Raw genomic sequence first — 53,539 nt, forward strand, 5'->3', positions numbered from 1 at the left:
CTCAGCGTGAGGGGGAGCAATGGTGTGGGGATGAGATCTGATTGCCAGATAAGGGGCTTTTCCTGCGTTAGCGTTTTCATTGTGCCTCTCTACTATTGCGTTAATGATCCGTAGCTAACAGCCGATACTCATTTCGCTGTGCGTGTTAAAGCCTGATGTGTGCTCATGCAAGATGATGCCATAGAAATTTTTTACCGATATGGATTTCAAACTTATGAAACGTGCAATTTTATTAACCCTGCTAGCTTTGCCCATTACAGACGTAGCTGCAGCCACTCAACTGATAGTCTGTGAACCTGCCTCAAAAAATGACAGGGCAGCCACTGGTATCTGGCCTGTTCCCTATCTGACGCAAAATAAGCTCTGCTTCAATATGAAAGCTCAGACAGGGAATACGTGCGTAAAAAATGGACTGACAACCACATGGTTTACTGAGGCGGTCATCGTCACCGTCGATGGAGAATCGATGGGTAGGGATGATACCTGGTTCAGAGTTGCCAGGCCGACTGTGAATGAAAGAGAAATTGAATACACCATTGAGGCGTCCAGAGATAAAAAACAATGGATCAGCATGTCCAGGGTCTCAATTAACCGCATCTCCGGTCAGGCGGTAGACTGGTTGATCCGTGAACACGGCGGTACGTCATATAATTGCCATCTTGAAGGGAAGAAGCTCTGACGGGATTGATGATTTAACGCTGATCACTCTATTCAGATTGCAGAGGTTGTGAGTAGCGCCGTCAGGTTGCACGGTTTTTAGATAACGCTATTACAGCGTTTTGGAAGTGATTTCTGAAGACTGTTCTTGCTGGTTAGCGGCGAAGCGCCGCTAACTTAATTACTTGACGATTACTGTGTTAATTGTCAGAGTCAGGTTCAAAGCTGTTTATAAACTGACCGATGCTGTTCTTATACAGTTTAAAGGTCATATTCAGCTTATCTCCGTCAGAAAACTCATAGGTTCCGTGGCAGGCCAGCTTGTTTATATCCCCTATGATTTTTTTTTGGTCATATACATCAATAACCGTTGGAGCATCTGAGTTACTCTTAATATCATTGTAAGTCTCGAGCAGCAGGCCTCTCATTTTCGCATCGTTGCAGTCAACATTTGAAAAGTCGCGGTCGGGATCGGCCGAGGCCGTGTTTGCAAATAGAGAAGTAAGTAATGATGCAGCAATGGCAATTTTAGCTATGCGAAATTTAATCATTTTATTTCCATATGATGATGTTTTCTGAAACGGTAAGCAGCTAGGACAGTATCTCAGTTGGATAAGGTTAAGGTTTTGCGTCAGGATACCGTGACGACCTTAAGAATAACCCTGCAACTGGATGGTGCCAGCGCGGCACAGGCCACCAGCTTGCAGGGCAATGCCTGTCTGAGTAAACCTGATTACTGGTTTCTGATGAAGTCGGTTCTCGATGCGGTCATCTGTGCCTGGCAGTCGACCATTTTTTTCACCTCGTAATCACTACCCTGCATTGAGACCTTGCCACACATCGCGTCTTTAGTTTTGATCCACTGTCGCTGAGAAGGCAGTAATTCCTTTTTCTTAACAGGCGTTAACGCTCCCCAGGCAGTATTGAGGTCAGAGTCAGCATTCGCAAATGCAATCCGGGACTGCGCAAGGCTGTCAGAGTTCTGCTGCTGAGGCTGCTGATTGGTAGATTGTAGAGACTGCTGCTGGACCTGTTGCTGCGCTTTCTCTTGTGCCTGAAGCTGCGCCTGTCTCTGAATTTGCTGTTCAGCCTCATACTGCGCCTGTTTCTGGGCTTGCAGCTGAGCCTGCTGCTGGATCTCAATCTGACGCTGCTGGGCGTCTTTAGCCTGCTGAACTTTCTGCTGTTCAACGATAGGGTTGATGATGGAGAGTGCTGTTATCAGACTTGCGCCCGCGGAGACAGGGTTATCCATCTGGGCCTTAACGAACACGTTTTTCTGATCGTCAGTTGCCTGCGCTGTATAGCCGATACGCTTAGAGAAAATGTTCGCGTTATTTTCTAGCGACAGGCCTTCAAGCTGCTTGTCCAGATTGCGGTTGAAGTTCGTGCGATACGCTTCAGTGAGCTGCGCATATTCATCTGCGGGAAGCGTCATGGAAACCGTGGCTTCACAGGTTTTCATAGTGCTGCCTGTGTCACTGGAAGTCGTAGATATCTCAGAAAGCGCTAGTTTAATTTTGTCGAGGGCACTTCTTTTCGTCTGACTAGTAACGTCCTGATATTTGTCGACCTGTTCGGACAGACCTTCATAAGCCGCCTTTTTGATCAAATCCAGAAAAGCAGATTTGGTAATGTCAGAAGAGCAGCCAATCACTTCTTTATTGTTGTCACAACCTGAAAGAGCAACGGCAAGTAACAGAGCGGCGTATTTGAGTCGCATGAGTTCCCTTTAGAGTATTTATTCTGATTTTGACGGCGGCGGGGGAGCCGGTGATTAAGGTTTCTTCTGCTGAGGATCTATACCCTGTGAAACTCACCTGCCTAAGCAATGCATATATCGGCACTTACATTGAAAACTTTAAAATTACCTCCGCAGGTGCCTAATCGAGCACAGGCCAATTCAGGCTTTTCAGAAACCCGGGAAGATTGTTGGATGGAATTGGCAGATAGTAGGTGTTTTTGCTGAACGGTACGTGTGAAAACACGTCACAGTGGGAGGCAGACAGCGAGTGAACACTGTATCACGGCATGCACCACTTCAGCAGAGATGTTGCTGCGATGACGGCCAGGTTGAATCTCAAAGGACAGCGCCGGGGCCGATGAAAGATATACCCCATTCGCTAAGGCTTTCATATTTTGAGTCTTAACTGCATGCCAGCCATTCGTTCGTTATGAACAAAATTTTCTGCACAACATTCCATCCAGCCTGCACTGTCTGAGCAGTGCATTACTTAACATCCCTTTTTTCTCCTCCCGTTGTTTAACCCAATTCAGTCGTAAAAGCGCTGGTGGTCTTAATCTCTTACCTCGGGCTCGATACACACGTGGCGGTTGACAACTCATGGCCCCCATCGGCTCCCCGGCGTTGCCGGGTCGTCGAGTCCCACTGAGCTAACCGGCAGAGCCGGTTAGCTCCGCCAAACCGCCAGAAGCGGCGTTGTGGTCGGGTGTGTGGATGCTCATCTCCGGCGCGGTGGTCATGTTGCGGTACGTCCCACGCGGCGGGCGAATCCAGGCACCACCATTCATCAGATACAAGGGTGAAATGCACGCCTGCGGCGCCCTTGTATCTGCTGCCTGCCGTTGCTTCTCAGCCCTTTGCCGCGAGGAACTAACCGAAACATGAATTAATCACCTGACAGGAGAACCAGCATGCACACACAAAACGTCAACGTCGCCGCTTCAGAATCTCCCAAAACATGGGGTAACGGCCCGAAAATCTGCGTCAGCGCAAACGATCTGCGCACGCGCTGGCACGTCACAGGCAAAAACGGCGAAAAGGTCACGCCGTCAGAGGGGAAGCACTTCCCGGCGCGAAACGGCAGCTATGGCACGGACGTGCTGCTGCTTGATGAAACTGATGTCAGCGCGCTGATGGCTGCCGGACATACCGCGCTGCCGTGTGTGGCGAGTTCAGGCGGAGGCATGACGGCGCTGTACGACCTGGGCGAAAACGCAGCTGGGCGATTCATCATTGTCAGCCGTGGCCAGATTTTTTACCGCTCAGCTTCCTGGCAGGAGGCTCGCCGGGAATATATGCGTCGTGCCTCTGCGGTGAGGGCTGAAGAGGCAAAAGCATTTTTTGACCGCTTGCACGAAGCGCGTGACGCAGGGCTGGATTATTACCTGGCCAGTGACGTCGCACGCGGCGTTATCTCGCTGGAAAACGCGCTCAATCCGGTGCCAAAAAATCAGGTAACTGCCGGTGCCGGTGATACCACCCTGAACGAGATCCCGTTCTGAAAACGTTGCGCGGCCTGGAAGGGCGGGCCGCTTTTTCGTCTCAACTGATTTAAGGAAAACTGAAATGAAAATGCACAATGCGCAGGCAGTGGTTATCGGTCAGGTTGTCAGCACAGTTCTTTACAATCGCGGGCGGGGTGTCGTGTTCGCCGTTCACGGCGAGCAAAAACCGGCATCAGTCGGGTCGCTTTCAGGCTGCGTATCTTATGGCGGTAATGCCACGTTTGATATTGCGTTTGAGAGCGGCGGAATATCTCGCGGGCTGCCGGAAAGTATCCTGCACGGAAAACAGTGGAGCATATTTCCGGAAATAAAAAGCGGTGAAGAAACGGCGCGCATTGTAAAACATGCCGAGTCGGAAGAACGCCGCAGGCAGCAGGAGAAAGAGGAGGAAGAGCGTCTTTATGCAGCTGAATGCGAGCGTTTAAAAACGGCACCGGAATATGCCGCGCTTTCGCAGGATAAAAACGGAGCCGTGCAGGTGACGTCTAATATTCGTAAGGAGCTGAAGGCCAGATTTTCGGGGGTTAAATTTTCCGTTCGCATGCGCAGTTATGACAGCGTAAGTGTTAACTGGATTGACGGGCCGACAGAGGAAGAAGTAAAAGCCGTAACCGACAAGTACAAAGACAGTTATTTTGACGGTATGCAGGATATGTCCGTTTCCTGTGCTTCTCCCTTTAATCGCATTTATGGGGGCGTGGGCTACGTTTTTACCGATCGGGATTATTCGGATGAGATGAAGGGAAAGGCGGTGGACATGATCGCTAAAAAATATGGCAGCAGTCTGGAAGGTGAAGAAATAACGCTGGCGCGATTTAACACCGGCGAGCTATACAGGGTCGGGTGCGATTACTTCTGGCACAATCAGGGCGTGCAGGGTGAGATAAACCGAAAGCTTGCGGAAATAAAATAAAAGACAGGGGGCCGCAGGGCTCCTTTTTTTGGCCGGATTTTATCCGTGACCGGTATTGAACCGGTGACGGATAAATGTAATCCACCGCAGTGTTTGTACATGCGGTGCTTACGAAAAAAAAGAGAAGTTACTTCTGTTACCCGTTCCCGGCATGGAGCCGGGGCGGGTAATTCTGCGCGTAAGCTTCGTTGCCGTCTTTAAACAAATACAGCGCAGAGAGATAAAGCTGGGCTGCGCGCTTCGTCAGTATGAAAAGCCGTTCAGCCGCTGAATGCCTTGCGCGGAATTTTACCTGACTTGATGGCCTTGTAATGTTTATCAATCAGCATCGCATAGTTATAGCGGTTCGTTACGGTAACCGGCAGGTTTTTCATTCCCGCGTTGTACATTCCCACCGCCAGCCACGTTGTGCCGTACTGATTGAAATTGCGGCGCAGCAGCATGGCACCAATATAAATGTTCAGGCACGGCTCGCTGAGCAGCTTTTCTTTGCTGAGGCCTGGGTACTCTTTCTGTAAGCGGCGCATTGTGACCGAATTAATCTGCATGAGCCCGTAGTCACTGCTGCCGGGTTTTCCATCTTTGGTCCGGTTGGTATTTACAGCTGCCGGATTGTAGCGTGACTCCTGCCAGGCGATAGCGCGCAGATAGTCGGGGTCGATGGAATACCATTCACCAGCTTTAATAAAAAAGTCCGCATTCACGCTGGCGGAGAAAATGCCTGTCGCCAGCAGGGCTGCAGCGTGAGTAAATAAACACATTGCGGCTCCTGATTTGAAAAGTTCGGGGGAGGTGTCAGGTTCAATAATATCATAAGAGTTAGGTTTTTACACACCACTCGCAAATTTCTTTTTGCTGGTTAATATATTATAAATCAGCAACTTAGCTTTAAACCGTAGAAAATTTAATCTTATGCTGACTTACCAGAAGGTAACCCAGTGGAATCCTGAAAGTTTTTTCTTGGTTACCATATGGTTTGTTATAGGTTTATCAGTAGTTTATAATGGATTTCTAACTATTGGTTTCCATATGGTTACTCAGTTTTAAGCCTGATGTTACCTGATGGTTACCATAAAAGATGAGTCTGCACCCTTCCAGATTGTCTGGTCCGATGTGATGCTTACATATATTAGTTAAAACGAGTGTGAGAAAAAAATATGAATGATGAAAATGCAGCTAAGCGTAACCGGGTTAACCTTACCATCCCTTTTTCACTGCTGGAAAAGATTGATGCACACGTCGAAAAAAAACTGGAAGACGGCGAATCCCGTGATACAGCTAACAGATCAGCGTTCGTAATGGAAATGTTCAAACTCGGTTTACGGGTGCATGAAAACAAACTTAACAAGGATGCATCTGAAAAAACGCTCGATCAAAAGCTGGAACTCATTGCTAAAAATGCGCTGATGAATGGGTTCATTATCGACGCAATTTTCGGCATCATGAAAGAAACGGTTGATACTTCTAAAGTCGTCAGGAACGAAATGCTTCTTGATCCAGACTGGCCTAAAGAGATGAAGGAAAGAGTTGCCGGTAAATTACTGGAGTACTTTAAATAATTAATGCCAGCCTGATCTATCTGCGAATACATCAGGCTTCTTATTCAGGAGTCACCCTTCTCGTCTTTTCCATTGTCATCCTGCCTCAGTGCATCGGTCTCTCTTTTCAGCGCGTCACGAATATAACGGCGTAGCGTCAGTGCATTAATTCCGTATTGTGTATAAACCTGCTTTCTTGTATGGCCGTCTCGTAAGACAGCATTAACTGCCTGATCGCGGTCGCGTTTAGACAGTACGTTACGGTTATCATACTTGACGCGCTTTTCCTTAATTTCAGGAGAGTCTTTCTTTTTGCTCCATGCGCGTTTAACCGTTGCAACCGTCACACCCAGTATATCGGCGGTTTGCTGTAGCGTTTTACCCTGCACGCGCAATCGTACCGCATAGTCTTTTAATTCTTCAGATATAACCCTGTAATCTTCATGCGTGCCAACGTACTTAATAAGCGTGTCGTTCGTGATGCTGTATTCAGTCAGAATATGCTTTCTGAGTATGCCCTGGCTTAACTTTACTTTTATCGCCTCAACATCTTCTGGTGTCAGTTTTCTCTCATGCTCCCGAGGGATGATTTTCTGTCCGTCACGATCGGCTATTTTTTTAACGGCGTGATAGATGACTGCGCGAGATACTCCGCAGGCCTGCTCAATTTCTTCTATCGTCATTTTTGGCTCGGCATGATACATGCGTGAAATCAGCTCCCACTGCTTCCAGCGGTAATCCATTGCAGAGCTTCCCTTGCGCTTTTTTATCAGCTTGTAGACGTAAGATTCAGAGCAGCCCTGTTCTTCACATATATCCCTGACGCGCCAGCCCAGCATTACACGCTCTATCACTTTATCTGCATCGGGCCCGTTTTTTTCTTCCAACACCTTTTTTGGTGGATTTGCTTTTTTAGCGGATGTTGTGGATTTTGTACCGACCGGGGCGGTTTTGATTTTTGAGTGAGTTATTTCCCCGGGCTCAGTAAATATTGCCTTTTCGAGACTGTTCTTTATTTTTCTGGCGTGCCACAGGTTCACGCCGGGACGGGGGAGGGGGACCAGGAAATCCGCATTAACCATTATCCATGCAGCCGGGTCGGCTACGTCTGAATATTGTCTCAACTGTGTGAGTGACCGTTCGGCCGCCGCCTGCAGCTGCCTGGCCGGGACGCGATTTTTAATAAAAGCGAGCAGTGGAATGGTTACGAGCTGGCAGGCATAAAAGCGGGTTTCTCTGAAGCTAACCTCAAACCAGCCCGGATTACGCATGTAATGAAGGAGGGCCTCGTTAAGCAACTCAGATAAGACAACCTCATGCTTTATCCTAAAAACCTCGGATGAAAAGCCCGCCGGATCGGCAATCAGAACAACCAAATCGGCAGCATTAGCCATCATTTTTCTTTTCCAGTCAGTCTGTTAGTGAGATGAGCGAAAATACTAACCATAACGGGTAATGGTCCCAACTTATTGATAGTGTTTTATGTTCAGATAATGCCCGATGACTTTATCATGCAGCTCCACCGATTTTGAGAACGACAGCGACTTCCGTCCCAGCCGTGCCAGGTGCTGCCTCAGATTCAGGTTATGCCGCTCAATTCGCTGCGTATATCGCTTGCTGATTACGTGCAGCTTTCCCTTCAGGCGGGATTCATACAGCGGCCAGCCATCCGTCATCCATATCACCACGTCAAAGGGTGACAGCAGGCTCATAAGACGACCCAGCGTCGCCATAGTGCGTTCACCGAATACGTGCGCAACAACCGTCTTCCGGAGCCTGTCATACGCGTAAAACAGCCAGCGCTGGCGCGATTTAGCCCCGACGTAGCCCCACTGTTCGTCCATTTCCGCGCAGACGATGACGTCACTGCCCGGCTGTATGCGCGAGGTTACCGACTGCGGCCTGAGTTTTTTAAGTGACGTAAAATCGTGTTGAGGCCAACGCCCATAATGCGGGCAGTTGCCCGGCATCCAGCGCCATTCATGGCCATATCAATGATTTTCTTGTGCGTACCGGGTTGAGAGGCTGTGTATGTGAACTGTAACTGCCATGTTTTACGGCAGTGAGAGCAGAGATAGCGCTGATGTCCGGCAGTACTTTTACCGTTACGCACCACCCCGTCTGTAGCTGAACAGGAGGGACAGCTGATAGAAACAGAAGCCACTGGAGCACCTCAAAAACACCATCATACACTAAATCAGTAAGTTGGCAGCATCACCACATCTGCGGATTTTATTGCCGATGACGGTCAGCAGTCACTGACTGAAGCAAAGACAAGATGAACCAAATTAATCAGGTGATGTTGTCGCAACAAAGAAACGCATAAAATTTTGTCGCAGCCTTCGGGGATAATAACAGAGCGCCAGACAGGCCAGCCACGGAGATACAATCAGCAGTGCGCGCTCTCCAGCGCTGAGTTTCCTGAACTACTCACAGTCACTGCAACTGTCATCAAATCAGAAGGCTTACTCTTTGCTGAGGTGAGCGCGGTAGTACCTGCGTAACCTCTTCACTGATATCACCCTGCTGTTTGTCATCGAAACCTCTTTCAAGGTAATCCTGTGACGGTTTTAACCCGACGGTCTGCCTGCGGTCAGTGTTAGTGCGCTGTTCATAAGGAAGGGTCATATAAAGCCGTAATGAACTGACGCTCTGCCACTGATTTTGCGGTTCCGGTAACTTTTTTTGTCTTTATCCTGAATACCTGCCAGGCTCTTCCATCAAACTATTTCACAACGGAGTCTCCTGATGGGACGAGTTAAGATTCGGTGCCCATCCTGTGGAAAGCGCCGATTTCAGCTCACTCTTAAAAATGATGAAAAAAAAACTCCTCACGGAGCTGTCTGCTGTGGCTGTGGTGAGCAGCTGAAAGTTGAGAATGTGTATAAGCTGTTTCTCGTCATCAGTAATAATGGCGACCAGCATAAACGACCTGCTCCCCGTTAGGAATATACCATGATGTTAGTAATGTCTTCATTAGCGACTGTAAGAACAATCGCGGACTTCCACTCCTCGCTCATAGCGGACCTTTTCCAGTCTTAGCCTGTAACCTTGCAACCTGCTAATTTGCCTTTCACTTTCATTTGAGGCTACAGGACTGAATTACGCGGCCAGATTCAGGGTTGACCTTGCCGTTGCCATCAGACCCCAGCCGCCAGGCCCGGAACCCTGTGCGGTCCGGCGGAGCTTACCGGCTCTGCCGGTTTGCGCGCCAGGGCTGACGACCCGGCCACGCCTGGGAGCCAGAGGGGGCCATCAGCTGTTTATGCCTTTGACCTTCAGGGGATGAAACCCGGCAAGGTAGCTGCAACTCAGCGAACAGAAAAAGTGGATAGAAGGCAAGGATGCATGCAGGGCAACGAGATTTTTACTGCTTAATCAGAAAATTATGTCTTGAGTCAATGCGATGGTTTTTTATCATTTCTCTGAAAAAAACGGCCCTCTCAGGGCCGGAATTTGGTGGCAGCGTCTCTTTTGTTTTTGTACTGTCTTCACATCCCGGTGCTCCTCTTCATTGCCACAAGCACAAGCGGCTAAAAATAAATTTATTTACGCTTAGCCCACATATTCGTTAAACAGCCACCAGTTCTTTAGTTCATGCATATACAGTTGAAGCCCCGGCAGAAAACCTGAGGTCACTATATCTGAACGTCCCGATCCAGATTATATAGAACCGGTGCCTGATGATGCTGAAAGCCCGGCTTACCGTAATGAAGACGATGAGGAAGAAGAACACGACAAAACAGATGACAAAAATCTTTTCCATGAAGATGACCATTTCTCGAATCCAGCGAAAGATATCTAAAACCGCCTCCGGGCGGTTTTTTACTGACGTCTGTAATGCCAGTGAGGCCCGGGTCATACTTCGCGTTGAAAAAAACGCGGCATCAGACGGGAAACATAAAAACAAAATCACCAGGCGGTATGAAAACTGCCGACAGCCGTTTTACATATTTTCTTTAAAGACTAAATAAAACGGCTGTTGCTTCAGTTAAACGGCACGGCGTATTGCCGGGCCAGCCCTCAGCGACCAGGTCTTTTGTGAGCAGTGAACGTGCGAGTGATAAACCCCTTGCAGGGGTTGACCTTGCCGCTACTATCAGACCCCAGCCGGGAGGACCGAAACGCCACGTGGTCCGGCGGAGCTTACCGGCTCTGCCAGTTAGCGCACCAGGACTGACGACACGGAAACGCCGGGGAGCCAGAGAGGCCAGTAGAGTGTTGATTTTTGTGTTCGCTATGTGCCAGAAGCGGATATCGGCAAGAAATGCACTACAATGATATGTGTACAGCTGTGCCGAAAGAATCCGTATCCCAGGCGCATCAGACTGCAACGAACGGATCAGAGAAAGGCGTTATCTGATTATGTCTTCGGTTATATTATGTGACCGGGTTGTTTCTCTTTCAGTCTTATGTTTTTATAGCCAGGCTAATAATATTGTTTGCATCATTCTTTCCCGGTCCCGGATACGTTTGCGCCCGCGGCGGATAAAACCAACCTGCTGACAGCACTCAGAATAAGTTTTAGTTAAAATAAACGCAGCACCGCTTTTGTTGTGCTCAGGTCCGCCCGGGCTTACCGGTAAAATAAAAACGCAGCTCCAGCTGTGTGATTCAGTAAAGCAGATAGATGTTTTCGCCTCCCCCGGTCCGCCGGGGATTTTTTATATGTCTCTGTTGTCCGGGGGGCAGGACCGCTGATTACTGCTACCTTTTCCAGATAACCCCCTGTTTTCCGGAGTAAGACCTTGCCCTTAACCCGTATCAGGAAAACGGAACGTTCCGTGCTCCTGTTCCTGCTTTTCATCAGCGTTTTTATCGTAACGGCGTGCAGCTGGGCGCTATGGCAGTCCTGGCAGGACCGGCTGGCAGACGCTGCCGTTCAGGCCCGCAATCAGGCCCTGTCCCTGTCCCGCCAGGCGCAGGATACATTTCTGCAGGTCAGCATTGCTCTGGATGAAATCGCCCGCAAGGCCGATGATGTCTATGCCCGGCCTGAAGCTTACAGTGGCAAACGCGGGCTGCTGGCCGCACAGTCGGTTTCCCTGCCTCAGCTGGAAGGCCTGTTTGTGTATGACGCCGAGGGTAACTGGCTGGCCACCTCTCTGGACCAGCGTTCTCCACACATGAACAACGCAGACCGGGACTATTTTATCCGGCACCGGGAATATGCCGATGAAGGTGTTCATATCGGACAGGTCATCCGCAGCCGCAGCTCGGGAGAGCTGATTATTCCGGTCTCCCGGCGCCTGAATGATGCTGAGGGTCATTTTCGGGGCGTGGTGCTCGGCACCGTTAAGGTAGGCTATTTCCGGCAGTTCTACGGCTGGTATGAACAGAGCCCGGGGGACATGCTGGCCCTGATGAACATGGAAGGTATTTTGCTGTATTCCCGGCCCTTTCCGGACAGCGACATAAACCGCAGCCTTTCATCCAGCCCCCTCTTCACTACCCTGCTCAGGGAATCCCGTATCGGCAGTGATACCTGGGACAGCCGCATGGACGGGCAGAGGCGCCTGTTCGGCTATGCCCGCCTGGAGCGCTATCCGCTGGTTGTGGCGGTGGGTTATGAAACCCGGATGCTTCGCGATGCCTGGTGGCGGAATAATATCACCGGTATCAGTGTGAATATTTTTACGTGGCTGCTGGTTCTGCTGTTCGGCTTTCTGGTGCTTCGCCAGTTGCACGCCACCCTGCGCAGCCAGCAGGACCTGCTGCGTGCCCGGGATGAGCTGACGCGGCTCAACAGTACGCTCAGCGACCTGGCCATGCTCGACGGCCTGACGAACCTCGGTAACCGGCGGCAGTTTGATTTTTACCTGGAGAAAAGCCTGAGCGCTGCCCGGGGTCCGGTATCCCTGGTTATGTTTGATGTGGATTACTTCAAACGCTACAACGATACGTATGGTCATATCGCCGGCGACAGCTGTCTCAAGAAAGTGGCTGCTGTGCTGAAACATCTTCCGCTGCGCAGCACTGATCGGGTGGCGCGGTATGGTGGGGAAGAGTTTGCCATTATCCTGCCGGGCACCAGTGCCCGGGACGCCGAGAAAGTGGCCCACCGGGCACTGGAAGCCATTCGCCGGGCAGCCCTGCCGCATGAAGCCACCGAACTGCCGGAGCGGATTGTCACCCTGAGCGCCGGCATCAGCGCCTCTGTAGCGGTTGACACCCCGGAGTCCCTGAAACTTGCCGCTGACGGCGCACTTTACGCCGCCAAACAGGCGGGGCGTAACTGCATTTCGGGTACGCAGGGCATTTGTCTGCTCTGACTGAAAACATAACGTCAGGTGTTTTTTGAGGCCTTCACCGATTAAGTATATGAATATTTTGATAAATGTTCTCATCGCAGAAAATGCGCGCCATTCCACGGGGGCAGGTAAGTTTTTATTCCGGGTCGGCCTGTGCCGACCTGATTTTTTCGCTTTACGGCCGGGCACAAAGAGCCTGTGTGGTAACAGCGCTTTTGGTCGTAAACGGTACGGGCAGGCAAACGTCACCGGAAAGAGCTATCCCCTGCGCTAAAAAATCAGCTCCTGTGCTTATCTGGGCTGACGGGCACCCGAAAATGTACTGTAACAGCGGATGCGCTATTACCGGCTCTGCCGGTTAGCTGAGCGGAGCTTGACAACCCGGTAATGCCGGGGAATCGAAGGAGGCCATCAGCTGTTGATAACAGCGTCCGCTATGTGCCAGAGGCGGACCGTGGTGTTATCGATAGCCACAAAGATGCTCTGCAAGCCAGTCATATGAAATGCTGAAAAAGTATTAACGCATACCAGAATTGCATAACAAGTAATTTCTTCCATGCTTAATACGTAAACTAAGCAAAGGAGAAATCATGTTAGACGAATACAAAAAATGTATCGAAGCCTGCTATTTGTGCGCAGCTGCATGTGACAACTGTGCAGCTTCATGTCTTGAAGAAAAGAACCTTGAGATGATGCGCGAGTGCATAAAACTGGATATGCAGTGTGCGAATCTTTGCCGGCTTGCAGCTCAATTCATGACACTTAATAGCGAATCTGCTCAGGATCTTTGTCGGCTTTGCGCTGATGTTTGTCAGAAGTGCGGCGATGAGTGTGGAAAGCATGAACATGACCATTGCCAGGATTGCTCCAGAGCTTGTCATCACTGCGCCGAACAGTGCAGAAAGATGTCCGCCTGAAAAGTAATTTAAGTGACCACACCCGCTTTGGCGGGTTTTCTATTCCCTCCAATAAGCCGCAGAAGAGGAGATGGATAAGTTTAGGGGGACAGGGGGAAAAGGATTTATCTGAGAGTACCAGCCTTAATGACAAGATGTGGGAAAAATTACTTTAATGACTTAACGTCCGCTTCTCGCTCAAAGCGGACTATGTGTCCGTGTTATGTCGCCAAGTGCCAGAAACTGAATTAGCAAATCACACATTAGCTAACTGCTTAAATGACTTATTGGCTATGGATATGTTTTTTAACTGATTGTCATTCACTCGCGTGCATGTCCATGCAACCGCACAGGGATAAAATGGAGCTTTTTTACGCGAAGGGGAGGGGTAAAGGTGCCGGAAACTGCCCGGACGCGCCGGGATCACGCTGAGGGCCTCTCAAGGATGCGGGCATGAACCCTTATGTGGCTGGCAGGGTTTGCCCGGCACCATAAAGAAGAGACTGATTACTAAATTCTCTCTACACACCCCGATAATGTAATGTAAAGCTCAACACCAGGGCTTTATCACAATGAAAAACTGATTTCTGGCGGCGCTACGGCACCTTTTTTGCCTGCGTCACAAGTTACTGCCAAAAACCCACCGGTAAAACAATCTCTCCTATGGTTTAAGGTCGGTGCTTAACATGAAGCGGGGGTGCTATGGCAGTATATCGTGGTGGAGCCGGAAACTTTGCGGAAAATCCGGAGTGGGCTGCAGAACTCGGACGGAAAGGCGGCCGTATGAGCGGAGGAAACTTCAGAAACAGCCCTGAGCGAGCAGTTGAAGCAGGAAGAAAAGGGAGCCAAATCAGCCGGAGAGGCCCTTCTAACCGCCAGGTTCGGTGAAACATGGTGACGAAGCCCGCCTCTGGCGGGCTTTCTAATGTCATGCATACATCGTTATGTTAAAAGAGAGTTTCCAGGCACCCGGGGAAAAGCTACATCTGACGGCAGACTTGCACGATGGCGCTTTTCTTTCCAGGCTTTCAGGGTGCTGATCCATGCTGGTTTCGGCACATTGGCCGTAAATTATGAACATGATTTGTTGTTCAGCCCGCTAAAGAAAGATGGCGGGTCTTTTGCTTGTGGTTGCGGGCAGCCAGCCTGACGTTTTCCCGGCTGGCTGAAAAAAAACCGAAGCCTGACCGGAAGCGCCGGGACGGTAAATCGGACAGTGAAATGCGCGTCAGGAAAGGCCGCTGCTCACTGTAATATGCACCTGTATTAGTGCTGTTTTTCTCTAGAGTTAAGAGAGTCAACTCCTGCTGGTTTCAGCCCGGACAAACCATATTGAATCTTCTCTCAGGGTCAAAATGGCGGTTTTTTGTGTGTTTCGCATATTCGCCAGCGCTAAATTCTTCATAATCCTGCCCGATAATCACACTGCCCATGCCCGGGAAATTAAACAATTAATAGCTTTTTACGGCTTCCTTTTTACGGGTGCTTTTTCATCTGGCAGCTGCGCTTTTCCGTACGGGAAGGTGAAAAAAGCTCACGGAGCCGGCCATATCCGGTGGCGGGCACCCTTCCTGCTTCCGCCCCGGCGTCTTGAAGTTGGTGGAAAATAAAATCTGTGAAGCAGAAAAACAGGAGATCAGGGCGTTACTCAGGAAGGTCATTCTGAAACTGATTGAGAACGGGGGCAACAAGCAGATCCAGGACATCATCTGTTCGCTGTATAGCTTGAGCATGCGTACTGACGATCCTGTTATCCGCCGACACTGCCAGAAGGCCATACGGATGCTGGCCAGAAAAATGCCTTGATCTGCACAATGCTGCGTCTGCGACTATGGTTTTCTCTTTGATGCCTTCTGTTAGGCAGATACAAGCCATTTTATTTAAAAAGCTTAATCCATTATAGAACTTAAATATTTTTCATCTGTCGAATCAGTTACAGAGATATTCCTCTGTAATTAATTTTCCCCGCCCTGAGCGGGTTTTTTTGTCCTGAAAACGGATGCGTAGCCTGAAGGTATGAAGCGAATCCACCACAACTATTCGGCACTAAGGCGTAAAAAGCTCTCTGCATGTTTTTGTCATGGACTTACCGGAAACATCTTTTGGGTTACCTTCTTCGCGGCAGTTCTTGACCGCACTGTTATGTTAAAAGAGAGTGTTCAGGCAGTTGTACCTGAAACCTGACGGCGCAGAAATGAGAACGCAAAAGCGATCCATGGGATATGTGGCTATGTGGTCGATGACTATGACCGCGAGATTGAGTATTACGCCGACAAGATGGGTTTTTCCCTGGTTGAGGACACACCGCAGCCAGGTAAACGCCGGATTGTCGTTACACCTAACTTGGAGAGCCACTGTAATCTTCTCCTGACCCACACTTCAAACGAGAGGCAGGAAGATTTTATTGGCAATCAGTGTGGTGGGCGGGTATTCCTGTTCCTGCAGACCGAGACTTCCGGCGTGGCTACACCGCTATGAAAACAAAGGGCGTTCACCGCTGTCAGAAGCCGTGTGAGGGGGAGTATGGGGGGCGCTGTGTTTTATGACATTTATGGCAACCGCTGGGATCTCCACCAGAGCGCTCAGCTCTGATAGCTATGCGACTGCGCACGTCCGGTGCGTGGCCGGGATGCTATATTCAACGTAGTGGACATTTTCAGTCATCATGAGTGAAACGTCTGCTACCCGCTCATACCGGATTCTGCAACTGCGACAGTCCGCTATGTGCAGAAGCGGGCGTTGTTAACATCTTGCTATAGTCAATTATAGGGAGCAGCCCAAACTGGCTATCCTGGAGCGCGATGAATCGCCACGGATAATCTAGACACTTCCTAGCCGTTGATAATACTGGTTTTCATATTCTGTCGGTGACATCTGATCGCTGGAACCATGCCGACGCTTACTGTTATAAAACATTTCGATGTAATCAAAAATATCGCTGCGGGCTTCTTCCCGCGTTCCGTAGATCTTTTTCTTTATCCGTTCGCGTTTCAACAACTGGAAAAAGCTTTCTGCAACCGCATTATCATGGCAGTTACCGCGACGGCTCATGCTGCCCTCCAGGCCGTGTGATTTCAGGAACGACTGCCACTCATGGCTTGTGTACTGACTGCCCTGATCCGAATGAACCAGCACCTGTTTTTGGGGATTACGGCGCCATACAGCCATCAGCAGTGCGTTCAGGACAATGTCCTTTGTCATCCGGGATTGCATGGACCAGCCGATAATTTTGCGTGAGAACAGATCAACAACCACGGCAAGATACAGCCAGCCTTCGTGGGTCCTGATGTAGGTTATGTCCGTTACCCAACGCTTATCCGGAGCATCCGGGTTGAACTGTCGCTGGAGCCTGTTGGGCGACACGATACTGGCCTCGCCTTTACGTGCCCGCGGGCTCCGGTATCCGACCTGAGCCTTTATCCCGACACGTTTCATCAGTCGCCAGACTCTGTTCACTCCGCACTGTTGCCCGCTGTCCCGCAGATCCAGATGGATTTTGCGATAACCATAGACGCATCCCGATTCCAGCCAGAACTGTTTAATCTGTCCTGTCAGTCTCAGGTCTGCCTGATGGCGTTGTGAATGCGGCTGCTGAAGCCAGGCGTAAAAACCAATGGGATGAACATCCAGCACCCGACAGAGCAGGCGAACAGGCCAGCAACAGGTGTTGTCACGGATAAAGGCGTACCTCAGTCGGACAGCTTTGCGAAGTACGCCGCGGCTTTTTTTAATATGTCCCGTTCGTCGGTAACCCGCTTCAGCTCTTTCTGGAGACGGCGGATCTCGGCCTGAGCATCTGACTGTTCTTTATTAGCGGAAGAATCCGGACCGTACTTCTTTATCCAGGCGTAAAGGCTGTGGGTGGTGATATCGAGACGTGTTGCAACGCTGGCAACAGAATAACCGCGATCAACAACCTGTTTGACTGCTTCAATTTTAAACTCTTCGGGATAACGCTTACCGCTCATGGGCACCTCTCTTTAAGCCATCTTAAATGACTCTGAGGTGTCTGTTAAACCCGTGGCGATTCACGATTTGATCCCGCTGCTTAAGAATAATCTGTAAAATTAACAACCTGGTAAGAAAGTATAAAGTAAATGTACGGCTTGCTAGCTGATGCCAAAATGTTTTTGTTAATGTCTTTCTTCACTAATATAAACAGGGCGCTCATGCTCAAGGCGCCCGGAGGGAAACATGCGTTCTGTTATAACTGGAGCACTAATTGCAATCACGAGCGGGCTTATGGGAGCTGCGCTTTGTAATAATCATGCTTTTTTCAAAAGCCTGACTGATCATCCTGCCAGTGTTTCAAACGATCAGTCCGCTGGCTTCTGGATTACACCGGCCGTGAAGGGTTATGGCGAAATCCACTATGAACGCAGTGCTGCCTTCCAGCCCACCCCAGACCTGAGCAATAAAATCGTTTTCAAGGTGGGGCAGGCCGGAGACAACACATCATTGCCGAATCCGGCCCTGGAAAAAGTCGCGCAGGTGGTTAATCTCTATGTTGCAGCCGGGGTTCCCACCAACAAACTCAGATTTGTCGTTGCGGTGAACGGTGGCGCAACGCCGGCGTTGCTTGATAACGTGCATTATCAAAAAATATATGGCACTGACAACCCAAACCTTAAGCTCATTTCGGCCCTTCAGAGCCAGGGAGTCAAAGTGAGCATATGCGATCAGGCTATCGCCTGGCATCATTATAAAAAGAACTGGATCGCTGGCTCGGTTATACATACGCCTTCCGCTCTGACCACAATAACAACCTTACAGAACAGGGGTTATGCCTTCCTGGAAATGTAAAGCGGATTGGCAGGCCTTGTTGAATAAATGGAAGGTAGCCTTATTGCACCTTTCGTCAGATAATTTTCTTAAACCACCTTACACATGCTCAAAGCCTTACTGACATGCAATAAGCCGCTTTTATGTCAGTGATATTACTTCAGTAACACCGCTCCATGTCGCGCCTATAGTAGAAAAGTTATTGACTCCAGCTCAGGTCGGAAACATCAGCAGTCGTGATGAGGTAAAACGCTTTCCCGCCGGCGGACTCAAACAGGCTGGCAGCTTTTTTAATATCATCAACATGAACGGCAAAATGCTGGATGCGGTAACCGCTCAGGGGACCGAAGCCTGCCTTGCTCTCACAGAAAGAAGGCAGCGACTGCAAGCGTCAGGGAGAAAGATGCCTGGCGGAACATTACCCGCGACGTGGTAAAAGCAGGTGCAACTCCGAGTCGCATTCGCTGCACTTCCAGTGCTGATGCTGTCAGCATGCGGCGGCAGTCCTTCGAGGTAGCTAATAACATTACAGCGTTTGGTTAATCTCTTCAGTAAACTCAGCCAGGCGGGAAAGGTCAGCGATGCCGATTTCCCATCAGACATGAAAGATGAACAGCGCGTCAGAATGCTTCGGCTCAATGTTTAACGGTGGTGGGCATGGTACATGGAGGCAAATCAGTTACTCTTCACAGTACAAAAGTTGATTTAAAACTGGTCTCGTAAGTTTAAGTAGACTAGGGTTCAGGCGGAAAACAGCTGATAATTGAGGTCGTTTTGTTTACAGTGGAGCTGGATACTGTAGTTTATGCTTTTCAGATAAGGCAGCTTGCTGCAAGGCATCAGTCCGGAGAGGATTTGAGGCAGATCAAGAACCTGGTGGATGATGTCATAAGGTCTATGTAGGTAAATCTTAAGTATCATTATCATTATCAGAATCGCTTACACCTGAAGATGTGGTCCGAACTCTTCAAAAACCTCAATACCTTTACGAATAAATGTTCAGATCCTGACTGGATGACTGTCATCGCCTATGCCAGACGGCAGGTGAGCCGCAAAAAGGGCGCCGCAAAGGCCAGGCTCAAGTAAATACAGACCTCGGCTCGGTCATTGTATTTGATAACCCGATACAGGTTTACCGCCTGGCTTTATTAAAAAGGTCGGCCGGCCGGACACTTCAGGCACGCTAAGGCGCTGAAGCTGCGCCGAACCTGCCGCTAAAAGCATGGAAAACCCTTAACAGGTTTTGAGGTTTGATCAATTCCTGAACCTGATGAAAAAAATAAGAGTGCAATATGGGAAAATATTTTTATCTTTCAAGGCAATTCGAAGTCACGGGTGCTTTGTTTGTACATACAGCTGGGTGTAAATCACTGCCTGGCGTTGAAAATCGCGTTTTTTTGGGCACTTTTTACCATACCCGGGACGCAATGAAGGTAGCGAAATCCAGGGATGCTGAGGCGAGGCCTTGTCCTAGATGCTTTACTTCCCTCTATAAAACATGAATCTGCTGACTACGATCTAATCGGGATAACACCACGCAATCATCTTTGAGCTTTGGAAGAGGGCAGACAGAAATAAATTTCTTATTCTTAAGCGGATCAGAATGCACTTTCTTTCCCGCTCCGGTCAGGCATTTTGCAAAAGAAAAGAGAATGCAGTTTATTCCGAGCATAAGCGTTTCCGTTTTTCATCTGCAGCATAAACCGCGTATTTCCGGACGCTTATGAACATGGTGAACATGTCATTCATAAACGTGACGTTTTTAACAGGCTTTGTTGTGTGCATTCATTTTTTGCATGGCCTGAAATCAGGCTGCCTCTGCAAACGGTAAGAAAGGTACGCTGCCCGGTTTCATGTGCCCTGCGTAAGTTTTCAGAAAAGCCGTTCCTGTACCTCCTGGCAACGACAGGAAAACCTTGTCAGATGGAAAAGGGACAGCAGAACAAAGCGCTGGGCGGCAGTCAGCGCCCTGTCCCGGTTACAGGGCAATAACCTTTTCGGTAACGCTCAGGCACCTTTTCCTGGGATGATTTACGGATTACAGGTGAACGCCACCTGTGGTAAACGCTTCACTGAAGATCCTCTCCGGTGGGATCCCCAGACGGAGCAGGGCCTGGTATTGCTCCTGCATAAAAGGTACCGGCCCGCAAAGGTAATAGTCAGCCTCTTTCGGTAAACAGGCAGCAGGCATTTCATCCAGCTTAAGACGTCCTTGCATGTGGTAGTTTTTGCCGGCAACCTCACCTTCTTTGACATTTTCATAAGCGATAAACAGATGAAGATTTCTGTTCCGGCGCGCTAAATTCTCCAGCTCTTCACGCAGGGCATGGGCCTCTGAACTGCGGGCCGCATGGATAAAATAAATATCTTTTTTGCCCTCTGACTGCTTTTCCGTGATGGCAGAGTCGCCTGTACCGGCAGCAGAAGATAAATTTGGGTCCGCATGTTCTGCAAGCAGGTGGTTTACCATTGATATCATTGGGGTCAGTCCGACGCCTGCGCTGATAAGAACATTCGTATTATCCGGGTTCAGAAGGTAAAAGTTTCCGGTCGGGGCGCTGAGTTCAACGATGTCACCTTCCTGAACAGCATTATGCAGCGTTGAAGAGACGTAACCGGGATCCTGCCCTTCGATACGGGGATCTTCGCGTTTTACGGATATACGCAGATAATTATCAGCAGGACTGCTCGAAAGACTGTACTGGCGGGGTTGTCTAATCCCCAAGGCAGGTACCATAACCCGGAGCGTGATATACTGGCCCGGTTTATAAGGAGGCAGCGCCTGTCTGTCCTTGGGGACAAGATAAAATGATGTAATTTCGGCACTTTCCATGACTTTTCTGTCCACAATAAAATCACGCCAGCCAACCCAGCTGCCGCTGGTATTTTTATGCTCCTCATACAGTTGTTTCTCCGTCGCGATAAAAATATCAGCCAGCTGCTGATACGCTTCCGCCCAGGCCCTGATTAATTCATCATCCATGGAGATATTAAGCACTTCACTGATGGAATGGAGCAGATTTTCGCCAACAGTATCATAATCAGGAGTCTGTATATTCAAACTGACGTGCTTATGGCAGATAAGCTCAATAACCGGTGCCAGCACACCGGGATTATCAATATTTTCAGCATACGCCAGCACTGCGCCAGCCAGCGCTTTGGCCTGAGCACCGCTTCGCTGATGCCCCATATTAAACGTTTCTTTCAGGTCAGGGTTGTTTTTTAACATTCTCTTGTAAAAATAATCGGTCAGCGCCACTCCGTTTTCTTTCAGAACGGGGACTGTAGCTTTAACCTGTTCTTTTTGTTTTTCACTTAACATATTAACCTCACAATGCCTTCATGCTGCCGTAACGAATAAACTGAACCCAGAGTTTAGTATGGCCGAGTCAGGCCTTTCCACCCTTAAGCATAATCACAGACAGCCAATAAACACATTCTCACCTGAATTTATTCTTCTTTTTTAGCCGAATATGCCATTGCTCTGGCCATTCTGTTGCCGCTTTTCCATAAAGAAAGCAGGTTAATAAGCGAGACGACAATATATTTGCCGATCCGTCTGTATTTAGCGTTTCGCTTTAAAAATTTGCACAATTTCTCATTTTGTCTATTCTTGTTAACGGAGTGGCGGCGGGCAGAATGAAGCAACGGGTAATGGTCCCAACTTATTGATAGTGTTTTATGTTCAGATAATGCCCGATGACTTTATCATGCAGCTCCACCGATTTTGAGAACGACAGCGACTTCCGTCCCAGCCGTGCCAGGTGCTGCCTCAGATTCAGGTTATGCCGCTCAATTCGCTGCGTATATCGCTTGCTGATTACGTGCAGCTTTCCCTTCAGGCGGGATTCATACAGCGGCCAGCCATCCGTCATCCATATCACCACGTCAAAGGGTGACAGCAGGCTCATAAGACGACCCAGCGTCGCCATAGTGCGTTCACCGAATACGTGCGCAACAACCGTCTTCCGGAGCCTGTCATACGCGTAAAACAGCCAGCGCTGGCGCGATTTAGCCCCGACGTAGCCCCACTGCCGTCCATTTCCGCGCAGACGATGACGTCACTGCCCGGCTGTATGCGCGAGGTTACCGACTGCGGCCTGAGTTTTTTAAGTGACGTAAAATCGTGTTGAGGCCAACGCCCATAATGCGGGCGGTTGCCCGGCATCCAGCGCCATTCATGGCCATATCAATGATTTTCTGGTGCGTACCGGGTTGAGAGGCTGTGTATGTGAACTGTAACTGCCATGTTTTACGGCAGTGAGAGCAGAGATAGCGCTGATGTCCGGCAGTACTTTTACCGTTACGCACCACCCCGTCTGTAGCTGAACAGGAGGGACAGCTGATAGAAACAGAAGCCACTGGAGCACCTCAAAAACATCATCATACACTAAATCAGTAAGTTGGCAGCATCACCAAAATTTGCGTTAAAAACTGGTCTGATGAGATTGCATAGTTTAGGGTTCAGGTATGGATTAGCCGATAGTAGAGGTCGTTTTGCTTAGAGTCGATTTTAATACTGAATTTTATGCTTTTCAGATACGGCAGCTGGCTGCCAGGTATCAATGTGGGGAAGGCCTCAAAGACATAGAAAAACTGGTAGACAGCGTTATTATATCTATGGAAGAAAAACTTAAACGCGATTATGTCAATCGTTTTCACTTAGAAATTTGGTCACAACTCTTTGAAAACCTCAATGCCTATATAAATAAGTTTTCTGACCCTGCCTGGATGATGGTTATTGCCTATGCCAAGCGGCAAGTGAGGCGTAAAAAAGGTGCAGCAAAAGCTAAGTTTAAATATGACCAACTAAAACATTATTAAACTATAAGGTTTGAATGGTATTTAGGCTTGAAAAGGCTTTACGGTTTGAAACTTATTAGATGAGAGGTGTGTTATTGAAATGTTGAATAAATATTTGTTTTTTTATTTAAATAAAAAAGATAGTATGGCATGCCTGCTGCCTTGAAAGTTCCATGAATACAACTTTTTGAAATTCCTTTTGAACAAGCGCATAGCAATGGCTTAACCAAGCATTGCAAAGAATTCATAGTGCGCCTTATGGTAAAAATCATGCCTATAGGCGATTTAATAGCTTGTTTCTCGTAACTGAAAAGTAGATCATGTATTGACGTTCAGACAAAAACAGTAGGATCTATGCTGATAAGCACTGAAAATTCTCGCAGCACTACAGCGGATACCCAACTCGCATGTACTCTTGCTGCGGTAGCTGGTGCACTTAATACGGCGGCGTTTGAAATTGTAGGTTTCTTTTCTGCCAATATGACAGGAAATATTTCGTCACTTTCGGATTATCTGGCTAAGGCAAACCTTCATCCTGCAGTTTTTTTGTGTCTATTGTATTCATTTTCATTGCTGGCTCCTCATTCTCAACAGTCATTATAAATGCAGGGCGCAGGAGAAATATATGTGTGATCTACGCATTTAATATATTGGTTGAAGGGGTAGGTCTTTTATTCTTGGGTATTGTAGAAACATGGTTGACATCGTTGTCGCCCGGCGCAACATCAATACTATGTTTGAGTTTTTTAATGGGTATGCAAAATGCTGTTGTGACAAGAATTTCAAATGCACGAGTAAGAACGACCCATGTTTCAGGTACATCTACCGATATCGGTATTGAACTGGCAATGCTATTTGATGTACTGAGGCGGAAAGGATCTCCCAAAGATGCGCCTGTCTATATTGAGCGTCTGAAACTTCATTCCTTAACGCTCCTGTCTTTCCTGTTAGGCGGAGTAGCTGGTATATGGCTTTATCATCTTTTAAGTTATTCATTTATAATTCTGATTGGTCTTATGCTCATTATTCTGGCATTGCATACCATTACCCGGAAGTACAAATGTCTATAAGATAGGAAGTAGTTTCCCTTGTTGGTCTTTTTAGCAAGCTGGCGGGTTACGCCATGGATCTGACCCATCTCTATAACTACTAAATCTGGCGAGACCCATGAAGTGTTGATGAACCGTCCACAACCAAGGGTGGTGAATGCCACCATTGACATTGTTCAGGAAGATGGCGCATAGGTTTACCATGCGCCAGATGACATGCTTAAGATGGTGTATGTGCCGGAATTAACCGATCAAGATGCGTAGCGACCATCACAGGGGGCATTTACGAGTGCGCCCGAGGATGAAAAAGACGGGCCATCCATGGACCAATGTCGTGGGAGGAGTTCGTTTTGTTATGAGCGCAAAAAAATGTAGCCAACGGCAGAAACTCTCAAGCGTCAGCGATTAATTTCTAAATCGTCTTAAGTAAGATGGCTGTTAGCTAAGAAAACATTATTGATAGGCAGAAGGCATTAAAGCAATTGGTGAAATATTAGCACCGTTTTTTTATTTAGTTCTAGATTTGATCCGAACAAAAATTAAAACGAGACAAATTATGCCAAAGTTTTATTACATTGAGCAACTAAACGAGCATAAAACAAATATTCATGTTCATTCCGAAGAGTGCGTTTCGCTTCCCTTGAGAGGACGCCGACAATTCTTAGGGACGTTTTATCATGAGCGGGACGCAGTAAAAGTATCCCGAATGTGGCAACCTGGTGCTAACCCATGTCCTCAGTGCTTTGATAACCCCAAAAAGTATAAAAGAGTAATCTAACCGCCTCCGGGCGGTTTTTTATTGGAGCCGGTATGCCATCAGCAATTCCTCGCGCATGCCGAAAGCTCGGATACGGTGAGACGACGACTGACCGTTCAGCCTATTGCGATGACCATCGCAACGAAGGATGGCACATCAGCGAGGCCAGAACAGGCATCAGCGCGGCTACGGAAGCAAGTAGGATGTAATACGCGCGCATTTTAAAGCGTGATCGCCACATCTGCCAGGAGTGCCAGAGGAACGGGAAGCCGATCCCGGCATCAATGGTTGACCACATCACCCCGAAAGCACATAGCGGTACGGATGAAGACAATAATCTCCAGGCGCTGTGCTGGCCATGCCATAAACGGAAAACCGCAACGGAGAGATTGAAGTAGTGTAGGGTTCAACCCACTACAGCAAAGTATCGCTGTATCTGGCATGGATAGTAACCTCTTCCTGAAAGAAGGCGAGGGTGCTTACGTGATGAATGAAAACGGCAAGGCTATCTCTTATTATGAACATCGTCAGTATCAAAAGGGATGATTTTTTACGCTTAACTCACATAACTGGTAAAGGATGGTCGCCTTAATTTTTCTCTATCTACAATTAAGTTGTCCCGTGGAAAAGGTGGAGGCAGATATGTCAGAACGTCCTGATCCAGATTATGTAGAGCCATTACCTGATGATGCTGAAAGCCCAGCTTATCAGGATGATGAAGAGGAAGATGATGAGTATGAGGGCAATATTAAAAACCCATTCAATGATGATAAAGACTTCCCTAATCCTGCCAAAGACATCTGATAACCGCCTCCGGGCGGTTATTTATTGGACCCAGTATGTCAGACACCTATCGCATCACCGTGATCACCAAATCTGGCGAAACGCATGTTGGCCTGATCAACCGGTCACAGCCTGAAGTCGTAAACGGCTTCATCGGTATAGCTCAGGAAGATGGCGCGTGGGTATATCTGGCACCTGACGACGTGCTGAAGATAGAGTATGTGCCAGAGCCGAGCAATTTATGAAGAGGCGTATAGCGCTAAACCCTGAAGTACAAAACTGATGGACAGGCACATCATGCCTAATCGCTGCATTCTGACGATGTGTTTATTATCTTTGGCTATCTGCGCGACAATTTCTTCATAGTTATCCGGAGCAAACATGCCTCCGGGGTAAGGCTTGAGCACATGCCCGTTCAAAAACATCAGTAACGAACCGGCCAGACCAAAGATGATTGCAATTGCGTTGATTGTTGTCGGGGTCATATGTTTGCCTCACGCATGAAAGTCTAATTTTAAGGTTAATTTTATGGCGACCAAATCAAAATCTGGCCGCCCTTCTGATTACCTACCAGAGGTGGCTGCTGACATCTGTTCACTGCTTGCCGATGGTGAAAGCCTGCGCAAAGTTTGTGAGCTCCCCGGCATGCCCGGCAAGGCGACCGTCTTCCGCTGGCTGGCTCAACACGAAGAATTTCGAGACCAATATGCGAAAGCTACCGAGACCCGCGCCGACGCCATTTTCGAGGAGATTTTCGACATAGCCGACAGCGTTGCAGAAGAGGCCACCGCGGTAGGTAAGGCCCGCCTGCGCATCGACAATCGCAAATGGGCGCTGGCTCGGATGAAACCGAAAAAGTACGGCGACAAAGTCAGCCAGGAAATCGACCACAAATCATCTGATGGCAGCATGGCAACCAAGCCGACAACTATTCAGCTTCTCCCGGTTGAGCCAAAAGCATGAGTGAATCAGTTCAACTGCCGATTCCCGCAAAGCTCGCTCAACTATTCACCGCTATCAACAAACGCTACCGCTGTTCACACGGTGGCCGCGGCAGCGCCAAGACTCGCACCTTTGCCTTATGACAGCAGTAAAGGCATATCAGGCGATGATGAACGGCGATATCCGACCTGCAGTGAGTGGTGGAGTAAAGCAGATACGGGGTTACAGGCACGAGTCGTCGATCAGGTCGACCCGGGATTATGGACAAGTTTATCTGCTGCAGTGTCCATTATCGGCGGTAATAATGCTGACTATAAGGAGGCTATTATCCGCCGGCTGGTCAGTCCGGAGAGTCTGACTGTATCGCAAGGAGGTCATGTGTACGCCGGCTACGGAGGAAATGCAGATTTCACGCTTGATAACTCGGTCGCCCGGGTTGCCGCAATTGGCGGCGCCGCATTAGGCAGCCTGGCAGCGTTTCCGGCATTTGATGCCATGCGTCAGGCGTTACCTATGGTTAAGGCCGTTCTGCTGATGGCTATAGTGGTAATTTTGCCGCTTATCCTGGCGTTTTCCGCCTACGAAATTAAAACGGTTATTAAGCTCACGTTTGTCTTGTTCGCGCTGAACTTCCTGACGTTCTGGTGGGAACTGGCGCGCTGGCTGGACAGCTGGCTGTTGACCGCGCTTTACAGCTCTTATACGCACAGCAGCTTTAACATGGCTGGCTTCCAGAACAGTTCGGATGATCTGATCATGAATTTTGTCATGGCGACAATGTTCCTTGTGCTTCCGGCAGTATGGATGGGGGCACTCCCTTGGGCTGGAGTACGTATAGGCGGGACTCTAGATGGGGCATTTAAAAGCGGAACGTCCCAAGTCCAACAAGCAGGAAGTAGTGCTGTAGAAACCGCGAAGAAAGCAGCGAGGCTGTGATTCTGTATGTTAGTAGGGGAATATTCCCCTACTAAACATCCTCCTCATCGCGATCAACTCTTGCCGAGGTGACAGTAATGTTTTGTGGCACGCTATACATACCACAACCATCATTACCATCTCGATAGTGATGACCACTTTGTTCTTCTGTTACATCACGATCCAAAACACTGGTGACTGCCAGGTTACTGAGCATATAAAGGAAAATTGCTCCAAGAAGCAAAAAGGTTCCAATGAAAAATCCACACAGTAATGCGACAGCTAGAATTGCAAAACTAGTGACTGGAACCGGCAATCGCCCTACGAACGCGGGTAATCCATGCCTTATGGCCCAGGCTACACAAGTACTATTAGCTACCTTCGCGCTTTTGGATATTTTGGGCCAAAATCCAGCTGCACGAACTCCTCTTTTGAAAGCTGAATTTTCCATAAATTATCCTTTTACATTATATGCATGAGTAGCTTTTTGAGACGAGCGCATCGATTAACTGGCCATGCTGCTAGCAAATAAAAGCGAGTTTGAAGGTAATAAAATAAATACGCTGACCTTAAATCACATTTGGCTATGCAGGTCATAATAAAATTTTCCCGAATGGTCGGGCGGGGTGGGTGCAGAACAGCACTATAGAAAGAAGATGTAACGCGCTACCCGGCATAACAGATGATATCACTGGGCATAAAAGACAGTGTTATTCGTAGAAAGGGTAGATAGGTGGAAGATAGCTCTGAATCTAAAATGGCTGTTGTTGGCAGCATATTAGTTACATCATTCATAAACACTTCCATATACCCCCACCCGAGCCGGACCTGAAACTCCATGCCCCTCTCCGGCAAAAATCCGGAGCCAGACCTGAAGCCCGGTTGCCCCCCCTGACCAGCCGCCGCCGCCCGGCCCGCAGGGCCGGTATCTTTGTGGCTTATAGATGCGTGCTGTAACTAATAGGGTGGGTGTCGCTGTGGGTTGTGCGGCTGAAACGTTCTTTTGTCTTCGACCGTCTGGCTTCAGTGCACCTGACAGGCCGCTGCTTAAAACGGCGGTCGGGCAGGGCGACTAAAGTAGGGCCTATAAGGTCTTCGCGGTCCATTTGGCTCTTTAAGCCACTCAAATTACATCTTCTGTATACTTGTATAAGAGCAACTCACAATCGGCATACCGATATGGATATTGAGGTAATAAGTTGTATTGCTGATTGAAGGGCATATTATAAATTAGTGTATTAACTCTCATTCCTCTGAAAAGTCGTTATGTTTCGCAATACTGTAAATTTTCTATCAATTCTTTGGCGTAGCATCTTGGCGCATAAGGCTAAAGTCTCCGGTGTGCTGGTTTTAATTGCAGTCATGTGCGGCTATATCAATGATATCGGCGCGACGTTTAGCAGCGTCGAACAATGGCTAAACAATAAAAAAGAAACTCTCGTTGTCATAAAAGCGCGGCTGAAACCTTACCGGTTCAGACCGGACATCCGTGAGGCCCGCGACGAAGCATTCCTTGTAATGGAACTCCGTAATTATGGCAGCACTACAGCTATGCTGACCGCCGCTAGTATTAAAGTCACTGGCAGTCACGTTGCGCGTGAAGGAAAAGCAGGCTGGTATTGGCGCTGTTCGCTGTCTTCCGACAAAAACGCCAACAACCCACTCAGTATTGCACCGGGTGAAACAAAGTGGGTAATGGTAAACAATGCCATTGATTTGCCTGGGATGGCCGATCTGCTAGACCAACCTCCTTTCAGCGAGGTGTTTGTGGCAACACCCGAAGAACCTTATACCGTAGCAGAACACAATCTGATTACGCCATTGAACAGTCAGTTCTCTAAACTTTATGGTCCCAATGCGGCAATCGAAGCAACTGTATACGTCGGACCTGACGATGAACCACACCATTACAGTTTTCCGCTCGCAAAAGGCAAATCGATCTTTGAAAAAGATGGCAGCTTGCAACATGACTGGCTTTTAGCTAACTGGAAATATCCCACCGCAGGATTATGGCGTAGCCTATCGAAATCCTGTCTGGTGCCAAATGATTTTGAGTAGATTCTTTTCTGATCGTATCGGCAGTCTTTACTGCTTTAATGATCAATTTACCGGTTTAGCCGTCTCGCTGTCTAACAACTTAGTCATCATGTTAAACTTCGCTCAGGTACTGCCTGACCAGAGTACTGGGCTACCAGCCTGTACTTAATACATCATCAAAAGGTGACAGGAGTATTCACCCACAACACTTTGGCAACCGTTGTGCCGGTATTGCGGTAACCGTGCGGCACATTGCTGGGAAAATAGAACGAGTCCCCGACACTCAGTGCGTAAACCTGATCGCCAAGGTAAAGCGCAACCTCTCCCTCAAGCACATAGCCCATCTCTTCTCCGTGATGTTCAATCTGTCCGTCACTGGCGACACCGGGTTCAATAACATGAATATTGCCCTGCAACAGGCCGCCTTTATGGTGATGTGTTAGGTTTTCCAACTCAATGCCACCTTTCCTGTTACGGTGCACAAAGCGTTTGCGTTGGCGGCTGTCCGCCTTCATCACGGGTGAATCGGCCACCCAACTTTCAGCCATCAGGTCAGAGATGTTGGTTTCAAGTGCGGTGGCCAAACGGTGTAGCATTGCCAGAGACGGTGCAGCGACCTCATTCTCCAGCTTCGACAGCAAACTCTCTGAACAGCCGACTTTTTGCGCCAGTTGCTTCAGGGTGATCTCCTGCGCTAAGCGCGCATGGCGTAGTCGCATGCCTAAATCTGATAACCCTATTCCACTGGCTTCGCCGTTTTTTTTCATACTTTGCTTCTGTCACTTTCTATTAAAACGCCCGACATTGGCCGGGCACGTTAATGCCTGAACGAGCAGGCTGGCTTATCAAGCCGCTACGTAGAAATGCACCGGCTGTGGATCACAGCTGTTAATTGGCACGATATCCTGCGGGCATGCCGACATCACCACAATACAATCCAGCTCGGCACGAATCTCTACGTAGTCGCCTGCCTGGCTCACCGTTGGCAGCCAGGAGATGGAATTGTCGGCATTGACCGGGATATTCATCCACAGGTTCAGTGGCTGCGGCACTTCACGGGCGCGCAAACCGATAGCGTTTAGTGCCAGGCGCATATTGTCGGCACAGCTGTCGTGATAATCAGTCACGCCTAAATTTGTGTAACGATGCAGGTCACAAGCGGCTATCAGCGTATCGTGAATGCCTGGCGAAGTGTCAGTCAGCAGCGTACCAATCGGACGACGTTGGTTGGTGACTAATGCATCGCCTTCCTTCGGGATGATCTTATCAATATAGGCTCGGGTATGTTCCATCGAGGAGAACTCGCTGAGATCATCGCTGTTGAACAGCCAGGTATCGCAAACCTGACTGCCGGGCGTGTTGATAATACGAATAATTTGCCCCTTTCTCAAACGCACGGCGCAGCCGCAGCGTGCCGGCACAGTGTACAGCTCTCCAGGAATCGGCGTACCGTCTGCAGAAATCGCGGAAGATAACGTGGCGTTGCTGCCCAGCGCGCTGCCGTTGTCTTTGTCACAGCATGCAGGATAGGTTGATGTGCTCATGGATTAACTCCTTCAGGTTTATTGGCCAGTTCTGTCAGGCAGTGCGCTAACGCTTTGGCGCCAAGATAAAGATATTGAGGGTCAGTGTGCTCAGCCGGATTATGGCTAATACCACAATGGCTGGGGACGAAAAACATGCTGGTTGGGCAGTGTCCGGCAAGATGCATCGCATCGTGGAAGGCGCCGGACATCAGCTTCATCGCCGCGATTCCCAGCGCCTCAGCGCTGGCATGCTGCTGTGATATCAATCCGACGTCAAAGGCCACTGGCTGATGATGAAACAGGCTTTTGACCTGAACATTCACAGCGGCAAATTGCTGCATGACGGCGTCAAACTCCGCGAGAACTGAAGTGTCAGCATGGCGAAAATCTATGGTAAAACTCACCCGCGAGGCGGTAGTGTTAATGGCGTTTGGCGCTATGTCCCAGCGCCCAAAAGTCAAACGTAATTCTTCCGCTGGCAGATGCGCCATCGCCAGTTCGACCTGATGAGCCGTGTGACGGGCGAGCGTCATCGCATCCTGACGCACAGCCATGGGCGTCGTGCCGGCGTGTGCAGATTCGCCGTAACAGGTAACCTGATACCAACGCACGCCCTGAATACCACTGACCACAGCCAGCGGCAGCGCGGCCTGCTCCAGCACGGGTCCCTGCTCAATATGTAGCTCAATAAAGGCAGCAAAGGGAACGCGGGCACGGCGGGGTAAATGGGGAAAACGGTCATGGCACCGTTGCAGCGCTTGCGCCACTGTGGTTCCACTTGCATCCTGATGAGCCAAATAATTGTTCAAGCGCGAGGGTTCGACATAAGCGCTGGATCCCATTGCGCCCGGCGCGAAACGACTGCCCTCTTCATTCATCCAGACTGCGACCTCGATTGGGCGACGCGTCGTAATCCCCGCATCATGCAATGCGCTCAGGCACTCCATTCCCGCGATAACGCCATAGCAACCGTCAAGATTTCCCCCAGACGGTTGGGTATCAATATGGCTGCCGGTAACCACAGGCGGCAAAGCCTCTTGTCCGGCACGACGAATGAAAAGATTGGCACTGTCATCGGTTATCACTTCACAGCCCAGTGAGCCGGCCCAATCGATTAACCAGGCGCGTGCATCCAGTTCCACAGTCGACAGTGCCTGGCGATCAACGCCACCATTTTCCTGCGCGCCAAAGCGGGCGAGTTGCGCCAGTCTGTCCAACAGACGCTGCTGGCTGACTTGCGCCACGACCTGCATCGGGGTGATATCAGGCATCGTTTATCTCCCCTTCGTCCAGTTGCAACGGGCGCTTAAACCAGGGCGCGAGGAAATTCTTCAGTCGATCGGTCTGGGGCTGACGAAACAGCTTATCTGGCGCACCGCTTTCAATAATCGAACCGCCCGCCATGAATACCATGCGTGAGGAAATTTTTGCAGCGAATGACATTTCATGGGTCACCATCACCATGGTCATCCCGTCATTGGCCAGGGCTTTCACCACGTCCTGTACCTCTTCCACACGCTCCGGGTCCAGTGCCGAAGTAGGCTCGTCCAGCAACATAAGCTCCGGCTCCAGCGCCAGTGCTCGGGCAATACCAACGCGCTGTTGTTGTCCTCCAGAAAGGCGAGCTGGCCGCGCACTGGCTTTTTCCGCCATTCCCACCTGCGCCAGTGCTTGCACCGCTTTCTTTCGCGCCACATCGCGTGGCGTTTTCTTGCCAAGGATTAGCGGTGCGCAGACATTTTCTAATACCGTCATATGTGGCCACAGATTAAATTGCTGAAACACCATAGCCAGTGGACGACGCACCTCGGCAATCAACGCTGCGCTGTCACGATCTTTCAGGCTACGGCTGTTGCTGCTGTACCCCAGAAGCTGCCCTTTGATCAGCACGTCTCCTTCGTCATAGGCTTCGAGAAAATTCATGCAGCGCAGCGCGGTGGTTTTACCCGAGCCTGAAGGGCCGATAAGCGTCACGATCTCACCGGTACTGACGGTGAGATTGATATCCGCAAGCACCCGATTGTCGGCAAATGACTTGCCAACACGGCGTAGTTCAAGAATAGGTTGGGGATGCATGCTCTTATCCTTCTACAGAAGTGCGGCTCAACAGACGCACGCCGATACTGACACCCTGAGCCAGCAGCCAGTAGCTGAGGATCAACAGGGTGTACGGCACGATATAGGTGTAGGTGTTGGCGACAATTTGCCCGGTCGTCATAGTCAGTTCAGGCACGGTAATCACCGAAGCCACCGCGCTTTCTTTAATCGTGGAAATAAACTGATTACCCAGTAATGGAAGGCTGAAACGAAGCGCCTGCGGCGTCTGGATATGCCAGAAGCTTTTCCAGGCAGAAATATCGTGTACCTGCGCAGCTTCCAGTTGTCCGACACTGATGCTCTTCCATGCAGCGCGGAAAATTTCGCTGAAGTAAGCGGTACTGTATAGTGCCAGTGAAATCACTGTGGCTTCGACGGCGCTAAGCGTGATGCCGATTGCCGGCAGGCCAAAGTAGAACACCGCCAGCTGCGCTAAATAGGGTGTGCCGCGTACCAGCCAGACATAAGTGCGCCACAATCCGTACAATAACGTATTCATACGGCTTATGGCCTGCGCAGCGAAACCGATGAGAGCGCCTGACAACGCAGCACATAAACTGATACCGAGCGTAACGACGAGAGCGTGACCAAAATCGGGAATATAGAGCAGGAAGTCGTTCATTGGCCCTCCTTCTGCCAGCGGCGTTCAGCATAGCTGCCCAGCAGCGAAAGCAGGCTGGTGAGCACCAGGTACGACAGCGCGATAGCAATATAGACTTCCAGCGGCCGGTAGGTTGAGGAGGCAAGTTGTTGCCCGACTCGCATCAGATCCGTAATGGCAATCACTGACACTACTGCAGAAGCCTTGATCACGTCGATCAACTCGGAAATTAACGACGGTAACGTCAAACGCAGCACCTGCGGGATCTGGATATGCCACAGCGCCTGGCGTGGCGTCAGCCCACAGATTGACGCAGCCTCCAGTTGTCCTGGCGCAATGGCCTGAAAACCGCTGCGCAAAATCTGTGACTGGTAAGCTGCGGTATTCAACGTGAGTGCGATAACAGCGGCCAGGTAGCCAGGCAATGACAGGCCCAGCTCACCCGGCAGGTAATAACAGAGCAAGACCTGTGCAATAACCGGCGTGCCACGAAACAGGCTGATATACACACGGGCGACTCTGCACACGATTGATGACCGGCCGTTCTCCATCAGATAAATCACCACACCGACAAAAAAACCAGCAACGATGGCAATGATGCACAATGAGGCGGTAGTCACCGCGCCATTCATTAACATCGGCAGCCAACGGGTCAGCAGCGAGAAGAATTCACCCATGTTCTCACCACTTACAGTGCGGGTGCGGGCATTTTGTCCGCCGGCACGTCCATCACGAAACCAAACCATTTCTGCTGAAGGGCTTTCATCGTGCCATCTTTGTTGGCTTCGCTGATGCCATCGCTGAGAAGCTTCACTAAAGATGCGCTGTCAGTATCCTGACGCCCGACCCAACCGAAATAGGTAGTGGGTCCGAGCATGGGCTTCAGGGTGGTGAAAAGGCCCGGGCGTGACTTGATCAGGGGACCAAGGTTGGCAAGAGATTGCGCGACGCCATCCAGACGTTTGTTTGCCAGATCGGCGTAGGCCTCATCAAAAGAAACGTACTGCTTGATCTCTTTGATGCCCGGCTTGCCGCTGGCCTTCAGTTTTGCGTTGAACTCCTGCAACACCTGCAACTGACCTGAGCCCGCTTGGGATCCGACTATTTTGCCGCTCAGATCCTCTAATGTGGTAATGGTGCCGTCATTTTCACGTTTAAGCAGCGCAACAGTAGATTCTGCAATCGGTACGGTAAACGCGAAGTGCGCAACGCGCTGTTTGTTTACGGTGACTGCCGTGACCACAAAATCGAATTTCCTGGCATCCAGCCCGGGCAGGATGCCCTGAAACGGCAGGTCAAGCTGTTTAACCGCCACGCCAGGCAGCTTTTTCTCCAGAATATGGTTCATCAGATCGACGTCATAACCCACGATCTTGCCGTTTTCTACCGACTCAAAGGGGGCGTAACGCGCCTCAGTCGCAATGGTGATAGTTTTTTCTTCTTTGATGCGATCCAGCACATCTGCACTGTGAGCCGTCGCGGAAAATCCGCCGATTACACATAGCATCGCCCAGTTGAGAGAAAGCGCCTTTTTACGTCGTTTCATGTTAGCCACCCCGGTGAAAGTATTTTGAAATTTATTCAAGTTACTTGAACAGGGTGAAATAAGCATGAAGCATGCCAGTCGAAAACCACCAGCACCAAAAAGTGATGCAATTTTTTTAAACACATGATTTTAAATTTAAAAAGCAATAATCTTATTTAGCAGATGTCGGCGTTTTACAGATAGGATTGCGAGGCTTGCTGGCTGCAAATGCACAGAAATAATGCAGCCGCGATATTTATTGGTGCAGAAAGAAAGGAGCACTGCAGAAGAAATGCCCCCTCGCAGAATAAGATGCGGACAAGAAGCGGCAGCGTAAAGCCAATGAAACGGATCGGATAAAGCTATAAAAGTCCCCGTCTTTCATCAGGTTGTTCTCTATCATCGTAAAACTCATCCAGACATTCGCACCTCATGCAAGAGCAATAAGAGGCTTTGCCTATAACAAAGCCTCTTATTTCTCTTGCTGTCTCGCGCTATGCCTTTCTTTTAGCCGTATGCGCGTCCAGCTCCCGGTTAAACGCTTCCGGATTTAAGTAGTCACGTAAGGCTTCCAGCACCAGTTGCTGCTGAGCGTTCCCGATACGTCTGTTGTTACCTGCCCCTGAGAAGTGGTCGGCTGAAGTGGTCAACAAAAACTGGCCACCGAGTTAGAGTTTTTCCAGTATCGGTTTTCCGATTCGTTTGGGGGTAACCCACCGTTATAGCCATGCGGCCTTAGCGAGCTGTAATACCCGACGATATAGTCCGTGATCGCATGAGCAGCTTCGCTAAAGTTTATATAACCTGTCACTGGCACCCACTCGTTTTTCAGACTCCGGAAGAAGCGTTCCATCGGGCTGTTGTCCCAACAGTTTCCACGTCGGCTCATACTCTGCCTGATTTGGCAACGCCACAGTAACTGCCGGAACTGCCTGCTTGTATAATGACTGCCCTGATCGCTGTGGAACATTACTCCGGCGGGCTTGCCGCGCGTTTCCCATGCCATTTCCAGCGCTTTAATGGTGAGCCTGCTGTTCGGTGAGAACGACATTGCCCAGCCCACTGGTTTTCTTGCGAACAGGTCAAGAACAACGGCGAGGTACGCCCAGCGCTTACCTGTCCAGATATAGGTCACATCACCGCACCTGGTTTGGCTCTGTTACAGCGAACTGTCGCTCAAGATGATTCGGGATAGCTACGTGCTCATGACCGCCACGCTTATACCGGTGAGTCGGCTGCTGGCAACTGACCAGCCCCAGCTCTTTCATGAGCCTGCCAGCAAGCCAGCGCCCCATCTGGTAGCCTCTCTGGGTTGCCATTGTGGCGATGCTTCTTGCTCCGGCCGAACCGTGGCTGATGCCATGTAGCTCAAGTACCTGACTGCGTAATACAGCCCGTCTGCCGTCTGGTTTTTCAGGACGGTTTTTCCAGTATCTGTAGCTACTGCGGTGAACCCCGAACACGTGGCAGAGAGTGGTCACAGGATAACGCGCCCTGAGTTTCCCGATTATTGAGAACTGTTCAGGGAGTCCGACATCAAGAGCGCGGTAGCCTTTTTTAATATATCGTTTTCCATTTCAATGCGTTGTAGCTTTTTCTTCAGCTCACGTATTTCAATCTGTTCTGGGGTTATAGGGGAGGCTTAAGGTATTTTGCCCTGTCGTTCATCCCGCAACTGCTTTACCCATCGCGTCATGGTAGAAGGACCCACATCCATAGCACTGGCCGCAGCTGCAACGGTGTAGTTCTGATCAAGGACCAACTGAGCGGATTCGCGTTTAAACTCTGCGCTGAAATTTCTTTTTTTCATTGAGGCACCTGTAATGTTCTGAGGTGAGCATATCACCTCTGTTCAGGTGGCCAAATTCAGTAAACCACTTCAGGATTTATATATGTTGACCAGGATGATATGGGGAACGGAACACTAAAACGCTCCCGTAAGAAAAGCTTCCACTGGTATAAAAAAGTCATCGCCACGAACGGAAAAGACCTCGGTAGTTAACACAGCACAGTCCTGGCAGCACTGTTCTGTCAGGACGTCTCATAATTCCGCGCGGATACCTCCCGGCCCTACTGTGCATTATTCCCGGGTACGGTCTTTCACCCAACGGCGGTATAATGCCGGATTCATACCGGTCATCCGGCTGAAGACCCTCCTGAAACTGCCCTCATCCGCGTAACCTGCATCAGCTGCGATCTGCTTTATGGTTTTAGCGGATGTTTCAAGTGCCAGCCTTGCCATTTCACACCTGATCCTGTCGATAAACTGTTTCGGTGACTCGCCTGTTTCCGCCTTTATACGCCTGTGAAAGGTTCGCTCCGAAATGGCAAGGCGCCGGCACAGCTCTCTTGTGGTAAGCAGCGTTGATGCTTCCTGCCTTATAAAAAATTCTGCACCGGGCAGAATACTGTCCGGCCGGCTGAGGTGCGCGGTGGGCATATAAACAGCCCTTGCGGGAGGCGTTGTATCCACTACAGTAAATTCTGCTGCAATGCGCGCAGCCTCCGCCCCCTCAAGCTGACGCACAACGTGTAAGGCCACATCAATCCATGAAAGCGGCCCGCCAGCCGTAACTATACGGTTATCCTCAGTCAGAGCATTGCCCCAGATGGCGTTTGCCCGGGGGTAACGGCGCTTGAGCTCATCGTACAGCCACCAGGTTGTCGTACATTTTCTGCCGTTGAGCAGCCCCGCCTCGCCCAGCATAAACACTCCGCTGCACGAGCCACAAGTCAGCGCGCCATGCACGTACTGTTGCCGTATCCATGACGCTATGCTGCCCAGTTTACCGAGCTGTGGCGGCGTGTTTGATGCATCGGGTACAAACCCGGGGATCAGAACCGCATCGCATGATTTGATATCTGCCAGTGCCGCATCGGCGGTCAGTAACCGCCCGCTTCCGTCGGTCACAGGCTGCCCGTCCGGACTTGCTGTCATGATATTAAAGGGTGACGGCTCCTTGCGAGCAGCTGATATGGCTCTTCCGGCAAGAGAGAACATATCAGCCAGCCCGGTATAGCCTGAAGCAAGGCATCCCGGGGAAGCAATAATGACTATCTTTTTCATGTCAGTCCTGTAGCTGGCCGAAAAAGCCGGTTTAATGGCAGATTCGCCACAGTGCCATGTTGCCTAACCCTGATACAATAATTCTCGTAAGAAAGCCATGATTATTACAACAGGAGAAAGAAACAATGAGTACAACAGCAGGACTGATTTCATTTAAAGCGAGAGAAGGAAAAGGCGCTGAAGTAGCAGAGCGCATAGCCGCTGCTTTGCCTCATGTTAATGCAGAAGAGGGCACCACTCACTGGCTGGTGATCCGTTCAGAAACGAGTCCTGAAACGGTTTTCCTTGTGGATCTGTTCAGTAGTACAGACTCAAGAGAACTCCATATGTCCGGTGAGGCAGCTAAACAAATATTCGCTACCGTACCCGCTCTTCTGGCAGAAGAACCACACATTCATCCTGCGGTTTTGATTGCGGCAAAAGGTATTTAATTCGGTACGTTATGAGTTCAGCTCTCATCTCATAGTGCACACAGAAGGCTGTAAATTTTACATGTCCGCTCTTCGCGGACATTTTTGATGAAAATTGGCTTTGTTGAATAAATCAGATTTCGGGTAAGTCTCCCCGTAGCGGATTGTGTTTTCAGGCAATACGCACGCTTTCAGCCATACCTGCTTTCGTCATTTTGTTCAGCGCTCGTACCAGGGCCATAGCCTCTTCAACCTGACCATCGTAGTCACGCAGCGTCAGTGAACCTCCGGACAGCTGTTTTACCCGGTACATCGCCGTTTCCGCTATTGAGCGACGCTTATAATCTGTTGTCCATTTCCACCGCGCATTACTCCCGTTCAGTCGCTGACTGGCCACTGCACGGTTACGGTCTGCATATTCACCGGACCAGTAACCCGCGCCTTTTCGGGGAGGGATAAGCGCGCTGATTTTCTTACGCCGCAGTTCGTCGTGACAAAGCCGGGTGTCGTAAGCGCCGTCTGCCGCTGCTACCCTGATTTTTCTCTAAGTCTGCCGGATAAGACCCGGGAAGGCTTCTGAGTCCGTCACGTTGTTCAGCGACAGGTCTGCACAGATGATTTCATGTGTTTTGCTGTCAACTGCCAGACGCAACTTTCGCCAGATACGACGGCGTTCTTTGCCGTGTTTTCTGACTTTCCGTTCGCCTTCACCAAAGACCTTCAGCCCGGTGGAGTCAATCACCAGATGCGCGATTTCACCCCGGGTGAACGTTGAAACTGACATTAACCGACTTTGCCCGCTTACTGACACGGGTGTAATCCGGGCAGCGCAACGGAACATTCATCAGTGTAAAAATGGAATCAATAAAACCCTGTGCTGCCCGCAGGGTCAGCCCGAATACGCGTCTAATGACCGGAACGGTGGTGATGGCGAGATCAGAATAGCGCTGAGGTCTTGCTCGTGATGAAAGCGTTGCAGACTCATACCAGGCCTGAATCGCTTCATCGTCCAGCCAGAAAGTTATGGAGCCACGGTTGATAAGGGCTTTGTTGTAGGTGGGCCAGCCGGTGATTTTGAACTTTTGCTTTGCCACGGAACGGTCTGCGTTGTCGGGAAGATGCGTGATCTGCTCCTTCAGCTCAGCAAAAGTTCGATTTATTCAACAAAGCCATTCAGAGTAGATGATGAAGTTCATTACAGATCAGCGATCTGAAATGGACTTCACTAAGTACGAACTGGCTTACGCCATTTCATTTCAGTAAATTACATCAACGACTGAACGAAATTTACCTCGATGCCCATGTTATTTTTTTCAATTTCAAGGACAAGCGCCTGGAAATGAATGGTTTTCTCATGCTGGTTCAGAGCATCAACCGATGTCCACTCTTCAACAAAAGTTACGCTTTTCTCACCGAGAAAAGCATCATAACGAACACACCCATTTTCTAATCGACTTTTATTTATCAGTTCTTTCAAAACTGGTTCAATACTTTTGATAGCTTTAGGGTCAGCAGTTAATGACGCGATGATGTAAACACTCATAATAACCTCTGTTATGAAGTAAATTTTAACCTGCAGAAACCATGCAGGAAACCAAAAATTGAATCGCCACAGATAATCTAGACACTTCCGAGCCGCTGATAATATTGGTTTTCGTATTCAGTTGGTAGCATATGATCACTCGAACCATGCCGACGCTTACTGTTATAAAACATTTCTATGTAATCAAAAATATCACCGCGGGCTTCTTCCCGCGTTCCGTAGATCTTTTTCTTTATCCGTTCACGTTTCAGTAGCTGGAAAAAACTTTCTGCGACTGCGTTGTCATGACAGTTACCGCGACGGCTCATACTGCCCTCCAGCACGTGTGATTTCAGGAACGACTGCCACTCATAGCTTGTGTACTGACTGCCCTGATCAGAATGAACCAGCACCTGCTTTTGAGGATTACGTCGCCACACGGCCATCAGAAGTGCATTCAGGACAATATCCTTTGTCATCTGGGGCTGCATTGACCAGCCAATAACTTTGCGCGAGAACAGGTCAACAACCACGGCCAGATACAGCCAGCCTTCGTGAGTCCGGATGTAGGTGATGTCCGTTACCCAACGCTCATCCGGTGCTTCCGGGTTGAACTGTTGCTGGAGCCTGTTGGGCGTCACGATGCTGGTTTCACCCTTACGTGCCCGTGGGCTACGGTACCCGACCTGAGCCCTTATCCCGGCACGCTTCATCAGTCGCCAGACACGGTTAACTCCGCACTGTTGTCCGGTATCCCGCAGGACGAGGTGGATCTTGCGATAACCATAAACGCAACCCGACTCCAGCCAGAACTGCTTTATCAGCCCCGTCAGCCTCAGGTCAGCATGATGCCGCCGTGAATCCGGCTGCTGAAGCCAGGCGTAAAAACCACTCGGATGCACATCCAGCACCCGACAAAGCAGTCGGACAGGCCAGCAATGGGTGTTGTCACGGATAAAGGCGTACCTCAGTCGGACAGCTTTGCGAAGTACGCCGCGGCTTTTTTTAATATGTCCCGTTCGTCGGTAACCCGCTTCAGCTCTTTCTGGAGGCGTCGGATCTCAGCCTGAGCGTCTGACTGGACTTTATTGGTTGAGGAATCCGGGCCATATGCCTTTATCCAGGCATAAAGACTGTGGGTGGTGATACGAAGACGTGTTGCCACGCTGGAAACAGAATGGCCGCGATCAACAACCTGTTTTACCGCTTCAATTTTAAACTCTTCGGGATAACGCTTACCGCTCATGGGCACCTCTCTTTAAGTCATCTTAAATGACTCTGAGGTGTCTGTTAAACCCGTGGCGATTCAGTTCGTCAAGCGTTGACCTGCCCCCAGTATTAGATACAACCTTCAGTTAGTAATGTCGGTTGGTTTTTCTTCTTGTTTCCCGTTTCGCCAGCATGCTGCAAATTCAGACGGCGTCTGGTAATTCAGCGATGAATGCGGTCTGGACTCGTTATAGTCCTGCCGCCAGTCATTAATGATTTTCCGGGCATGTAGAATATCGCTGAACCAGTGCTCATTCAGGCATTCATCCCGGAAGCGGCCATTGAAAACTCTCAATAAATCCGTTCTGCGTTGGCTTGCCCGGCTGGATTAAGCGCAACTCAACACCATGTTCAAAGGCCCATTGATCGAGCGCACGGCAGGTAAACTCCGGGCCCTGATCGGTTCTTATCGTTGCCGGATAGCCACGAAACAGCGCTATGCCGTCCAGAATACGCACGACCTGAACGCCTGAAATACCGAAAGCGGCGGTGATCGTCAGGCACTCCTTCGTAAAATCATCCACGCAGGTCAGACACTTAATCCGGCGGCCGCTGGCAAGTGCATCCATGACAAAATCCATCGACCATGTCAGGTTCGGCGCATCCGGGCGGAGAAGCGGAAGCCGCTCAGTCGCCAGACCCTTACGGCGTCGCCTGCGTTTTACACCCAGATCGTTAAGGTGATAGATGCGGTAAACCCGCTTGTGGTTGATGTGAAGGCCCTCCCGACGCAACAACTGCCAGATGCGCCGGTAACCAAACCGGCGACGTTCAAGTGCCAGCTCTGTGATGCGCAGAGATAGCTGCGCGTCAGCAGCCGGACGCTGAGCCGAGTAACGGCAGGTCGACAGGGGCAAACCTGCCAGCCTGCAGGCCCGACGTTGCGACAGACCTGCGGCCTCACATCACACATGACTTCCACGGCTTCCCGCTTCTGGTCTGTCGTCAGAACTTTCGGCCAAGAGCCACCTGAAGCGCCTCCTTATCCAGCATGGCTTCTGCAAGCAGCTTCTTAAGGCGGGCGTTCTCTTCCTCAAGCGACTTCAGGCGCTTAACCTCGGGCACCTCCATACCGCCATACTTCTTGCGCCAGGTATAAAAAGTGGCGTCAGAAATGGCGTGCTTACGGCAGAGTTCACGGGCAGAAACCCCGGCTTCAGCCTCGCGAAGAATACTGATGATCTGTTCGTCGGAAAAACGCTTCTTCATGGGGATGTCCTCATGTGGCTTATGAAGACATTACTAACATCGTGGTGTATTAATCAACGGGGAGCAGGTCATGGACTGTTCACTTCTCCTGAATACAATAAAGTCAGAAGAAGTGGTTTGAAGCAGTAGAGTTGAGCAAATTCAGGGGTGGGTCGGATGACATTTTGTAGAGATCTGATACATTCTGAAATGTTACAGAGGAGTAAAGTTCTTTTAGTCATATAACGTAGTGGATAGTTACTATCTCATAAACTTAACCATATTGCAGGAACACTGCGCCCTCAGATGTTACCGGTAACAAATAGTTCCGACACCCGATCGCTCGCATTTCCTCATGATGGATTCGTATGCACATCATCCTGAGATTTGATATGAATATATTGCATCAACAAGTAGTAAAAGAGCTTATCGTGTGGATCGAAGGCCATGTCACCCGTCACATTAGTGTTGATGACATAGCCAAAATTTCTGGTTACTCAAAATGGCACCTGCAGCGTATTTTCAGAGAGGAAACTGGCATGTCAATCGCTGAATTTGTCAGAAAACGGAAAATACAGCGAGCTGCAAATATTCTGCGCACTGGTGATGAGTCCATTCTCAGTGTTGCCCTGAACTTTGGATTTGAAAACCAGCAGTCTTTTACTCGTGTCTTTTCTGCCTGCTACGGCATCCCTCCCGCACGCTGGCGCTCTCTGCATCGCAAACCCTGAGAAACTGTAATCAGTCCTGAAAAATATGCTCACAGACAGGCGCAGCTTTGTCGTACGTCTGTGTTATCCAATCCCTTTGTCATACTGGAATGCTTGTCCAACAAATGAAGCTTTTTACCAGAGGCGCGGTTTTATTCTCAGTCAAGACATCTCTTGCTGCTTTTACAGCATTAACTATTGCTTTATTGCTTAACTTTGAGAGGCCTGCATGGGCACTGACGACCGTTTTCGTCTGCTCACAGCTATACGCAGCATCCACTGTCTCAAAGTCAGTCTTTCGCCTGGCAGGAACGCTACTTGGCGGCATATTTATCTGGCTGCTTTACCCTGAAACCGTCCAGTCACCCGTCCTGTTTAGTCTGTGTGTATCCTTATGGGTTGCTGTCTGTTTGTATCTTTCTCTCAGCGACAGAACCCCCAGAAGTTACATTTTCATGCTGGCAGGATACAGCGCTGCGGTTATAGGGTTCCCAGAGGTCAGCACTCCATACGCCATTACCAGCACCGTTATTTCACGTATAGAAGAAATTACCCTTGGTATAATATGCAGCACACTTGTGCATCGGCTAATTATGCCTGTTCCTATGCATGATTTAATGAACAAGAGCATTATTGCCTGGTATAAAACCTCCCAAAATCTCTGTAGCGATCTTTTAAGGAATGTACATGCAAAGCAAATGCCTGAGCGAAATGAGATAAAGGTCAGAATGGCAAATTATCCATTGAGTGTGGAAGGGATGCTTACACACTGTATCTATGATGGAGAAGCCGCCAGAAATGTTATCAGGCTTGTCAGCATCCAGTATAAACACCTGACATATTTACTTCCTACCTTAACGGCTCTTGAGGCCCGCCTCAGTCTTCTTTCAGAACTACAGGTTCCATTTCCAGACAGCGTTAAGCATGCGATTGAAAGCTTTCTTCTATGGCTTAATTTTGATATGGCTCGCGACGGTATTAATGCAAAACTAAATATTGAGGAAGCGCAGACGAAGTTACAGCAAAACTGGCGAGAAGGAAAAGCAGGCACGGAAGAGACACTACTTTTTACCGGTGTTTTAGAGAGGCTTGCCAATTTTATACGCATTGGCGAAGCCTATCTTAATGTCAGTGACCGCGTGGCGGACTTAAGCATTCATGGTGAGATGACAGCTTACAAAAGCTCTCGGCATACACGACACAGAGACAGAGGCTTACAGGTGCTGTCAGCAGTGACTGCTTTTGTGGCTACATTTACTTCCTGTTTATTCTGGATAGGGAGTGGCTGGCACGATGGTGCTAATGCACCATTGATGGCTGCTATTATCAGCTCTTTTTTTGCAAATACTGATTCACCTGTGACACCGATGAAGCTTTTCATTAAAGGCATCATCCTGGCCTTATTAGTCAGCCTTTTTTACATTGCCCTCTTTATTCCTCATGCCGTTACACTGGAAGCACTAATTATCTGTTTATGGCCTGGCCTTTTCTTACTGGGGCTTTTGCTGGCAAGACAATCAACCAATCTAATTGGCCTTAGTATCGTCATACAACTGCCTGGATTTATTGGCCTGAGCCATTATTATCAGCCTGATATGATTTCAACTATTAATGCAGCAATAGCTTCTCTGATAGGTATCATGATAGCTGTCGTTCTTTCTGCACTTATCCGCAACAAACGTCCTTCCTGGACTGCACGGCGTGCGGTAGTCGCAGGAATCAAAGATCTCCTGATTTTTGTAAAAGCAGTAGAACGAAACTCTTCATCTTTACTGACACGCCAGCAGTTTATTGCGCGCATGATAGACAGAGTAAATTTTATATTGCCTCGTAAACAACAGGATCCTGAAATAAAATTAGTCGCTGGGGGAGACCTCATTTCTGAAACCTGGATAGGCGCAAACTGCTTTGACTTATATGAGCGTCATCATATCGAACTTCGGCATAACGAAATTGATTGTGGACAAATGTTTCACGAGCTGACGATTTTTCTAAAGCGTAAAATGAAATTGTTACAAACCTGTCCTCATCAGGCTTTGCTGGATGAAATTGATTCAATTTTGTTCAAGCTTGAAAAAATTGCTGCCACCGACAATACTGTCTTTACGCCGCTACTTAGTTTATTTAATATTCGCGTCTTATTATATCCAAAGGTTCGCTGGCCAGCATGATCTCAGGCCAGCGATAAGCAACGTAATGATTAACAGGTGACAGTGCAGTGGGTTCTTAATCGATACTTTATTTAACATAAACTACGTTAAGCGAGCTTCACATATGATAGCTGAATGCAGAGGTTTGGCCTGGATATGCTTGCTGAGAGAGCAATGCCTTTATGCCCAGCGATTCAATCCGATGTCGGCTGTCGCTCAGTACCGGGTCCAGCAACATACTGCTGTTGCCGGATTCGTTATCACCGTTGATCACATTCCTGCCAGGCTGGAAAGAAAAAGACAGCGAGGGTGATTTCTAAGATATCTCTTCCAGAAACGAACCGGGAGCATCAGAAGGCGTATCTTGATACCTAAAAGATCGCTCAGAAATGGCATGACTGCTCAGTGGTGAATCTGCGCCAGCTCTTCTTCCGTCAGGCCGGTCATCTGCATGACGATATTCTGGTCAAGGCCATTCTGCAGCATGGTTCGCGCAATTTTCAAAGTTGCTTCGCGCTCGCCCTTTTCAATACCTCGCTGCTCGCCAAGCTGGATCCCCTCCTGGCGTCCTTCCATGCGTCCTTTCTCAATGCCCTTCTGCTCGAGCTGCTGTGCGATGGTCATGAGTGCGTCTCCGTGTTGCGGCACACGCTGTGCCAGTTCGCGAACGAAGGCTTCAGAGTCGGCCGACTCTCCCGCCTGCAATAAATAGTGTATCAGCACCGCCACCTGAGATGAAGAAAGATAGTCCGCCATCAGCAGCGTGGCCAGCCGGTCGGTCAGCGTGGCCACATCGCGCTGGTGTATGTGCTTCTGCAGTAAGGTCAGCGCTGCCATGCTGCGATGATTCATGATGTCATCATCCGGGATAACGGTGATGTCTGTCAGAGGAAAGGAGCCGCCGTATAGTTTCTCCGCGACTGCCGGATCGTCGAACTCATCCAGCCAGCGGGTGGAATACGGATACGGGCTGCGTTTTCCGGTATAGAACAGCACGGGTATCACCAGCGGCAGCTTCTTGTGCCCGGCCTCGAGGTGGCGCTGCATGGCGGCCACGGCGTAGCGCAGCAGGCGAAAAGCCATATGCCGGTCCGGGGAAGACTGGTGCTCAATGAGCACGTGAACGTAGCCGTCTCCGGCGGTGGTCTTCAGGCTGTAAAGGACGTCGCTGAAGTACTGCCGCAGGTCATCCTCTACGAAAGAGCCAGATTCCAGCTTCAGGGTGCTGAGGTCGCAGAGCGCGCGCAGCTCTGCCGGGAGATGAAGCTCCATAAAGTCCCGGGCAATCTCCGGCTGCGTGAGAAACTGCCTGAAAGTCGCGTCGTGAGGCGTGGGCGTGCTGTTTTTCTTCTTCATCCGTGCTGACTCATTAAATGACACGAATATAATACCATGACAGCAGAAGCGCTGTGCGAGGAACCACTTTTATCAGATGTTCGAAACTGTTTGCGTTAAAATAACCGCTCTGTGCTTTTACGGGGAAAATCTGCAGTGTCATTGACAGAAAAGTCTGGCCATCTGGCCTGGTGCGCACTTATCGCACTGGCTCTGGCCCGAAAGGACGGAACCGTATGTTCTGCCGCTCAGGAAAATCTCTTTCTCACGCGCTGGCTGGCTTCTGCTCAGAAGCAGCGTCGCTTCTCTCGTGATGTCGCTCCAGACATTGACTGGTTACTGAAGCAGGGTCGACAGTACCGCGTTAAAGCGCAGCTGGCCGGCAAGCTGGACTAACTGTGGCAGTCCTGTTCCGGCACGCTTACTGAACAGAATGCTCTCGGTCGCCTCACCTTTGCAATGGAAGCCGCAAAAGATATGGGCTGGGTTTACCGGTTGCTCACTGACAGGGAGTGGTCAGGACAACATGCAACAAGGCTGAATCCCGGTCTGAACGGCGTCTGTGTCTCGCAAACCAGCCTGGCCGCGGCGTTTGACGCTGAAGGCCGTCAGGTAAAACCACTGATGGCGCGCCTTACAGGGAGCGTGGCTGGCCTGGAGCAGCTCTTTGACCGCTGTGGATGGAAGCTTGTTGCAGAGCGCAATGATGATTTCAAAAACCTTTTTACGCTAACCGCTGAAAATAATGGATAAATCAATCCATGCACAGAAAAGGACGTGCTGGATAATGTATAAATTCGCTCAGCAAAACGGCATTTACTGATTACAGTGGATAGTATTCAGAGAAGAGATAAGATACCAGGGCATAGCCTAAAGTATCCGTTTTACGTTACGGCGTAACTTCCTGGCCAGGGTCGGTGTGCATATGATGGTCAGACGCGCTACGACTCCTGTAGGCATAGCTGTTCGGCATGCAGGCAGGTCGGTGCTGCCAGTCATAAATACCGTTTGTAATCTCCCGGCCACGGCCACCGCTCCGCAACTTATCTGGTCGCTGGTAACAGATTGTCACAGAACGTCTGTAGTCATAAAAAACTGTCAAAGCTTAACGCTATCGCTTCTTTCCAGAATTTTCGAAGCGGTCGCCTCTACTTATCCGCTAAAACCGGGCAAGTCTCAGCCCAAAACGCACAGACGATGCTACGTGAATTCTGGTGGGGTAACCCTCTGCTTTTTTCTCAAAATTCACGTAGCGCTGCCCGTTTTATGTACACCCTTACGCAGGATGAGCAGGTCAATTGCCTGCAAGGATCTTTTGTGGATCCTGACTTTGTATAACGCAAATTATATGAAGTCAGGATATTGCTCAGTAGCCTGATACTGGCAGAGTACAGATAGGCGGTTTTTCTGGCTGATAAGCCCCTGATTATTTGAACTTAACGACTTAACCAAGGCGCTAGTAGCGGCAAGGCACAGGACTGCAAGGGCTGGGCTATTATACTCAAAATTACATAAGGCTAACGTTTACTTCAGTGAACCGGTAGTAATAAGGCTCAGCTATGCGGCGGTTAGGCAAATGATTCCAATTATAGGAAACGAGCAGCTTTTATGATTCCTCAAGTATAGGATAAATAATGAACTAAAAGTCAAAAAAAATCTTGATTATAGAATAAAAGAAATTAAGAGAGCTCTCGAAATTCACTTACTGAGATTGGGATGCAAATTTTAATAAAAACTTATAAGATTTATATACCCATATATATAATAACAAATTAGAAAAATGTTATCACTTATATATAATTAAACGTTAAATAAAAAGCTGCAACAATACTTTTAGCAAAAATGAAATATAAATTAATAATACAAAGGCCCATTAATGAGCCTAAGAGGGTGATGCTGCCAACTTACTGATTTAGTGTATGATGGTGTTTTTGAGGTGCTCCAGTGGCTTCTGTTTCTATCAGCTGTCCCTCCTGTTCAGCTACTGACGGGGTGGTGCGTAACGGCAAAAGCACTGCCGGACATCAGCGCTATCTCTGCTCTCACTGCCGTAAAACATGGCAACTGCAGTTCACTTACACCGCTTCTCAACCCGGTACGCACCAGAAAATCATTGATATGGCCATGAATGGCGCTGGATGCCGGGCAACCGCCCGCATTATGGGCGTTGGCCTCAACACGATTTTACGTCACTTAAAAAACTCAGGCCGCAGTCGGTAACCTCGCGCATACAGCCGGGCAGTGACGTCATCGTCTGCGCGGAAATGGACGAACAGTGGGGCTATGTCGGGGCTAAATCGCGCCAGCGCTGGCTGTTTTACGCGTATGACAGGCTCCGGAAGACGGTTGTTGCGCACGTATTCGGTGAACGCACTATGGCGACGCTGGGTCGTCTTATGAGCCTGCTGTCACCCTTTGACGTGGTGATATGGATGACGGATGGCTGGCCGCTGTATGAATCCCGCCTGAAGGGAAAGCTGCACGTAATCAGCAAGCGATATACGCAGCGAATTGAGCGGCATAACCTGAATCTGAGGCAGCACCTGGCACGGCTGGGACGGAAGTCGCTGTCGTTCTCAAAATCGGTGGAGCTGCATGACAAAGTCATCGGGCATTATCTGAACATAAAACACTATCAATAAGTTGGGACCATTACCGCCTCGTTGATATTTTTGATATCAAGCATTTCAATATCGCAGCTGATGCTGTGCTCGGCGCAAAATTCCAGAACTTCCTGGGTTTCCGCAATGCCACCGATCAGAGAGGCCGCCAGTACGCGGCGATTCATAACCAGGTTGCCCGCATGGAGTGCAGGTTCAATCGGCTCGATCAGCCCCACTTAATTGTAGGTCATAATAAATTACACGCAAGCGCATCGGTATAAAGTGAGCCATGTTAAAAATTTATGCTACATTTAAAATGCTCTTATCTTGCGTGGAAAAAATAAGCGCAACGAGATTTAAAACCAGCATGATTATTTTTAATCGTTTCAATCCAGAGGGGTAATTATGAGAGCAATCATTTATAACGGCCCGTTCAACGTAACGGTAAAAAATGTTCCTGACGCAAAAATTGAGCGCCCCGGTGACGCGCTTATCCGCATTACTACCACGAATATCTGTGGTTCGGATCTGCACATGTACGAAGGCCGCACCAGTTTTGAAGAAGGGCGCATTTTCGGCCATGAAAACATGGGAGAGGTCGTTGAAGTCGGCAAAGGCGTTGAGCGTGTCAAGGTGGGAGACCGCGTCTGTATGCCGTTTAACATCGGCTGCGGCTTCTGTGAAAATTGCGAAAAAGGCCTGACCGGTTTTTGCCTGACGGCTAATCCGGGAAGCGCTGGCGCCGCCTATGGTTTTGCTGAAATGGGCCCATGGGACGGCGGGCAGGCAGAACTGCTGCGGGTCCCCTTTGCCGATTTCAATTGTCTGGTGCTGCCGGAGGATGCCTCAGAAAAAGAGGATGATTATGTGATGCTCTCTGACATCTTTCCGACAGGCTGGCACGCGACCGAACTGGCGGGATTGCGAGCGGGCGAAAGCGTCGCTATTTATGGGGCGGGTCCGGTTGGGTTGATGGCGGCTCACTCAGCGCTGATAAAAGGCGCATCGCAGGTGTTTGTTGTGGATACCCACAGTGACCGTCTTGCCCTCGCCGAGCAACTTGGTGCAACACCCGTTCATGCTGCCGGAGATGAGGCCGTACAGAAAATACTGGATCTGACCGACGGCAGGGGCACCGACTGCGGGTGTGAATGCGTGGGATACCAGTGCTGTAATAAGCATGGTCATGAAGATAACAGTGCAACCATGAACAGCCTTGTCGCGTCAACTAAAGCCACGGGCGGAATCGGCGTGGTTGGCGTATTTGTCCCGCAGGATCCCTCTGCTGCAACCGATCTGGCTAAAGAAGGCAAGATGCCTTTCGATTTTGGCAGTTTCTGGTTCAAGGGCCAGTCAATCCGCACCGGACAGGCAAACGTGAAGGCCTACAACCGACAGCTTGCACGACTGATTCACCATGGCAAAGCCAGCCCTGGCCAGATTATTTCGCATCGTCTGAGCCTGGACGAAGCGCCTGAAGGCTATAAAAATTTCGACAGCCGTACCCCCGGCTGGACGAAAGTGGTCCTCAAACCCTGAAGGCGTGGACAGCTCTTACAGAAAGCCTTGTGCCGATTGCTCAGGGCTTAACCGGTTGGCTCACCCACGTTTAGTCTTTTTAATAGGCTGCGCTCCTCAACGCTGCTTCGCTTGAATATCAACCCGGCTTTGTTGAATAAATCGAACTTTTGCTGAGCTGAAGGAGCAGATCACGCATCTTCCCGACAACGCAGACCGTTCCGTGGCAAAGCAAAAGTTCAAAATCACCGGCTGGCCCACCTACAACAAAGCCCTTATCAACCGTGGCTCCATAACTTTCTGGCTGGACGATGAAGCGATTCAGGCCTGGTATGAGTCTGCAACGCTTTCATCACGAGCAAGACCTCAGCGCTATTCTGATCTCGCCATCACCACCGTTCCGGTCATTAGACGCGTATTCGGGCTGACCCTGCGGGCAGCACAGGGTTTTATTGATTCCATTTTTACACTGATGAATGTTCCGTTGCGCTGCCCGGATTACACCCGTGTCAGTAAGCGGGCAAAGTCGGTTAATGTCAGTTTCAACGTTCACCCGGGGTGAAATCGCGCATCTGGTGATTGACTCCACCGGGCTGAAGGTCTTTGGTGAAGGCGAACGGAAAGTCAGAAAACACGGCAAAGAACGCCGTCGTATCTGGCGAAAGTTGCGTCTGGCAGTTGACAGCAAAACACATGAAATCATCTGTGCAGACCTGTCGCTGAACAACGTGACGGACTCAGAAGCCTTCCCGGGTCTTATCCGGCAGACTTAGAGAAAAATCAGGGTAGCAGCGGCAGACGGCGCTTACGACACCCGGCTTTGTCACGACGAACTGCGGCGTAAGAAAATCAGCGCGCTTATCCCTCCCCGAAAAGGCGCGGGTTACTGGTCCGGTGAATATGCAGACCGTAACCGTGCAGTGGCCAGTCAGCGACTGAACGGGAGTAATGCGCGGTGGAAATGGACAACAGATTATAAGCGTCGCTCAATAGCGGAAACGGCGATGTACCGGGTAAAACAGCTGTCCGGAGGTTCACTGACGCTGCGTGACTACGATGGTCAGGTTGAAGAGGCTATGGCCCTGGTACGAGCGCTGAACAAAATGACGAAAGCAGGTATGGCTGAAAGCGTGCGTATTGCCTGAAAACACAATCCGCTACGGGGAGACTTACCCGAAATCTGATTTATTCAACAAAGCCCATCAGCGGTACAAAACTTGACCGCCCGGAGCTGGGGCGCTTACTGATGGACAGTCACCGCAATGATATTTTACTGGTCGAGCAGATAGACCGTCTGACCCGTCTGAGCAACAGCGACTGGATGACGCTGAAAAAGCAAATCGAGCAACACGAGCTGCGGATTGTCAGCCTCGATGTGCCTACCTCATGGCAGGCACTGTCAGATAAAGACCCTTCGCAGGCTGATCCAATCACCCGCGTAGTGATAACCGCCATCAATAACATGCTTATCGATCTGATGGCCGCGATGTCGCATAAGGACTGGCTGAGCCGCAGCCAGCGGCAAAAGCAGGGGATTGAACGGGCACATACGCTGGGAAAATGCCGGGGCAAACAGGCCGATCTTGAACGACACCAGAAAATTCTGTACTACCGCCATGTCAAGAAACTGAGCATAAGAGAAACTGCTGAAGCCACCGGTTACAGCACATCTCAGGTCTGCAGGATTCAGGCCCTGTTCAGGCCTGAAAATTAAGCACATTTTCTGGTAATGGTCCCAACTTATTGATAGTGTTTTATGTTCAGATAATGCCCGATGACTTTATCATGCAGCTCCACCGATTTTGAGAACGACAGCGACTTCCTTCCCAGCCTTGCCAGATGCTGCCTCAGATTCAGGTTATGCCGCTCAATTCGCTGCGTATATCGCTTGCTGATTACGTGCAGCTTTCCCTTCAGGCGGGATTCATACAGCGGCCAGCCATCCGTCATCCATATCACCACGTCAAAGGGTGACAGCAGGCTCATAAGACGACCCAGCGTCGCCATAGTGCGTTCACCGAATACGTGCGCAACAACCGTCTTCCGGAGCCTGTCATACGCGTAAAACAGCCAGCGCTGGCGCGATTTAGCCCCGACATAGCCCCACTGTTCGTCCATTTCCGCGCAGACGATGACGTCACTGCCCGGCTGTATGCGCGAGGTTACCGACTGCGGCCTGAGTTTTTTAAGTGACGTAAAATCGTGTTGAGGCCAACGCCCATAATGCGGGCGGTTGCCCGGCATCCAGCGCCATTCATGGCCATATCAATGATTTTCTGGTGCGTACCGGGTTGAGAGGCTGTGTATGTGAACTGTAACTGCCATGTTTTACGGCAGTGAGAGCAGAGATAGCGCTGATGTCCGGCAGTACTTTTACCGTTACGCACCACCCCGTCTGTAGCTGAACAGGAGGGACAGCTGATAGAAACAGAAGCCACTGGAGCAC

At 49.7% G+C, this 53,539-nt stretch carries 39 protein-coding genes and 14 pseudogenes; 27 read left to right on the forward strand and 26 right to left on the reverse strand.

Features of this window, described 5'->3' with window-relative positions:
* Positions 1-214: 214 nt before the first annotated feature.
* Positions 215-679, forward strand: a complete 465-nt coding sequence (locus PVE98_RS22890; protein ID WP_033755915.1) for a hypothetical protein — start codon at positions 215-217, stop codon at positions 677-679.
* A 178-nt stretch (positions 680-857) separates the two neighbouring features.
* Here the strand turns inward: PVE98_RS22890 and PVE98_RS22895 are convergent, their stop codons facing one another.
* On the reverse strand, positions 858-1,208 hold the full coding sequence (locus tag PVE98_RS22895) for a hypothetical protein (RefSeq protein ID WP_033755913.1): 351 nt from the start codon (positions 1,206-1,208) through the stop codon (positions 858-860).
* A gap of 182 nt (positions 1,209-1,390) precedes the next feature.
* Positions 1,391-2,380 carry a lysozyme inhibitor LprI family protein gene (locus PVE98_RS22900; RefSeq protein ID WP_096073962.1) on the reverse strand — a complete coding sequence of 330 codons (990 nt, stop codon included), beginning with the start codon at positions 2,378-2,380 and terminating at the stop codon, positions 1,391-1,393.
* A 932-nt stretch (positions 2,381-3,312) separates the two neighbouring features.
* Between PVE98_RS22900 and PVE98_RS22905 the strand changes: the two genes are divergently transcribed.
* Complete coding sequence (locus PVE98_RS22905; RefSeq protein WP_033755909.1) at positions 3,313-3,903, forward strand: hypothetical protein; 591 nt, start codon at positions 3,313-3,315, stop codon at positions 3,901-3,903.
* A 64-nt stretch (positions 3,904-3,967) separates the two neighbouring features.
* Positions 3,968-4,819 (forward strand): LPD29 domain-containing protein, encoded by an 852-nt coding sequence (locus PVE98_RS22910; protein ID WP_096073960.1) that lies wholly within the window; start codon positions 3,968-3,970, stop codon positions 4,817-4,819.
* Positions 4,820-5,079: 260 nt separating this feature from the next.
* Here the strand turns inward: PVE98_RS22910 and PVE98_RS22915 are convergent, their stop codons facing one another.
* Positions 5,080-5,580 carry a lytic transglycosylase domain-containing protein gene (locus PVE98_RS22915; protein ID WP_333620648.1) on the reverse strand — a complete coding sequence of 167 codons (501 nt, stop codon included), beginning with the start codon at positions 5,578-5,580 and terminating at the stop codon, positions 5,080-5,082.
* 396 nt (positions 5,581-5,976) lie between these two features.
* Here PVE98_RS22915 and PVE98_RS22920 point away from each other — a divergent pair, with 396 nt between their 5' ends.
* On the forward strand, positions 5,977-6,378 hold the full coding sequence (locus tag PVE98_RS22920; RefSeq protein ID WP_096073958.1) for a hypothetical protein: 402 nt from the start codon (positions 5,977-5,979) through the stop codon (positions 6,376-6,378).
* Positions 6,379-6,422: 44 nt separating this feature from the next.
* Here the strand turns inward: PVE98_RS22920 and PVE98_RS22925 are convergent, their stop codons facing one another.
* Together PVE98_RS22925 and PVE98_RS22930 are read right to left on the reverse strand one after the other, a co-directional pair.
* Entirely contained in the window at positions 6,423-7,754 is a 1,332-nt protein-coding gene (locus PVE98_RS22925) for a helix-turn-helix domain-containing protein (protein ID WP_033755903.1), read from the reverse strand.
* Positions 7,755-7,823: 69 nt separating this feature from the next.
* Positions 7,824-8,521 (reverse strand): IS1-like element IS1A family transposase gene (locus PVE98_RS22930; protein WP_227741456.1). Its coding sequence is split into 2 segments (ribosomal slippage): positions 7,824-8,272 and positions 8,272-8,521, totalling 699 coding nucleotides; the frame shifts between segments, so codons are not numbered across the junction.
* A gap of 2,584 nt (positions 8,522-11,105) precedes the next feature.
* On the opposite strand from PVE98_RS22930, the gene PVE98_RS22935 reads away from it, so the two are divergent.
* The 4 genes and pseudogenes from PVE98_RS22935 to PVE98_RS22950 all read left to right on the forward strand — a co-directional run bounded on the left by PVE98_RS22935 (position 11,106) and on the right by PVE98_RS22950 (position 16,096).
* Positions 11,106-12,629: a sensor domain-containing diguanylate cyclase gene (locus PVE98_RS22935; protein WP_227741453.1), complete on the forward strand. Its 1,524-nt coding sequence runs from the start codon at positions 11,106-11,108 to the stop codon at positions 12,627-12,629.
* Between the two features lie 569 nt (positions 12,630-13,198).
* Positions 13,199-13,525, forward strand: coding sequence for a four-helix bundle copper-binding protein (locus tag PVE98_RS22940; protein WP_075203187.1), 327 nt, complete (start codon positions 13,199-13,201; stop codon positions 13,523-13,525).
* Positions 13,526-14,206: 681 nt separating this feature from the next.
* Positions 14,207-14,392 carry a general stress protein gene (locus PVE98_RS22945; RefSeq protein ID WP_075203188.1) on the forward strand — a complete coding sequence of 62 codons (186 nt, stop codon included), beginning with the start codon at positions 14,207-14,209 and terminating at the stop codon, positions 14,390-14,392.
* A gap of 1,306 nt (positions 14,393-15,698) precedes the next feature.
* Positions 15,699-16,096, forward strand: a pseudogene (locus tag PVE98_RS22950) (VOC family protein).
* Positions 16,097-16,324: 228 nt separating this feature from the next.
* Here the strand turns inward: PVE98_RS22950 and PVE98_RS22955 are convergent.
* A protein-coding gene (locus tag PVE98_RS22955; RefSeq protein WP_333620649.1) for an IS3 family transposase occupies positions 16,325-17,472 on the reverse strand; the annotation gives its coding sequence in 2 pieces (ribosomal slippage) (positions 16,325-17,235 and positions 17,235-17,472; 1,149 coding nt in all).
* A 226-nt stretch (positions 17,473-17,698) separates the two neighbouring features.
* On the opposite strand from PVE98_RS22955, the gene PVE98_RS22960 reads away from it, so the two are divergent.
* The gene (locus PVE98_RS22960) at positions 17,699-18,307 is read left to right on the forward strand and encodes a DsrE family protein (protein WP_033755962.1); all 609 of its coding nucleotides are present in this window, start codon (positions 17,699-17,701) and stop codon (positions 18,305-18,307) included.
* A 2,017-nt stretch (positions 18,308-20,324) separates the two neighbouring features.
* On the opposite strand, the gene PVE98_RS22965 is transcribed toward PVE98_RS22960, so the two are convergent.
* A complete protein-coding gene (locus PVE98_RS22965) occupies positions 20,325-21,608 on the reverse strand; it encodes a globin domain-containing protein (protein ID WP_033755959.1) in 1,284 nt (427 codons plus the stop codon).
* A gap of 343 nt (positions 21,609-21,951) precedes the next feature.
* Positions 21,952-22,648 (reverse strand): annotated as a pseudogene (locus PVE98_RS22970) (IS1-like element IS1A family transposase).
* A gap of 135 nt (positions 22,649-22,783) precedes the next feature.
* Here PVE98_RS22970 and PVE98_RS22975 point away from each other — a divergent pair.
* The 5 genes and pseudogenes from PVE98_RS22975 (at position 22,784) to PVE98_RS22995 (ending at position 25,923) form a co-directional block, all read left to right on the forward strand.
* A complete protein-coding gene (locus tag PVE98_RS22975) occupies positions 22,784-23,110 on the forward strand; it encodes a hypothetical protein (RefSeq protein ID WP_143807678.1) in 327 nt (108 codons plus the stop codon).
* Positions 23,111-23,443: 333 nt separating this feature from the next.
* A pseudogene (locus tag PVE98_RS22980) lies at positions 23,444-24,159 on the forward strand (YoaK family protein).
* A gap of 789 nt (positions 24,160-24,948) precedes the next feature.
* Positions 24,949-25,293: pseudogene (locus PVE98_RS22985) on the forward strand (HNH endonuclease).
* Positions 25,294-25,537: 244 nt separating this feature from the next.
* Positions 25,538-25,699 carry a hypothetical protein gene (locus PVE98_RS22990; RefSeq protein ID WP_167456988.1) on the forward strand — a complete coding sequence of 54 codons (162 nt, stop codon included), beginning with the start codon at positions 25,538-25,540 and terminating at the stop codon, positions 25,697-25,699.
* A 35-nt stretch (positions 25,700-25,734) separates the two neighbouring features.
* The gene (locus PVE98_RS22995) at positions 25,735-25,923 is read left to right on the forward strand and encodes a hypothetical protein (RefSeq protein ID WP_096073955.1); all 189 of its coding nucleotides are present in this window, start codon (positions 25,735-25,737) and stop codon (positions 25,921-25,923) included.
* Here the strand turns inward: PVE98_RS22995 and PVE98_RS23000 are convergent.
* Positions 25,918-26,163: a hypothetical protein gene (locus tag PVE98_RS23000; protein ID WP_033755867.1), complete on the reverse strand. Its 246-nt coding sequence runs from the start codon at positions 26,161-26,163 to the stop codon at positions 25,918-25,920. The two genes, PVE98_RS22995 and PVE98_RS23000, sit on opposite strands and share 6 nt — an antisense overlap.
* A gap of 43 nt (positions 26,164-26,206) precedes the next feature.
* On the opposite strand from PVE98_RS23000, the gene PVE98_RS23005 reads away from it, so the two are divergent.
* From PVE98_RS23005 to PVE98_RS23015, 3 genes and pseudogenes are all read left to right on the forward strand, one after another.
* Positions 26,207-26,641, forward strand: a complete 435-nt coding sequence (locus tag PVE98_RS23005) for a ubiquitin carboxyl-hydrolase (RefSeq protein WP_096073954.1) — start codon at positions 26,207-26,209, stop codon at positions 26,639-26,641.
* Positions 26,638-26,801, forward strand: a pseudogene (locus PVE98_RS23010) (PBSX family phage terminase large subunit); the annotation flags it as partial. The gene PVE98_RS23005 and the pseudogene PVE98_RS23010, both read left to right, overlap by 4 nt.
* Positions 26,798-27,556, forward strand: a pseudogene (locus PVE98_RS23015) (conjugal transfer protein TraG N-terminal domain-containing protein); the annotation flags it as partial. The pseudogenes PVE98_RS23010 and PVE98_RS23015, both read left to right, overlap by 4 nt.
* A gap of 31 nt (positions 27,557-27,587) precedes the next feature.
* Here the strand turns inward: PVE98_RS23015 and PVE98_RS23020 are convergent.
* Positions 27,588-27,986, reverse strand: coding sequence for a hypothetical protein (locus tag PVE98_RS23020; RefSeq protein WP_096073953.1), 399 nt, complete (start codon positions 27,984-27,986; stop codon positions 27,588-27,590).
* Between the two features lie 815 nt (positions 27,987-28,801).
* Here PVE98_RS23020 and PVE98_RS23025 point away from each other — a divergent pair.
* Positions 28,802-29,593, forward strand: a complete 792-nt coding sequence (locus tag PVE98_RS23025) for a hypothetical protein (protein WP_096073952.1) — start codon at positions 28,802-28,804, stop codon at positions 29,591-29,593.
* A 155-nt stretch (positions 29,594-29,748) separates the two neighbouring features.
* Here PVE98_RS23025 and PVE98_RS23030 read toward each other — a convergent pair whose 3' ends face one another.
* The 8 genes and pseudogenes from PVE98_RS23030 to PVE98_RS23065 all read right to left on the reverse strand — a co-directional run bounded on the left by PVE98_RS23030 (position 29,749) and on the right by PVE98_RS23065 (position 37,131).
* Positions 29,749-30,339, reverse strand: a complete 591-nt coding sequence (locus PVE98_RS23030; RefSeq protein ID WP_096073951.1) for a cupin domain-containing protein — start codon at positions 30,337-30,339, stop codon at positions 29,749-29,751.
* Positions 30,340-30,417: 78 nt separating this feature from the next.
* Complete coding sequence (locus tag PVE98_RS23035) at positions 30,418-31,116, reverse strand: urea carboxylase-associated family protein (RefSeq protein WP_287607707.1); 699 nt, start codon at positions 31,114-31,116, stop codon at positions 30,418-30,420.
* Positions 31,113-32,369, reverse strand: coding sequence for a M20 family metallo-hydrolase (locus PVE98_RS23040; protein ID WP_227741452.1), 1,257 nt, complete (start codon positions 32,367-32,369; stop codon positions 31,113-31,115). Before PVE98_RS23040 ends, PVE98_RS23035 begins: the two co-directional genes overlap by 4 nt.
* Positions 32,362-33,174, reverse strand: coding sequence for an amino acid ABC transporter ATP-binding protein (locus PVE98_RS23045; RefSeq protein WP_089562624.1), 813 nt, complete (start codon positions 33,172-33,174; stop codon positions 32,362-32,364). The genes PVE98_RS23040 and PVE98_RS23045 overlap by 8 nt, the downstream gene beginning before the upstream one ends.
* Before the next feature lie 4 nt (positions 33,175-33,178).
* Positions 33,179-33,817 carry an amino acid ABC transporter permease gene (locus PVE98_RS23050; protein ID WP_096073950.1) on the reverse strand — a complete coding sequence of 213 codons (639 nt, stop codon included), beginning with the start codon at positions 33,815-33,817 and terminating at the stop codon, positions 33,179-33,181.
* Positions 33,814-34,473: an amino acid ABC transporter permease gene (locus PVE98_RS23055; RefSeq protein ID WP_096073949.1), complete on the reverse strand. Its 660-nt coding sequence runs from the start codon at positions 34,471-34,473 to the stop codon at positions 33,814-33,816. Before PVE98_RS23055 ends, PVE98_RS23050 begins: the two co-directional genes overlap by 4 nt.
* 11 nt (positions 34,474-34,484) lie before the next feature.
* Positions 34,485-35,342: a transporter substrate-binding domain-containing protein gene (locus PVE98_RS23060; protein ID WP_311784623.1), complete on the reverse strand. Its 858-nt coding sequence runs from the start codon at positions 35,340-35,342 to the stop codon at positions 34,485-34,487.
* A gap of 625 nt (positions 35,343-35,967) precedes the next feature.
* Positions 35,968-37,131, reverse strand: a pseudogene (locus PVE98_RS23065) (IS3 family transposase).
* A 72-nt stretch (positions 37,132-37,203) separates the two neighbouring features.
* On the opposite strand from PVE98_RS23065, the pseudogene PVE98_RS23070 reads away from it, so the two are divergent.
* Positions 37,204-37,323: pseudogene (locus tag PVE98_RS23070) on the forward strand (family 1 glycosylhydrolase); the annotation flags it as partial.
* A gap of 78 nt (positions 37,324-37,401) precedes the next feature.
* On the opposite strand, the gene PVE98_RS23075 reads toward PVE98_RS23070, so the two are convergent.
* On the reverse strand, positions 37,402-38,388 hold the full coding sequence (locus PVE98_RS23075) for a GlxA family transcriptional regulator (protein WP_096073947.1): 987 nt from the start codon (positions 38,386-38,388) through the stop codon (positions 37,402-37,404).
* A 125-nt stretch (positions 38,389-38,513) separates the two neighbouring features.
* Between PVE98_RS23075 and PVE98_RS23080 the strand changes: the two genes are divergently transcribed.
* Entirely contained in the window at positions 38,514-38,819 is a 306-nt protein-coding gene (locus PVE98_RS23080) for a putative quinol monooxygenase (RefSeq protein ID WP_023328886.1), read from the forward strand.
* A gap of 151 nt (positions 38,820-38,970) precedes the next feature.
* Here the strand turns inward: PVE98_RS23080 and PVE98_RS23085 are convergent.
* The 4 genes and pseudogenes from PVE98_RS23085 to PVE98_RS23100 all read right to left on the reverse strand — a co-directional run bounded on the left by PVE98_RS23085 (position 38,971) and on the right by PVE98_RS23100 (position 42,798).
* Positions 38,971-39,937 (reverse strand): annotated as a pseudogene (locus PVE98_RS23085) (IS5 family transposase).
* A 125-nt stretch (positions 39,938-40,062) separates the two neighbouring features.
* Complete coding sequence (locus PVE98_RS23090) at positions 40,063-40,341, reverse strand: putative quinol monooxygenase (protein WP_084886036.1); 279 nt, start codon at positions 40,339-40,341, stop codon at positions 40,063-40,065.
* A 77-nt stretch (positions 40,342-40,418) separates the two neighbouring features.
* Positions 40,419-41,566, reverse strand: a protein-coding gene (locus PVE98_RS23095) for an IS3 family transposase (RefSeq protein ID WP_096073943.1) whose coding sequence is annotated in 2 segments (ribosomal slippage) — positions 40,419-41,329 and positions 41,329-41,566 — 1,149 coding nt in all. Because the reading frame shifts where the segments join, the coding sequence is not laid out codon by codon here.
* Between the two features lie 105 nt (positions 41,567-41,671).
* A pseudogene (locus tag PVE98_RS23100) lies at positions 41,672-42,798 on the reverse strand (IS3 family transposase).
* Between the two features lie 347 nt (positions 42,799-43,145).
* Between PVE98_RS23100 and PVE98_RS23105 the strand changes: the two are divergent.
* Positions 43,146-43,508, forward strand: a complete 363-nt coding sequence (locus PVE98_RS23105) for a helix-turn-helix domain-containing protein (protein ID WP_096073944.1) — start codon at positions 43,146-43,148, stop codon at positions 43,506-43,508.
* 104 nt (positions 43,509-43,612) lie between these two features.
* Positions 43,613-45,658: an FUSC family protein gene (locus tag PVE98_RS23110; protein WP_084886512.1), complete on the forward strand. Its 2,046-nt coding sequence runs from the start codon at positions 43,613-43,615 to the stop codon at positions 45,656-45,658.
* A gap of 381 nt (positions 45,659-46,039) precedes the next feature.
* Here the strand turns inward: PVE98_RS23110 and PVE98_RS23115 are convergent, their stop codons facing one another.
* On the reverse strand, positions 46,040-46,993 hold the full coding sequence (locus PVE98_RS23115; RefSeq protein WP_033755874.1) for an Rpn family recombination-promoting nuclease/putative transposase: 954 nt from the start codon (positions 46,991-46,993) through the stop codon (positions 46,040-46,042).
* A 135-nt stretch (positions 46,994-47,128) separates the two neighbouring features.
* Between PVE98_RS23115 and PVE98_RS23120 the strand changes: the two are divergent.
* Positions 47,129-47,725: pseudogene (locus PVE98_RS23120) on the forward strand (DUF2913 family protein).
* A 1,191-nt stretch (positions 47,726-48,916) separates the two neighbouring features.
* Positions 48,917-49,614, forward strand: a protein-coding gene (locus PVE98_RS23125; RefSeq protein ID WP_224481720.1) for an IS1-like element IS1A family transposase whose coding sequence is annotated in 2 segments (ribosomal slippage) — positions 48,917-49,166 and positions 49,166-49,614 — 699 coding nt in all. Because the reading frame shifts where the segments join, the coding sequence is not laid out codon by codon here.
* A gap of 14 nt (positions 49,615-49,628) precedes the next feature.
* On the opposite strand, the pseudogene PVE98_RS23130 reads toward PVE98_RS23125, so the two are convergent.
* Positions 49,629-49,811: pseudogene (locus PVE98_RS23130) on the reverse strand (NAD(P)-dependent alcohol dehydrogenase); the annotation flags it as partial.
* A 169-nt stretch (positions 49,812-49,980) separates the two neighbouring features.
* Between PVE98_RS23130 and PVE98_RS23135 the strand changes: the two are divergent.
* The 3 genes and pseudogenes from PVE98_RS23135 to PVE98_RS23145 form a co-directional block, all read left to right on the forward strand.
* On the forward strand, positions 49,981-51,114 hold the full coding sequence (locus PVE98_RS23135) for a glutathione-independent formaldehyde dehydrogenase (RefSeq protein WP_033756051.1): 1,134 nt from the start codon (positions 49,981-49,983) through the stop codon (positions 51,112-51,114).
* 157 nt (positions 51,115-51,271) lie between these two features.
* Positions 51,272-52,238, forward strand: a pseudogene (locus tag PVE98_RS23140) (IS5 family transposase).
* Positions 52,239-52,279: 41 nt separating this feature from the next.
* Positions 52,280-52,807 (forward strand): annotated as a pseudogene (locus PVE98_RS23145) (recombinase family protein); the annotation flags it as partial.
* Between the two features lie 26 nt (positions 52,808-52,833).
* Here PVE98_RS23145 and PVE98_RS23150 read toward each other — a convergent pair.
* Positions 52,834-53,531, reverse strand: a protein-coding gene (locus PVE98_RS23150; RefSeq protein WP_224481720.1) for an IS1-like element IS1A family transposase whose coding sequence is annotated in 2 segments (ribosomal slippage) — positions 52,834-53,282 and positions 53,282-53,531 — 699 coding nt in all. Because the reading frame shifts where the segments join, the coding sequence is not laid out codon by codon here.
* Between the last annotated feature and the right edge of the window lie 8 nt (positions 53,532-53,539).

This window comes from Pantoea sp. GABEPS69 (assembly GCF_045780835.1).
Lineage (GTDB): Bacteria > Pseudomonadota > Gammaproteobacteria > Enterobacterales > Enterobacteriaceae > Pantoea > Pantoea septica.

What these genes read in the sequence shown, in the direction of transcription:
- PVE98_RS22890 (WP_033755915.1), top strand. Translation starts at nt 215, where the DNA reads ATGAAACGTGCAATTTTATTAACCCTGCTAGCTTTGCCCATTACAGAC.
- PVE98_RS22895 (WP_033755913.1), bottom strand. Translation starts at nt 1,208, where the DNA reads ATGATTAAATTTCGCATAGCTAAAATTGCCATTGCTGCATCATTACTT.
- PVE98_RS22900 (WP_096073962.1), bottom strand. Translation starts at nt 2,380, where the DNA reads ATGCGACTCAAATACGCCGCTCTGTTACTTGCCGTTGCTCTTTCAGGT.
- PVE98_RS22905 (WP_033755909.1), top strand. Translation starts at nt 3,313, where the DNA reads ATGCACACACAAAACGTCAACGTCGCCGCTTCAGAATCTCCCAAAACA.
- PVE98_RS22910 (WP_096073960.1), top strand. Translation starts at nt 3,968, where the DNA reads ATGAAAATGCACAATGCGCAGGCAGTGGTTATCGGTCAGGTTGTCAGC.
- PVE98_RS22915 (WP_333620648.1), bottom strand. Translation starts at nt 5,580, where the DNA reads ATGTGTTTATTTACTCACGCTGCAGCCCTGCTGGCGACAGGCATTTTC.
- PVE98_RS22920 (WP_096073958.1), top strand. Translation starts at nt 5,977, where the DNA reads ATGAATGATGAAAATGCAGCTAAGCGTAACCGGGTTAACCTTACCATC.
- PVE98_RS22925 (WP_033755903.1), bottom strand. Translation starts at nt 7,754, where the DNA reads ATGATGGCTAATGCTGCCGATTTGGTTGTTCTGATTGCCGATCCGGCG.
- PVE98_RS22940 (WP_075203187.1), top strand. Translation starts at nt 13,199, where the DNA reads ATGTTAGACGAATACAAAAAATGTATCGAAGCCTGCTATTTGTGCGCA.
- PVE98_RS22945 (WP_075203188.1), top strand. Translation starts at nt 14,207, where the DNA reads ATGGCAGTATATCGTGGTGGAGCCGGAAACTTTGCGGAAAATCCGGAG.
- PVE98_RS22960 (WP_033755962.1), top strand. Translation starts at nt 17,699, where the DNA reads ATGCGTTCTGTTATAACTGGAGCACTAATTGCAATCACGAGCGGGCTT.
- PVE98_RS22965 (WP_033755959.1), bottom strand. Translation starts at nt 21,608, where the DNA reads ATGTTAAGTGAAAAACAAAAAGAACAGGTTAAAGCTACAGTCCCCGTT.
- PVE98_RS22990 (WP_167456988.1), top strand. Translation starts at nt 25,538, where the DNA reads ATGTCAGAACGTCCTGATCCAGATTATGTAGAGCCATTACCTGATGAT.
- PVE98_RS22995 (WP_096073955.1), top strand. Translation starts at nt 25,735, where the DNA reads ATGTCAGACACCTATCGCATCACCGTGATCACCAAATCTGGCGAAACG.
- PVE98_RS23000 (WP_033755867.1), bottom strand. Translation starts at nt 26,163, where the DNA reads ATGACCCCGACAACAATCAACGCAATTGCAATCATCTTTGGTCTGGCC.
- PVE98_RS23005 (WP_096073954.1), top strand. Translation starts at nt 26,207, where the DNA reads ATGGCGACCAAATCAAAATCTGGCCGCCCTTCTGATTACCTACCAGAG.
- PVE98_RS23020 (WP_096073953.1), bottom strand. Translation starts at nt 27,986, where the DNA reads ATGGAAAATTCAGCTTTCAAAAGAGGAGTTCGTGCAGCTGGATTTTGG.
- PVE98_RS23025 (WP_096073952.1), top strand. Translation starts at nt 28,802, where the DNA reads ATGTTTCGCAATACTGTAAATTTTCTATCAATTCTTTGGCGTAGCATC.
- PVE98_RS23030 (WP_096073951.1), bottom strand. Translation starts at nt 30,339, where the DNA reads ATGAAAAAAAACGGCGAAGCCAGTGGAATAGGGTTATCAGATTTAGGC.
- PVE98_RS23035 (WP_287607707.1), bottom strand. Translation starts at nt 31,116, where the DNA reads ATGAGCACATCAACCTATCCTGCATGCTGTGACAAAGACAACGGCAGC.
- PVE98_RS23040 (WP_227741452.1), bottom strand. Translation starts at nt 32,369, where the DNA reads ATGCCTGATATCACCCCGATGCAGGTCGTGGCGCAAGTCAGCCAGCAG.
- PVE98_RS23045 (WP_089562624.1), bottom strand. Translation starts at nt 33,174, where the DNA reads ATGCATCCCCAACCTATTCTTGAACTACGCCGTGTTGGCAAGTCATTT.
- PVE98_RS23050 (WP_096073950.1), bottom strand. Translation starts at nt 33,817, where the DNA reads ATGAACGACTTCCTGCTCTATATTCCCGATTTTGGTCACGCTCTCGTC.
- PVE98_RS23055 (WP_096073949.1), bottom strand. Translation starts at nt 34,473, where the DNA reads ATGGGTGAATTCTTCTCGCTGCTGACCCGTTGGCTGCCGATGTTAATG.
- PVE98_RS23060 (WP_311784623.1), bottom strand. Translation starts at nt 35,342, where the DNA reads ATGAAACGACGTAAAAAGGCGCTTTCTCTCAACTGGGCGATGCTATGT.
- PVE98_RS23075 (WP_096073947.1), bottom strand. Translation starts at nt 38,388, where the DNA reads ATGAAAAAGATAGTCATTATTGCTTCCCCGGGATGCCTTGCTTCAGGC.
- PVE98_RS23080 (WP_023328886.1), top strand. Translation starts at nt 38,514, where the DNA reads ATGAGTACAACAGCAGGACTGATTTCATTTAAAGCGAGAGAAGGAAAA.
- PVE98_RS23090 (WP_084886036.1), bottom strand. Translation starts at nt 40,341, where the DNA reads ATGAGTGTTTACATCATCGCGTCATTAACTGCTGACCCTAAAGCTATC.
- PVE98_RS23105 (WP_096073944.1), top strand. Translation starts at nt 43,146, where the DNA reads ATGCACATCATCCTGAGATTTGATATGAATATATTGCATCAACAAGTA.
- PVE98_RS23110 (WP_084886512.1), top strand. Translation starts at nt 43,613, where the DNA reads ATGAAGCTTTTTACCAGAGGCGCGGTTTTATTCTCAGTCAAGACATCT.
- PVE98_RS23115 (WP_033755874.1), bottom strand. Translation starts at nt 46,993, where the DNA reads ATGAAGAAGAAAAACAGCACGCCCACGCCTCACGACGCGACTTTCAGG.
- PVE98_RS23135 (WP_033756051.1), top strand. Translation starts at nt 49,981, where the DNA reads ATGAGAGCAATCATTTATAACGGCCCGTTCAACGTAACGGTAAAAAAT.